The organism is Pedobacter frigidisoli, assembly GCF_032678525.1.
In the GTDB taxonomy this organism is placed as follows: Bacteria; Bacteroidota; Bacteroidia; order Sphingobacteriales; family Sphingobacteriaceae; genus Pedobacter; species Pedobacter frigidisoli_A.
On the sequence record NZ_JAVTSE010000006.1, the window covers coordinates 173,014 to 230,684 of the forward strand.

At 43.7% G+C, this 57,671-nt stretch carries 39 protein-coding genes and 2 tRNA genes (2 of these 41 only partly in view); 21 read left to right on the forward strand and 20 right to left on the reverse strand.

From position 1 onward, the window contains the following. The 4 genes from R2Q80_RS17125 to R2Q80_RS17140 form a co-directional block, all read right to left on the reverse strand. On the reverse strand, positions 1-458 hold the 5' portion of the coding sequence (locus R2Q80_RS17125) for a hypothetical protein (protein WP_316800771.1). 274 nt of this gene lie to the left of the window's left edge; the window shows 458 of its 732 coding nt (coding positions 1-458); its start codon is at positions 456-458; its stop codon lies off the left edge, out of view. Positions 459-460: 2 nt separating this feature from the next. Then, positions 461-1,153: a hypothetical protein gene (locus R2Q80_RS17130; protein ID WP_316800772.1), complete on the reverse strand. Its 693-nt coding sequence runs from the start codon at positions 1,151-1,153 to the stop codon at positions 461-463. 163 nt (positions 1,154-1,316) lie between these two features. After that, positions 1,317-2,066 carry a DUF3667 domain-containing protein gene (locus R2Q80_RS17135; protein WP_316800773.1) on the reverse strand — a complete coding sequence of 250 codons (750 nt, stop codon included), beginning with the start codon at positions 2,064-2,066 and terminating at the stop codon, positions 1,317-1,319. 6 nt (positions 2,067-2,072) lie between these two features. Next, on the reverse strand, positions 2,073-2,318 hold the full coding sequence (locus R2Q80_RS17140) for a hypothetical protein (RefSeq protein ID WP_316800774.1): 246 nt from the start codon (positions 2,316-2,318) through the stop codon (positions 2,073-2,075). Between the two features lie 141 nt (positions 2,319-2,459). On the opposite strand from R2Q80_RS17140, the gene R2Q80_RS17145 reads away from it, so the two are divergent. The 8 genes from R2Q80_RS17145 to R2Q80_RS17180 all read left to right on the forward strand — a co-directional run bounded on the left by R2Q80_RS17145 (position 2,460) and on the right by R2Q80_RS17180 (position 10,361). Further along, complete coding sequence (locus R2Q80_RS17145; RefSeq protein ID WP_316800775.1) at positions 2,460-3,086, forward strand: TetR/AcrR family transcriptional regulator; 627 nt, start codon at positions 2,460-2,462, stop codon at positions 3,084-3,086. 94 nt (positions 3,087-3,180) lie between these two features. After that, positions 3,181-4,566 (forward strand): mercuric reductase, encoded by a 1,386-nt coding sequence (locus tag R2Q80_RS17150; protein WP_316800776.1) that lies wholly within the window; start codon positions 3,181-3,183, stop codon positions 4,564-4,566. A gap of 2 nt (positions 4,567-4,568) precedes the next feature. Beyond that, positions 4,569-5,528, forward strand: a complete 960-nt coding sequence (locus R2Q80_RS17155; RefSeq protein ID WP_316800777.1) for an ABC transporter ATP-binding protein — start codon at positions 4,569-4,571, stop codon at positions 5,526-5,528. Continuing rightward, on the forward strand, positions 5,521-7,092 hold the full coding sequence (locus R2Q80_RS17160) for an ABC transporter permease/substrate-binding protein (RefSeq protein ID WP_316800778.1): 1,572 nt from the start codon (positions 5,521-5,523) through the stop codon (positions 7,090-7,092). The genes R2Q80_RS17155 and R2Q80_RS17160 overlap by 8 nt, the downstream gene beginning before the upstream one ends. Further along, the gene (egtB, locus tag R2Q80_RS17165; RefSeq protein WP_316800779.1) at positions 7,092-8,243 is read left to right on the forward strand and encodes an ergothioneine biosynthesis protein EgtB; all 1,152 of its coding nucleotides are present in this window, start codon (positions 7,092-7,094) and stop codon (positions 8,241-8,243) included. Before R2Q80_RS17160 ends, egtB begins: the two co-directional genes overlap by 1 nt. Before the next feature lie 46 nt (positions 8,244-8,289). Continuing rightward, entirely contained in the window at positions 8,290-9,261 is a 972-nt protein-coding gene (locus R2Q80_RS17170; protein WP_316800780.1) for an L-histidine N(alpha)-methyltransferase, read from the forward strand. Positions 9,262-9,276: 15 nt separating this feature from the next. Beyond that, complete coding sequence (locus R2Q80_RS17175) at positions 9,277-9,750, forward strand: DinB family protein (RefSeq protein ID WP_316800781.1); 474 nt, start codon at positions 9,277-9,279, stop codon at positions 9,748-9,750. An 80-nt stretch (positions 9,751-9,830) separates the two neighbouring features. Next, the gene (locus tag R2Q80_RS17180; RefSeq protein WP_316800782.1) at positions 9,831-10,361 is read left to right on the forward strand and encodes a GNAT family N-acetyltransferase; all 531 of its coding nucleotides are present in this window, start codon (positions 9,831-9,833) and stop codon (positions 10,359-10,361) included. Between the two features lie 424 nt (positions 10,362-10,785). Here R2Q80_RS17180 and R2Q80_RS17185 read toward each other — a convergent pair whose 3' ends face one another. From R2Q80_RS17185 to R2Q80_RS17235, 11 genes are all read right to left on the reverse strand, one after another. Then, positions 10,786-11,577 (reverse strand): SDR family oxidoreductase, encoded by a 792-nt coding sequence (locus tag R2Q80_RS17185; protein ID WP_316800783.1) that lies wholly within the window; start codon positions 11,575-11,577, stop codon positions 10,786-10,788. 110 nt (positions 11,578-11,687) lie between these two features. Further along, a complete protein-coding gene (locus tag R2Q80_RS17190; protein WP_316800784.1) occupies positions 11,688-12,530 on the reverse strand; it encodes a helix-turn-helix domain-containing protein in 843 nt (280 codons plus the stop codon). Positions 12,531-12,547: 17 nt separating this feature from the next. Further along, positions 12,548-13,459, reverse strand: a complete 912-nt coding sequence (locus R2Q80_RS17195) for a helix-turn-helix transcriptional regulator (protein WP_316800785.1) — start codon at positions 13,457-13,459, stop codon at positions 12,548-12,550. A gap of 65 nt (positions 13,460-13,524) precedes the next feature. After that, positions 13,525-14,328 carry an SDR family oxidoreductase gene (locus tag R2Q80_RS17200; protein ID WP_316800786.1) on the reverse strand — a complete coding sequence of 268 codons (804 nt, stop codon included), beginning with the start codon at positions 14,326-14,328 and terminating at the stop codon, positions 13,525-13,527. 146 nt (positions 14,329-14,474) lie between these two features. After that, positions 14,475-16,973, reverse strand: a complete 2,499-nt coding sequence (locus R2Q80_RS17205; protein ID WP_316800787.1) for a sugar-binding domain-containing protein — start codon at positions 16,971-16,973, stop codon at positions 14,475-14,477. A gap of 2 nt (positions 16,974-16,975) precedes the next feature. Continuing rightward, complete coding sequence (locus tag R2Q80_RS17210) at positions 16,976-18,898, reverse strand: family 43 glycosylhydrolase (RefSeq protein ID WP_316800788.1); 1,923 nt, start codon at positions 18,896-18,898, stop codon at positions 16,976-16,978. Between the two features lie 73 nt (positions 18,899-18,971). Further along, positions 18,972-19,655, reverse strand: coding sequence for a DUF3823 domain-containing protein (locus tag R2Q80_RS17215; RefSeq protein ID WP_316800789.1), 684 nt, complete (start codon positions 19,653-19,655; stop codon positions 18,972-18,974). 8 nt (positions 19,656-19,663) lie between these two features. Further along, positions 19,664-21,496, reverse strand: coding sequence for a RagB/SusD family nutrient uptake outer membrane protein (locus tag R2Q80_RS17220; protein WP_316800790.1), 1,833 nt, complete (start codon positions 21,494-21,496; stop codon positions 19,664-19,666). A gap of 12 nt (positions 21,497-21,508) precedes the next feature. Beyond that, the gene (locus R2Q80_RS17225) at positions 21,509-24,640 is read right to left on the reverse strand and encodes a TonB-dependent receptor (RefSeq protein WP_316800791.1); all 3,132 of its coding nucleotides are present in this window, start codon (positions 24,638-24,640) and stop codon (positions 21,509-21,511) included. Positions 24,641-24,888: 248 nt separating this feature from the next. Then, entirely contained in the window at positions 24,889-28,905 is a 4,017-nt protein-coding gene (locus tag R2Q80_RS17230; RefSeq protein ID WP_316800792.1) for a two-component regulator propeller domain-containing protein, read from the reverse strand. A gap of 31 nt (positions 28,906-28,936) precedes the next feature. Then, entirely contained in the window at positions 28,937-30,889 is a 1,953-nt protein-coding gene (locus R2Q80_RS17235; protein ID WP_316800793.1) for a glycoside hydrolase family 97 protein, read from the reverse strand. Positions 30,890-31,246: 357 nt separating this feature from the next. Between R2Q80_RS17235 and R2Q80_RS17240 the strand changes: the two genes are divergently transcribed. Beyond that, complete coding sequence (locus tag R2Q80_RS17240; RefSeq protein WP_316800794.1) at positions 31,247-33,505, forward strand: GH92 family glycosyl hydrolase; 2,259 nt, start codon at positions 31,247-31,249, stop codon at positions 33,503-33,505. Between the two features lie 139 nt (positions 33,506-33,644). Here R2Q80_RS17240 and R2Q80_RS17245 read toward each other — a convergent pair whose 3' ends face one another. Then, on the reverse strand, positions 33,645-35,423 hold the full coding sequence (locus R2Q80_RS17245) for a RagB/SusD family nutrient uptake outer membrane protein (RefSeq protein ID WP_316800795.1): 1,779 nt from the start codon (positions 35,421-35,423) through the stop codon (positions 33,645-33,647). A 23-nt stretch (positions 35,424-35,446) separates the two neighbouring features. Continuing rightward, a complete protein-coding gene (locus tag R2Q80_RS17250; protein WP_316800796.1) occupies positions 35,447-38,755 on the reverse strand; it encodes a TonB-dependent receptor in 3,309 nt (1,102 codons plus the stop codon). A gap of 305 nt (positions 38,756-39,060) precedes the next feature. On the opposite strand from R2Q80_RS17250, the gene R2Q80_RS17255 reads away from it, so the two are divergent. The 12 genes from R2Q80_RS17255 (at position 39,061) to R2Q80_RS17310 (ending at position 57,069) form a co-directional block, all read left to right on the forward strand. Beyond that, complete coding sequence (locus R2Q80_RS17255; protein ID WP_316800797.1) at positions 39,061-39,687, forward strand: sigma-70 family RNA polymerase sigma factor; 627 nt, start codon at positions 39,061-39,063, stop codon at positions 39,685-39,687. A 68-nt stretch (positions 39,688-39,755) separates the two neighbouring features. Then, on the forward strand, positions 39,756-40,778 hold the full coding sequence (locus tag R2Q80_RS17260) for a FecR family protein (RefSeq protein ID WP_316800798.1): 1,023 nt from the start codon (positions 39,756-39,758) through the stop codon (positions 40,776-40,778). 87 nt (positions 40,779-40,865) lie between these two features. Then, the gene (locus R2Q80_RS17265; protein WP_316800799.1) at positions 40,866-44,279 is read left to right on the forward strand and encodes a SusC/RagA family TonB-linked outer membrane protein; all 3,414 of its coding nucleotides are present in this window, start codon (positions 40,866-40,868) and stop codon (positions 44,277-44,279) included. A 9-nt stretch (positions 44,280-44,288) separates the two neighbouring features. After that, a complete protein-coding gene (locus R2Q80_RS17270; RefSeq protein ID WP_316800800.1) occupies positions 44,289-45,821 on the forward strand; it encodes a SusD/RagB family nutrient-binding outer membrane lipoprotein in 1,533 nt (510 codons plus the stop codon). 59 nt (positions 45,822-45,880) lie between these two features. Continuing rightward, positions 45,881-47,515: an alpha-L-fucosidase gene (locus R2Q80_RS17275; RefSeq protein ID WP_316800801.1), complete on the forward strand. Its 1,635-nt coding sequence runs from the start codon at positions 45,881-45,883 to the stop codon at positions 47,513-47,515. Positions 47,516-47,536: 21 nt separating this feature from the next. Continuing rightward, entirely contained in the window at positions 47,537-49,834 is a 2,298-nt protein-coding gene (locus tag R2Q80_RS17280; protein ID WP_316800802.1) for a glycoside hydrolase family 20 protein, read from the forward strand. Further along, positions 49,835-51,151 (forward strand): gluconate:H+ symporter, encoded by a 1,317-nt coding sequence (locus tag R2Q80_RS17285; protein ID WP_316800803.1) that lies wholly within the window; start codon positions 49,835-49,837, stop codon positions 51,149-51,151. 19 nt (positions 51,152-51,170) lie between these two features. Continuing rightward, a complete protein-coding gene (locus R2Q80_RS17290; RefSeq protein ID WP_316800804.1) occupies positions 51,171-51,641 on the forward strand; it encodes a RidA family protein in 471 nt (156 codons plus the stop codon). Positions 51,642-51,643: 2 nt separating this feature from the next. Beyond that, positions 51,644-52,759, forward strand: coding sequence for a D-TA family PLP-dependent enzyme (locus R2Q80_RS17295; protein ID WP_316800805.1), 1,116 nt, complete (start codon positions 51,644-51,646; stop codon positions 52,757-52,759). A 9-nt stretch (positions 52,760-52,768) separates the two neighbouring features. Further along, entirely contained in the window at positions 52,769-53,839 is a 1,071-nt protein-coding gene (locus R2Q80_RS17300) for a dipeptidase (protein ID WP_316800806.1), read from the forward strand. 12 nt (positions 53,840-53,851) lie between these two features. Next, a complete protein-coding gene (locus R2Q80_RS17305) occupies positions 53,852-56,227 on the forward strand; it encodes a glycoside hydrolase family 3 N-terminal domain-containing protein (protein ID WP_316800807.1) in 2,376 nt (791 codons plus the stop codon). A gap of 290 nt (positions 56,228-56,517) precedes the next feature. Next, positions 56,518-57,069: a hypothetical protein gene (locus tag R2Q80_RS17310; RefSeq protein ID WP_316800808.1), complete on the forward strand. Its 552-nt coding sequence runs from the start codon at positions 56,518-56,520 to the stop codon at positions 57,067-57,069. 54 nt (positions 57,070-57,123) lie between these two features. On the opposite strand, the gene R2Q80_RS17315 is transcribed toward R2Q80_RS17310, so the two are convergent. The 3 genes from R2Q80_RS17315 to R2Q80_RS17325 form a co-directional block, all read right to left on the reverse strand. Continuing rightward, positions 57,124-57,208: transfer RNA gene (locus R2Q80_RS17315), tRNA-Leu, on the reverse strand. Between the two features lie 67 nt (positions 57,209-57,275). Beyond that, a tRNA-Gly gene (locus tag R2Q80_RS17320) sits at positions 57,276-57,348 on the reverse strand. 93 nt (positions 57,349-57,441) lie between these two features. After that, positions 57,442-57,671, reverse strand: the 3' portion of a protein-coding gene (locus R2Q80_RS17325) for a regulatory protein RecX (protein WP_316800809.1). Its footprint extends 259 nt past the window's final position; 230 of the gene's 489 nt are visible here — the last part of the coding sequence; its start codon lies beyond the right edge, outside the window — the gene reads right to left on this strand; it ends in the stop codon at positions 57,442-57,444.

Genomic DNA, 57,671 nt, shown 5'->3' on the forward strand with positions numbered 1-57,671 from the left:
TTGTTATAAACGGGTGGTGGTGGGGTAACTATTGGCGGTGTGGTTGAACCGGTTTTTGTAATCGGAATATTGATTACCTGTTGTTTCTGGGACGTGGTAAATGTAATTTGTTTAGAAGCCGTGTTATATCCACTGGAAGCTATGCCAACGCTGATGGTAATCGGATTGTTTTCTGCAGGTACTACATTCGGCTGTAAGCCAATGGTCACCATGCCTGAAGTAAGGCGGATGTCTTTCTTTCCTGACAGTTCATAAATGTTTGATGCCTGGTCGCCCGAGATGGTAATGGTAGTATTGGCTGGTGCGGGAGCGCCGGTAGAGGCGTCAGTAACATTAATCATTGCCGTATATTTGATTACATCCGTATCCACTACAATTTTAATATTTTCTGTAGGTTTCTTACATGCCGACAAGATCAGGAGCATCAAAACCACGGGAGTTATTCTTGCTGTTGACATAATTAATTATTTTTAAATTTATAACTAAAATTAACCTGAATGGCAGGAAGCCAGCGGTAGTCTTTTATGTTTGACTGAAACTGTGGTGTTTGTGAGGAGTTCCCTTCCAGCAATCCTGTTCCGGTAATGTCGGCTTTCGGTTTAGTAAGGTAATAGGTGCCCAAATCAACGCTCACATTGAAATTTTTCTTCGGGAAAGTATGAGCCAGTGCAATCCCTAAATAGGGTGCAAATCCCTTCCAGTCTACCGTGAGGTCAACATATCCGATCTGATCCTCGTTTAGCACCAGGTCGCCATATTTGTAATCATCAGACGGGATTACCCTGATATCGCCACGTGCTTTCAGGAAATAAGCAAAGCCACCTACAACTCTAAACCATGAAAGGTTTTTCGCGGGTACATAGTCGGCCAGTACATGAATATTATAGAAATCGGCCGACAGATTGGAGGTGGAATTAAATCCTGAAATTTTGAATACATTATTGGCTTTAAGGGGTATGAAATTCAATCCTCCGCGAAGCGCCATTTCGGGCAACACGCCGTAAACATATTCGGCGACTATCCCCTGGGTACCCAGATTTAACTGAAGTGATTGCTGTCCTTTTAAAGATTGGAAACTGCTATCGGTTTGGGCATTGGTTTCCTTACAAATTAAACCAAGCAATAAAAAGGTTACGAGTGATCTTCTTTTCATGGTACACAGTAATTAGCTCATTAATAACGCGGTAATGACTAGCAAATTACTGGGATAACACTTTGCAGAATAAATGGTTCTATTTTATTTGTATTGAACATAATGAATAACAGATCAATTATCAAGAAGGATATCACCAAAGAACCCGTGGTAGGCAGCTTACTTAGTGTGCTTTCGCCATCAGCATTCCTGCGATGAGTCCCATGATCATTGGAATCATGAAGAAAGAAATGAGTATGAGCACACTTCTTAATAAACGACCTTTTGCACCGTATGCGCTTTTAGAGAAAAACTGATAATAGAACCATATACTGTAGATAAATCCAAAAACAGCGGGGATCATGATACACAATACGATCAATACCTGTTTATTAGCGTAAAAGATGGATACGACAGATCCAAATAAGTTAAACAACATTTCCGGAATAATCCGGTAAGAATTCATCACCAGATGCTCAGAATAGTTAAACTTAGCCTTTTTGAACCAGAGGAAACTGAGTAATGAGTAAATTGGAATGGTAATGATGAGATAGAGTTTTGGGTTGCGCGAGATCGTTTTTTCAAACTCATTCGTCATGGCTTTACTCACTTCAGGTACCAGATCTGTAGCCGTAATATGGATATACGGAGCCAACAGACCTGATACCGTAAGAATGAGCAGGATGAGCGTTATAAAACTAAAGTATGGGACACGTTTGCCCTCAATAAATTCTCTGACACTGTTTCCAGGTCGCGTAAAAAGTTCTTTTAAGGTAAAAAAAATGCCTTTGTCTACATGCCACACACTATGTACGAAGTCGTGCAGCAGGAAGTGTTTAATGGAATAACGGTGCGTACTCGATTTCTGCCCACAGTTTGAACAATAATTTTGTGATACAGGCGAAGCGCAGTTCAGGCATTCTGACGACATCATGGTAAATTAACTGCGCTTTTTAATTTCGTTATTGATCTGAGTCAGGCTAATCAGCGTTGGCAAAAAGGTTAGCGGACAAGCCACTGCAATACCAGTGAGGCTGACATTATGTGTTTTCACAGCAAGATAGATGAGGGTAACGCTACTGATCAGCATCACAATGCCTAAACCCAGTACAATCCCGGTGATTGTCTTTTTTCTTTCTTTTAGCTCGTCGAGTGTGAATTCTGAGAGCGCTTTGCCTTTTTTCATGTTTTGAGTCTGTTGGTTCTGGTTAATCAGATGAGCGGTTAAAACACCTTCTGATGCAAATATAAATACTTATCACCAAAAGGTGATAATTAAATTAAAAATGATTGTGTATTTTGAGCACATTATCAAAAACGTTTATCAATGGAAGAAAAACCAGAAGCAGGAAGCCAGCGAAACAAGGCCAGGAGTAAGCAGCGATTTTTAGATGCGGTTGGAGAAATTATCAATACGGTAGGTTTCTCAGGACTGAAAGTAAATGATATTGCGCGTGTTGCCGGGTTGGATAAAAAGCTGATGTATAACTATTTTGGCGGACGTGATGAGCTTATTGATGAGTATATCCGTACGAAAGATTTCTGGACGAATGTGAAGGGGGAGGAAAATCCTGTTCCAACCGACGGCGGAAGGGCGTTTTCAAAATCGATGCTTTTATCTCAATTTGACTATGTTTTTAAAGATGAGGAAATGCAAAAGATTTTACTTTGGGGATTGTTGGATGACAGAAAAGAACTTAAAAAACTAGCCCAGGCCAGGGAAGACAGCGGGGCTTTACTTTTTGAATCGATAACGGACCCTCATTTTGGCGATCAGGCAAAACGTTACCGGGCGGTAACAGCCTTGATGGTGGCCGGCATTTACTATCTTGATATTTATGCCAGTACCCAAACGACAACTTTTTGCGGCCTCGATCTTAAAAGTAACGAGGGGCGACAGGCCGTTGAAGAGGCCATCGCCTTTCTCATTGATAAAACCTATGATGCTAAATAAGCTGATTATTCCTTAAACAGTTTCAATTTCAAAAACATTGATCTGTTATTGTGGTTATTTCTTAAATCCAGTTTATAAGCGTAACAACAAATCAATGAAACACTACGATGCAATTATCATAGGCGCAGGGCAGGCTGGCGTTCCCCTGGCCAAAAAACTTGCGCTTGCAGGCAAAAAAACAGCTATAATAGAAAAAAGAATGATTGGTGGTACCTGTATTAATGATGGGTGTACCCCAACGAAAGCGATGATCACTTCTGCACGGATGGCCCATCAGGCCAGGAAATCCGGCGATCTTGGAATAGAGACTGGCACTGTCAAAGTGGACTTCAAAAAAATCATGAAGCGCAAAGATCAAATTGTAGCTCAATTTAGAAAAGGCGCTGAAGATGGTTTAGAATCCACAAAAGGATTAACCATTTTGATGGGCACTGCTAAGTTTACCGGAGAAAAAGAACTTTTGATTACGGGTAAAGACGGAAAGGAAGAAAAGGTATCAGGCGAATTGATTTTTATCAATACCGGCGCAGAGACGGCGATTCCTGCTATTGAGGGTTTGCCCGAGAGTCATTATCTTACCTCCACCACAATTCTGGAACTTACAGCAATACCTGAACATCTTGTTGTGATCGGTGGAAATTACATTGGACTGGAGTTTGGACAAATGTTTAGCCGTTTTGGTAGCCAGGTGACCATCATCGAGAAGTCGGACCGGATTCTGGCAAAAGAAGATCAGGATGTTTCCGAATCGCTTACTGAAATACTGGAAAAGGAGAAAATATCGATACTCACGTCGGCTAAAATTAAAAAGGTTAAGGTAAACGGTAAATCCTCACTCGAGGTTGAAGTAGAAACTAAAGGTAAAAAAAGTAAGTTCAAAGCGACCCACATTCTGGTTGCCGCGGGCCGCACACCTCAAACCCGGCATTTGGGGCTGGATGCATGTGGGGTTAAAACCGGTGAGAAAGGGCACATCCTGGTTAACGATAAGCTTGAGACCAATGTCAAAGGGATTTATGCGCTGGGCGATGTAAAGGGGGGACCTGCATTCACGCACATTGCGTATAATGATTATACTATTGTTTATCGTAACCTGATAGAGGGTACTGATTATTCGATAAAAGACCGTCCTGTTCCCTATTGCATGTTTACCGACCCACAATTGGGTAGGATTGGACTTTCGGAAACGGAGGCACAGGAAAAGAAACTTGATTATCAGGTTGCCGTGCTGCCGATGTCGTCAGTAGCGAGGGGAATTGAAACCAACGAAACGCAGGGCTTAATGAAAGCGATAGTTGATACTAAAAGCAAGAAAATACTTGGAGCTGCCATTCTTGCATCAGAGGGAGGGGAGATTGTGTCGGTATTACAGATGGCCATGGAAGGTGGCATCACATACGACAGAATACGCTACTGTGTTTTCGCACACCCTACCTATTCAGAATCACTGAACAACCTTTTTATGAAAATGGAAGACTGATTATGATTGAGCTCAATGGAGTAACAAAAACATTTGGTTCCGTGAACGCTGTAAAGGAGGTTTCGTTTAAAGTGGCTGAAAAAGAGAACCTGGTTTTGCTGGGCACCAGTGGCTGTGGGAAAACCACTACATTGAAAATGATCAACAGGCTGATAGAACCTAACGCGGGAGAAATCCTGATGAATGGACAACCTGTTTCGAGTGAGCGGCCTGAAACGTTACGCCGGAGCATTGGCTATGTGATGCAACATATCGGATTATTTCCGCATTATACCGTTGAAGAGAATATTGCTGTTGTGCCCAGGTTACTGAAATGGGAACAGGATAAAATCAAGAGCAGAGTAGCCGATCTGATTGCGAAACTTCATTTGCCCGAAGATGTGCTTCAGCTTTTCCCTGCTGAACTAAGCGGAGGCCAACAGCAAAGGGTGGGACTCGCCAGGGCACTAGCTGCCGATCCACCTGTTTTATTGATGGATGAACCTTTCGGAGCACTTGATAATGTTACCCGTTCCAATATTCAGAAAGAGTTCCTTGAGCTGGAAGAATTACAGCAGAAAACTATTGTGATGGTTACCCATGATGTTGAAGAGGCTTTTATTTTAGGCGACCGGATTTGTTTAATGGATAAAGGGTCGATCGTCCAGATGGGTAGTCCGAAACAACTTCTTTTTGATCCTGTGAATGATTTTGCCCGTTCTTTTCTGGACAGCCAGCGCCTGGCGCTGGAGTTTAAAGTAGTTACGCTATATGATATCTGGAAGAGTTTGCCCGATGACAGGGCAAAGGGAAATTATGATATGACGGTAGATACCAGTGTTTGGCATGCGATGGAGAAGCTTCGCTCAGGTGAATTCAGCGAACTTCAGGTGGTTAGCCCGGAGGGGAAAACCAAAACATTTAATCTGGAACATTTAGTCAGGGCATTCAATCAATATAAAACTTCCGGAAGCTATGAATGATCAGCAACAAAACCTTTGGCAATTTATGTCGATGGAATCGGATAAACTGCTCAGTCAGACCTTCCAGCACATCGGTTTAACCTTTATATCGTTGCTGCTGGCGGTGGGTATTGGGTTACCCCTGGGAATTTTTATTGCCCGTAAAAGACGATGGTCGGGCCTGGTGCTCGGGGTTGCAGGCGTACTGCAAACGGTACCCAGCATTGCTTTGCTGGGCTTCATGATTCCGGTTTTGGGAATCGGCGCGAAACCTGCAATTGTAGCCTTGCTGATTTATGCGTTACTTCCGATCATCCGTAATACTTACACAGGTATTATCGGTATCGATCGCTCCATCACCGAGTCTGCAAAAAGTTTAGGGATGAGCCGTTCTCAAATGCTTTTTAAGGTAGAATTGCCTCTAGCTATGCCGGTAATACTTGCGGGTATCCGGACGGCAACGGTTATTAATGTGGGGGTAGCTACCCTGGCATCTTATATTGCTGCGGGCGGGCTGGGTGAATTTATTTTCGGAGGAATTTCGTTGAACAACAGTAACATGATTCTGGCCGGAGCCATTCCTGCAGCTTTGCTGGCTATTGTACTGGATACGCTGCTGGCCCTCATTCAGAAGATGAATGTCAGGAAGCTTCGGAAGGCATTGGTTGCTTTTCCTGTTTTGGTTATTTTGTTAAGTACTTTCTATATTCTGCCATCCACTTATGGTTCTGCATTAACGGCGGGCTTTACGCCTGAATTTATGGGACGCCAGGATGGGGATCTGGGACTGAAATCGGCTTACGGACTCAAGATCAGAACGGTAGTGATTAGTGATGCGGTGATGTATAAAGCGGCTTATTCAAAAGCGCTCGACGTGATCAGCGGATATTCCACAGACGGCCGCCTGAAAGCATTCGACCTTAAGATTCTTAGAGATGATAAGGGCATTTTTCCACCTTATTATGCTGCGCCCATTGTGAGCGAAAAAGCACTCCGCAAATTTCCTGAACTTGAAAGCACACTGAATCTCCTGGCAGGAAAGATTACCGATTCGGTGATGACAGAATTAAACTACCGTACAGATTACCTTCATCAATCGCCCGCCAGGGTCGCCAGGGATTTTCTGATCCGGGAGAAACTTTATCGTAGTCAAAAACAAGCCGGTGCAGAGACTGTAAAAATCGGTTCAAAGATTTTCGGTGAGCAGTACATTCTGGCTGAGATTTACAGCATGCTGATTCGTGGTTATACCCACTATGGGGTAGAAACTAAAACCGGACTTGGCGGAACTAAAATCTGTTTTGATGCCTTGACGAATAACCAGATCGACTTCTATCCCGAATACACCGGAACAGGCCTGCTGGCCATCTTAAAGCCTGATGGAAAAACCATAGCGGCGATTACCGGGGATAAGGATAAAACCTACAAATATGTGCAACAGGAGTTTTTGAAAGAGTATCAGATCAAATGGCTTAAACCTATTGGTTTTAACAATTCTTATGCTTTAATGATGCGGCAAAAACAATCGAAGGAACTAAATGTTAATACCATAACAGAACTTAAGAACCATCTCGATAAAAATTAATGAGTCTTATTGAAAAATATCAGCGTATCAGGAAATACTCTGAGCAGCTTTGCGCGCCATTGCAAACTGAAGATTATGTGGTGCAGCCTATTGCGGATGTTAGTCCTCCCAAGTGGCATTTGGGGCATACCACCTGGTTTTTCGAAACCTTTATCCTAATCCCATACAGCCATCAGTATCAGGTTTTCAATGCCGACTTCAACTTTGTTTTCAACAGTTATTACGAAACCATAGGGAACAGGGTAATCCGCACCGATAGGGGAAACCTGAGCAGGCCAGGTGTTAACGAAGTATATCAATACAGGGCCTATGTTGATGAAGCTATGAGTCGTTTTCTTTCTACCGAACCAACTGGAGAGATAGTAGCGCTTATTGAACTTGGTTTTAACCATGAGCAACAGCATCAGGAATTATTGCTTACAGACATTAAATACATTTTAGGGAATAATCCCCTGTTTCCGGTTTATGATGATACTGTTGCTGAATCTATCAATCTGATTGAAGATAAAGGTGAAATGCTTCAGGTGGATGAGGGGGTATACGCAATTGGATTTGAAGGAGATGGTTTTAGTTTCGATAATGAACACAACCGTCATCAGGTATACCTGCAGGGCTATTCCATTAGCCAGGCATTGGTATCAAATGGTGCATTTATTCGTTTCATTGAAGAAGGTGGCTATCAGAACTTTAACTACTGGCATGCCGAAGGCTGGGACTGGGTAAACAGCCAGCACATCGTTGCCCCTTTGTATTGGTATAAAATTGAAGGGAAGTGGTTTCAGTACGGCTTGAGTGGTCTGAAAGAAATTAACCTTAAAGAGCCGGTAACCCACATCAGTTATTACGAAGCTTATGCTTTTGCGAGCTGGAAAGGGATGCGGTTACCTACTGAATTTGAGTGGGAGGTTGCTGCCAGGCAATTGAACTGGGGTGAAAGATGGGAATGGACGGAAAGTGCTTATTTGCCTTATCCGGGTTTTAATAAAGCGCCGGGAGCGATAGGCGAATACAATGGTAAATTTATGGTGAATCAGAAGGTATTAAGGGGCGCATCTGTGGCAACACCAGATGACCATAGCCGTATGACTTACCGGAATTTTTTCCATCCACATCTTCGCTGGCAATATACCGGAATCCGCTTAGCTCAATAAGAACAACAATAACAAAACAAATATTCATCCCTGATTTAGCAAATCTATGATACTCACCACCGAAACAAATACTGAGGTTAACAGTCAGTTTTTAAATGAAACGATTACTGGCTTGAGTGCAAAGCCAAAATATATGCACTCTAAATATTTTTATGACGAGGCTGGTGATTACATCTTCCAGCAGATTATGAATATGGAAGAATATTACCTGACTGATGCAGAAATGGAAATTATGCAATATCAGGCTGATCAGATTGCAAATGTGATATCTGATGGCAATGCGGGCTTTGACCTGATTGAACTTGGGGCGGGGGATGCGACCAAATCTATTCATTTGCTCCGCAAGCTCATTAACAATAAATTGAATTTTCAATACTTTCCGATCGACATTTCGGCACACGTCATTTCAGACTTAAGCGTAAAGTTGCCTCAGGCGCTGCCCGAATTGCAGTTTACAGGATTGAACGGTGACTATTTTGATATGCTAAAGGCTGCCAATGAGATTTCAGACAGACAGAAAGTGGTTTTGTTTATGGGGGCTAATATTGGCAATATGAACGTTGATGAAGCTGAAGCATTTTGTGTGAAGGTGAAAGCCCTATTGTCACCCGATGATCTGTTAATTATTGGTTTTGATCTGAAGAAGAATCCAAAGCAGATTCTTGATGCTTATAATGATAAAAGCGGCATTACACGTTCATTTAATTTAAACCTTTTGAACCGCATCAACCGCGAGCTGGAAGGGAATTTCAACGTGGATCATTTTGAGCATTATGCCAGTTACGACCCTGAAACGGGCGAATGCAAAAGCTATTTAATTAGCCTGGAGAACCAGGTGGTAAACATCGGCGAACACGCTATTCAGTTTCAAAAAAACGAGTATGTTTATATGGAAATTTCACAGAAATATGCCATTGCAGAAATTGAAAGGCTGGCACACCGGTCTGGATTTAAAGTGCAGCAATATTTCTTCGACAGCCGTCAGTATTTTGTAGATGCGATATGGAAGGTTGCTTAATCATGATCAATAGTTATGGAACACGAAAACATATTAATCACCGAATTAAAAAAGCTTATCAATGGTGGTACAGCCCATGCGGGTTTTGAAGATGCTGTTGCTGATTTACCTTTTGAATTAACAGGTGAACGCCCCTATGGCTTGCCTTACAGTATCTGGCAGCTGGCAGAGCATATACGGATTGCACAATGGGATATGCTCGAATTTAGCAAGGATGGAAATCACCAGTCGCCGAAGTGGCCGGAAGAGTATTGGCCCAAAGAAACCGCACCGGCAAATTCAGAAGCATGGGAAAACTGTTTGAAGCAAATTGACCAGGACAGAAAGGCTTTTATCAATCTGATTGATACACAAGATTTATTTGCTTCCATTCCACATGGTACTGGTCAGAATATTTTACGGGAAGCCTTACAGGTAGCGGATCATAACGCTTACCACATTGCTGAAATCATTGTGGTGCGCCGATTACTGGGTGTATGGAAATCATAACAACAAAAAAAGGGCTTCCTTACCATGCTTTCTTTATTTATAGATAAATTTGGATACCTAAAATTTATTTTAAGAAGCCTATGTCTGTTATCTATTCAAGTCCAACCATTGTAATCAAACAGTTTGCTACATCAGAGGAATCACTATTCTGCGATTTTTTCAATGACCCGGAAGTGATGCGTTATTTACCAGCATTTAGTATCAGCGACTACAAAGCGTTGTTTGCGAAAGTGTTTGATGATTATGAGCATGGTCCCTTTGGCCGTTGGGGTGTATTTGATGCGATAACCGGTGCCTGCATTGGGAACTGCTTGCTGAGGGTTTTTGAAGAGGATTCATCGGCCTATGAAATCGGGTATAGCGTTGCTAAGGCTTACTGGGGTAAGGGCATAGGCAGCGAGATTGCGGCCGCACTTGTGGCCTACACTTTTTCACACACAGAGACTGGAGATCTGACGGCGCTTACTCATCCTGATAATATCGGATCTCAGCGGGTACTGGAGAAAGCTGGTTTTGTTCGTACGGGCAATATTGTAAGGCGTGGGGCTGATCTTTACTTCTTTGTTTTAAAGAGGGGGGAGATGGAAGGCAAAAGATTTGAGATGGGGTGATCGACTTTTCATAGGTAACGGATTACAAAGACTTCCAGACAAATTCATATCAAATTCGGGAAAAGTTCGGGTGGTAATCGGGGATTGTTTTGGTGCCGGCTGAAGGATTTGAGGCGGCATCCTGCAGACTTTGGTCAAGGAAATGGCTGTTTTCCCGGAGCCTTCCCGCAGTTGCGTCGGAGTTTTCCCGCAGTTCTCTGCCAGTTGGTGTAGACTGGAGGTAGAGAAAAGGTAGACTGGAGGTAGACTTGACGTGGACTTTGGGAAATTTTTTTGAATTTTTTGGAGGCAGGGAATTGGGGCATCCCTTGATTTCACTAAATTAATAATTTTTCTTCGCAAAACAGCCACCCGATAAAAAAGCGCTATTTGCTTCTGATTTACCGGATGGCTGCCTGTTCAATGATAATTTGATCAACTGTTTCTACACTATTCCATAGGCATTGGACTGGCCACCATCAATGGCGATGATCTGACCATTTACATAACTGCAATTTTCGCTCATCAAAAACACCACAAGTTTCCCCACTTCCTCTGGTAAGCCCAGTCTTTTGGTTGGATTGGCCTGTGCATATTCTGCTTCTGCTGCCTTTGGATTTTCGGGATTTACCTGTTTAAAGGCTTCTGCCACCATTGGTGTAAGGATAGCACCCGGAGCGATGGCATTGGTGAGTATGCCAAAACTTCCATATTCAAGAGCAGTATTTTTGGTGATTCCGGCTACAGCATGTTTGGTGGCTACATAGGCAGTCTGGTTTTTTACACCTCTGATTCCACCCACTGAAGCGACGTTTACAATACGGCCGTATTCCTGCTTCTGCATCACCGGAATGATGTATTTGAGTCCATAATACACCCCCATCAGATTAATGTCTACGACTTTTTTAAATACATCCAGATCATATTCTGTTAAAGGAGCCTGTTTGCCTTCAATTCCTGCATTATTGTAAAAACCGTCTATACGGCCGTAGGTTGCTACGGTTTCATCTACATAATTTTTAACTGCTTTTTCATCCGATACATCGGCAACCGTTAATAGTATTTCCACTTCCGGATGTAAGGCTTCAATCTCTTTCTTTGCTTTTTCAAGGAGCTCGCCATTATAATCAATCAGCGACAATTTTGCGCCTTCTTTGGCTGCTTCTACTGCTGTTGCATATCCCAGGCCCATGGCTGCGCCTGTAATTAATATCACTCGGTTTTTAAGGGTTCCCATATTTTCTTTTTATTATAAACTGATTTAATCAGACTAAGTTGAGGGGAATACCTTCAAATGTTCAGCACTATCCGGAGATTGATTAGCACTATTTGAACATTTCGGTTATTTTACGGTGATGCGACTTTCCTCAGGAGTTCCTGTTGGAATTGTTGCGGGGTGAGGCCGGTACGTTTTCTAAAAAAACGGGAAAAGTAAGATTGGTCGTTGAAACCCAGATAGTAGGCTATTTCTTTAATTGATTTTTCACCTTTGAGCAATTCCTTTTTTCCTTCTGTAAGCAGTAGTTTATAACTTAACTCACCAATTGTTGTTGCTGCGTAGCGTTTCATAATTTCATTGGCACGTTTGGTAGTTAAGCCTATTTGCCGGGCATAGAAAGCTGCCGGCTGCTGTTCGGTATAATGTTCTTCGATCAGTTCTATTAATCGAATAAGCCGCAGATCTTTACTGAGTAGTACAGGAAGCTGGTGGCGGGCTAGGCGGTACAACTGAGTCAGAAATGCTGAAGTGTATTTATGCAACAACCGGTTATCAGCGAGGGTTGAGTATTCTAATACGATGAGCGAGAAAAGGTTATTGAGTTGGTGTTCCAACTCATCCGGGATTTCTATGGCCTGCTTGTTGATGGGCAGGAATAACAGTTTCAACTCTTTTTCTTCGATGGATAAATGAAAGTCGGAAGAGAACACAATTACCCTGGCATCAGGAAGAATATTTGTTGGGATGGAGTGGATTTGATTTCTGGCCAGCAGGTAAACGAGGTTTTTTCGGACAGGATAAGGTTCGAAGTCGATGTAATGCGTTCCCCCATCGGCCGTAAACCAGATTATGGCGTAAAAATTTATCCTGTGGTTAATGGCATGTTCCCCAAATGCAATCCGTTTTTCGGAGGCCAGAAAGTCGGTTTCCGGAAGGATATGGAGTGGGATTTCGTTGTGCTTCATCATCATTCGATTACCTTAGATACCTAGTTAAAGGCCTTGCGGAAATCGCTTGGTGACATTTCCGTTTTTTTCTTAAACAGTTTGCTGAAGGATTGCGGGTATTCAAAGCCGAGGGAAAAAGCAATTTCACTAACGGACAAGTTGCTGGTTGACAGTTTAATTTTGGCTTTTTCGATGAGTGTACTGTGAATTTTTTGCTGGGCACTTAAGCCTGTAAGAGAACGGAGCAGATCACTTAAATAATGGGTTGATAAGTTCAATTCTCCGGCCATGAACTCGACTGTGGGTAAACCATTTTTCAAGGCAGCAGAATCCTGAAAACAGCGATCCAATAATTGATCGACTTTGGTGAGGATATCGCTGTTAACGGCTTTCCGGGTTAAAAACTGACGTTCATAAAAGCGTATGCTGTAGCTCAACATCAATTCAATCTGAGAGATGATGATATCCTGAGTATGCCTGTCGATATACTCATATTCCTGTTCTATTTTCTTAAAAATCTGGATTATATTCTCCTGTTCCCGTCCTGAGAGGTGCAATGCCTCATTGGTTGCATATGCGAAGAAACCATAGTTTGCCATTTCGGCGGCAAGATGATACCCATGCAGAAAATCAGGGTGAAGCAGCAATACATAGCCTGATCCGCTGTTGATATATGGCTTATCGGTACGCTCCAGATCAAGAAAATTTACTTGTTTTGGGGCAGTAAATGTCATCACACCTTTATCATAATCATAATACTGCTGGCCATATTTCACTCTGGCTTCCACTCCATCTTTAAGCGATATGGTATAGAAATCGAGAAAGAAGTGATTCCATATTTCAGGATCTGAAAAGTGTATATTTTCTACCCGGACCACACTTACCAAAGGATGTTGCGGTTCGGGTAGCGATAATAGCTTATGAAATTCGATGATTGACCTGATGTGCTTCATGTTCTATCGTATAAAGTTAGCAAAAGGCAGCGTGATGTTTACAAAACTATTGATTAATCTGGCTTTTATCCCAGAAACTGAGCTGCGATGCTTTTGCGGAACTCTTCGGAACCTACGGACATTCGTTGTGCATACATCTGACTGGCATCGGCCCCGGCAACATATCTGAGCTGATCTTTGCCATCGGTTGCGGCTTCATAAACAATAGCTGCGATGTTCGCGGGGTCGGCAGCCTGATCCATCATATGGTCCACCATTCCAAATAATTTATCTTCCAGGATTTTATATTCGGGATGGCTGCTCCTGTCGAGCGATCGCGTGGTGAAATCTGTAGCAATAGCCCCAGGAGCAACGGTTTTAATTCCAATGTTGTGGAGGGCTAATTCGAAAGACATACCTTCCGACCATCCCTCAACAGCAAATTTTGCGGCGTGATAAATGGAATGAAGCGGGAAGGTGAGAAAACCACCCATGGATGTGGTGCTGATGAAGAGGCCTGACTTCCTTTTTCTGAAATAGGGAATAAAGGCTTTTGTGGTGTTGATTACCCCAATCAGATTGGTGTTGAGCTGGTTTAAAATCTGTTCATCGCTGAGGGATTCAAGCGCACCCATTAAACCATATCCGGCATTATTAAAAACTACATCGACATGAGTGATTGCGAGGGCGGTTTCTACGGTTTCCGTAATCTGATTTGAATTAGTTACGTCGAGCGGTAACAGGGTGATGTTTTCCATTGCGTTCAGTTCCGTTTCTTTTTCGGGATTGCGCATGGTAGCGACTACCTTCCAGCCTTGCTGCTGAAAGTATATGGCGGTTGCTTTTCCTAAGCCTGATGAGGCACCTGTGATGAATATTGTCTTTTGCATTTTATATTTTATTAAATGATAAGACAAAATTCGTTTTATAGCGGAGGCTTGGCGTGTCCGTATTACTGAATGATGTGTTCAAAACGGAGGAAGATGATCTGTTTCCCCGGACGATGCTTGATATCCGGGGATCAGATATCTGGTGACTACAACAATTTTATTTTTACAATTGCAGGTTTTAACCATGGTGCACTGAAGCGAACGGTTACTTCTTCTGTTTTTTTAGCTTTGGATTGGATATATACAATCATTTTACCGTGGAATACGCGCTGTTTATTGTCGGTATAATCCCCTTTGTCGGCATTGTCTCCGGCTTCCATACCCAATAAGCGGGCGTTTCCGGCTATTTCGCAGGTAATCTCATCATCGGCACCTGCTACCATGACACCATTTTCATCTACGAGTTGCAATTCGAGTTGGGCAAGACCATCTTTTGCCTTCAGTTCGATTTGTTCCCCCTGCAGCACCCTAATGGCCTGAGGGCGGCCGCTCGACTGAATTTGATGGCGGACAGTTTCCTGTCCTTTTGTATCGAGGCCAACAACTTCGAGTTTCCCCTCCGCATAAGGAATGTCCCAGAAAATGATCCCGGTTTTATTGTCGTAGTCTTTTGTTTTTCCGACCACAGATCCATTCAGTTCCAAGCGAGCTTTCGCGGAATTGGTGTAGCATACTACTCGGATCATTTGTCCGGGTTGGTAGTTCCATGAGGCCCATGCATCCATTGATGGCGTTTCGTTTTTAGACTGTCCCTGTTCAGATTCAAGTACCGACCATACATCGGACGCAGCGCTACCGCCTTTCAGCGGATAAGTACCGAGGTAAGCCATGGGTTTATCAGACCATAGCGACTGGCGGAAATAGCCACGAGGTTTGATAAAACCACCAAAATCAAGCAGGCCGGAATAAAATCCACGTGAAGGCCATCGTCCGGATTCGCCAAGGTAATCGATGCCTGTCCACAGAAACTGGCCGAAAATATGCTCATTATCCTGCACTGCTTTCCAGGCGCTGAAATCATGACGGTTTTCACTGCCGAAAATCACCCGTTTAGGGTAGCGCTTATGGTCCTGCTGGTAACGGCTTTCCGTGTAATTATATCCGGCAATGTCGAGCGTTCCGGGATAATCTGTTTCGTTCGACATGGCTACGCCGGCCAAACCAGCGGTAACCGGGCGGCTGGTGTCATATTTTCGCACCACAGCAGCCAGTTTCTTTGCGATGATACCCAGCTGCATGGCATCAGGGGCATCCTTTTTGTAACCTCCAAAAATGGGCTGTGTAAAACCACCCTCGCCATTGCCTGCCAGAACAGGGTGGGAGTAGGGATCATTTGGATAATCTACCTCATTGCCAATGCTCCAGGCAAAAATCGAGAGGTGATTTCGGTCTCTTTTGATCATGTCGGCCAGGTCTCTCTCTGCCCATTCTTTAAAGAAATCGGAAGAACCCTGAAAACCAGGTGTACCTACGTTCCAACCCTGAAGCCATTTGCGTTTTGGAAATTCCCATTCATCGAAAGCTTCATCCATCACGAGAAGACCCAGTTCGTCGCAAAGGTCATACAGGGATGAGGCCTGGGGATTGTGGCTGGTCCGGATGGCATTTACGCCGAGCGATTTCAAGGTCAGTAAACGGCGGCGCCATACTTCAGGATATACTTCAGCACCCAATACACCAGCATCGTGGTGCAGGCATACGCCTTTTACCTTCATTTGTTTACCGTTCAGTGCAAAGCCTTTGTCGGGATCGAAAGTGAATTTACGGAAACCGGTGACGATCGTAGTGCTGTCGATAATTTTATTGTTTTGCAGCACCATGGTACGTAAGCGGTAACGATTTGGAGCATCGATGCTCCAGAGTTGGGGATTGCTGAGTGCTAGGCTGGTATTAATCTGTTGACTGGCACCGGTTGCAAGTGTGATTTTGTCTGATTTTTTGACCAATACTTTGCCACTTTTATCCAATAGTTCATTTACTACGATTAATGATGTATTTGCTGCGGATTCATTTTTTAAATCCGCCTGTATGTTCAGTGTTCCTTTATTGCCATCAACTGTCGGGAAGGCATAAAGTCCCCATTGTTCGAGGTGTACCGGATTTGACCGTACCAGATAGACGTCGCGATAAATTCCAGAGCCTGTATACCAGCGTGAATCAGCATCCAGGCTGTGGTCTACACGAACGGTGATTTGATTTTCTTCTCCGAATTTTACAAATGGGGTAATGTCGTAACTGAAAGAGATGTAACCGTTGGGCCGTTTGCCCAGAGATTTCCCGTTCAGGAAAACCTCACTGCGGTTGTACACGCCTTCAAAATAGAGGAATAGTTTCTTTCCCTGGTCTTGTTTTGTGATGTTTAGCTTTTTCTGATACCATCCTATACCTCCGGGAAGGTATCCGGTAGCACTGGCATAAGTTGGGCTATACGTTTGTTTAATGGTCCAGTCGTGCGGGAGCTGTACTGTTCTCCAGGATCTGTCGCGCTGATCCGGTTCTTTCTTGGGATCAATATCTCCGAGATGGAAACGCCAGTCGGCATTTATTTTTTCGGCTGTACCAAAACCGGGCTGGGCCGAAACGCTGAATGCAGTAAGTAAACTTACCGCAATTGCGAGCATGGGGAATTTAAAAAGTTTTATCATTGTTAGTGTGTTGGCTTTACAGGAATTATATGACCGGCTTCATCAAAATACATGCGGTCCATGCAAACTTCGCGGTTAAATCCGGCTGCATCGCCCATGTTAATTCCATCTGGGTAGTTAAATCTGTGGTAAACGATGTACCATTCATCTTTTCCGGGAATTTGGAGGACTGAATTGTGGCCAGTTCCGAAGATACCTGATTCTGGATCTTTCTGAATCACCAGGTTATTTTCACTTGTCGTGATTGGTCCTAAAGGTGATTTGGACGTTCCATAGCGGACACGATAGTTTTCGCTGCGTGTATCGTCTTCCGACCACATGAAATAATAGGTTCCTTTTCTATAGAAAACATAACATCCTTCTCTAAAAGTTTTATCGGTGTTCAGTACTTTGGTGGTGTTAGGTTTAAGGGAAATCATGTCCTTATTGAGTTCAGCAACTGCCAGGTATCCATTGCCCCAATAGAGGTAACTTTTTCCACTGTTTGGATCGGTGAATACGGCCGGGTCTATTTCCTGTCCTCCTTTAATGCCCCCGGGTTTAAAGTTAACCAGGGGTTTTCCGGAAGCAGTAAAAGGGCCGGTTGGGAGATCAGCTGAAGCCACTCCAATTTTCTGTGCCGCCGTAAAGTAGTAGAAATATTTATAATCCTTTCCAATTTTCTTTTCTGCAATGGTTGGTGCCCAGGCATTGCGGTTGCCCCATGGAACATCTTTTTTTAAGTCGAGGATTACCCCTTCATCTTTCCAGCTGGTAAGGTCGGTGGAAGAAAAGGTTTTAAAATAATACCCTCCCCAGCCATCAAAACCATCGCTGGTAGGGTAGATGTAGTATTTTTTAGTTTTGTTTGAATAGAGGACGTCGGGATCGGCATAAAAGCCATCGAGTACGGGGTTTTTCGCCAGTTTGAGTTCCATTCCCTGAGGAAGGCCCCATCTGGCCGTTAGATTTCTGAGTTCAGTACGGGAAACCGGGATGATGGTGCCGTGGCGGGGGTGGAAATCCATTTTTACTTCGTTATCGATTACCTTAAACCTATCGAGATCGGCACTTTCGCAAAACTGATATTTGCCTTTGCCATATACATCGTACATCAGAATGTATTTATCTGAACGGTTCAGTTTGAATACGCCAGAACCTTCAACGGCGTCTCTGGTTTGCTGTTTATATCCGGGTTGTTCCAGCCACTTTCCCGACATAAGTGAATCGGTAACGGCGAGTTTAATTCCGTTTCCATTACCTTCGGTTTTGTAGAAAAGGTAAAACAGGCCGTTTTTGTTGATGATGTCGCCATCGATACATGATTTACCGTTTTTAGGATTGAACAGCACTTTAGGTTCGGCTTCAAAACCTGTAAAATCAGCGTTGGCGTAGGCATAATAAATGATATCGGCACCATTGCCATGTTGCATGGAAAAATAAACCATGTACTTCCCTTTTGCGGGATCGTAAATGGTTTGGGGCGCCCATACCCGTTTAAGGTCGTCGTGTCCCTTATAATCTTTCTGGATATTGATTACCGTGTGTTTCCAGTTGATCAGATCATCTGATTTCATTAGTATCATCGCCCGGTTAGAATCCCACCCTTTGGATGAGGTCATATCGGTTACCACCATATAAAAGGACCGGCCATCTTCTGCACGTAAGATATGGGGATCGCGAACACCACCGGTTGAACTGATGTTTTTCGAGTCAATTACAGGTTCATTATTATTGAGGGCGCGGTAATTGTAACCATCGGTACTGATGGCGAAGCAAATGGCTTCATCTTTTACGGCGTTTCCTTTAAAATAGGTAAAGAGGTATCCTGCAAAATCTTTATCAGCAGGGCCAGACTTGTAAGTCTGGCCCGATGTTTTTTTAACAAAAACTAACTGTAAAGTGGCTAGTAAAATAAAGCACAGGCTTAGATAGTTTTTAATCATTGGTTTGGGTCGTTAAATGGGTTATCTTCTTAAAAAACTGGGTACGTATCTGCATGACCCGTATTTGAACTGATTATTTTAATGCTATTTTTTGTACTTGTGAATATACATATTCGCTGGCAACTGTGGCTTTCACCCCGACTCTTGCGTAAATAAAATCTAGGGTCTTCAGGTTGTCGGGGATGTCGGCAGACAAGCTGGTTGGTGCACCAAATACCAATGAAGATACATTTCCATCTATCCGCACATCGCGTAGCACCTGGTCGGTTAACACTGATTTGCCCAGGTAAAGGCGAACCAATTCAACATTGGCCGTTTGCACCACCTTATTCACTACAAAACTGGTGTTAATGGTATTTCCGGATTTTGTAAAGGTTTCATTGGTGATGGAGAAATAGGGTGTTACCGGTACATCCAGATTTGTATTTGCGGTGAGGTTTACCCTGATGGTATCGGTAGCTTGCTGAAGCCATGGAGCGTCTGGGCGTCGTGTAAGTTTATACTGGCCTGCAAATAACTTTGCCGAGAAACTTCCATCCTGGTTCATGTAGACATAAATAGGAGATTTCAGGGGGTAGCCATCCTGCCACAATTCCAGTTGCGGACCATTATTGCGCACGCCTAATGCTCTGCCCTGATATACCACTTTACCTGATAAAGTTAATTCTGGGGCATCAAAGTTATCGTATTCAGCGCAGCTGGCCAGAAATAAACTGGCTGCTGCTGCTATTATCGTTAAAAATTTAGTTTTCATCATGCTGAGGATTAATGGAATGGATTACGAACAATTTTCGGGTTGTTGTTTAACACTGTCTGATCGATTGATGAGTAGTAGTTGGCCATACGGAACAACCTTGCGCGGCGGAAGCGGGTTGGGCGTACGCGTGCATAAATGTATTTTCCATTGTCGGGATGGCCTGGTCTTACCACGCGGTATGAATAAAGGCCCATTACTACAGCGTTCGGATCCGTTTCGGTACCATCCCAAACCAGATGGGCAATACGCCATCTTTTCAGGTCGAAATAACGGTGATCTTCGAAGGCAAGTTCTACGCGGCGTTCATTACGGATGATATCGTTGGTTAATGCGCTCAAACTGTTAGCCGGGAATCCCGCACGTGCACGGACCGTATTCACATAGCCTAATGCTTCGGGGCGGCCTAACTCAAAAGCAGCTTCCGCGGCATTTAAGTAGATTTCACCTAAGCGGAACCATGGCCACCAGTTTACTGCTGATGTTCCGCGGGTACTTGCGGCGGGTGCATCGCTCACCATTTTACGGATGTAAAAGCCGGTATTGCTCACATCAACGGCGTCATCTTTAGGTCCGTCAAAGCCCGTCCATACCTGCCCGTCGGTGTAGTTGCCACCTAATACTGCTGAGGTGGTTAACTGATAAGTACCATTGTTATATACTGCTACACCTGCCTGTATCCTTACCGGATTGTTTTTAAATGTGGTTCCCGGATAAATTACGGTTCCAAATAAGCGACCATCTTTATTGGCAAAAATGTCGGCCGGATTGGTATAAGCAATATAGTTGCCGTTTGCGTCTTTGTCTTTTAAAGTACCTCTGCTTCCATCTAAATAGTTGAAGCTTTCTACCAGACTCAGGGATGGAGAAATGGCTGATGATGCTTCGTTATCTTCTGTCATACTTTTGATGATGTTATCATAGGTAAAGCGGTGTACTTTCGTACCCAGGGCAAAATCTTTTGCAAAGATGATTTCACTTACCGGCTTTTTGTTCAGCATATCATAGAAGTTGGCGCCTTTATCCGGGTTGGTATTGTATAATGCATAGGGGCCTGCAATTACTTCTTTTGAAGCGGTAAGTGATTTATTGTAATAATCAGCTGCCATCGCTGCGGGAATACCTACTTCGCCACCGGCAGTGCTGATTGGTGCGGCCATTAAACTGTTGTATTTGGCGATAGATGCGGCATACAACATGGCGCGGCTTTCCAGTGCCAGCGCGGTGTAGCGGTTGGCACGTGTTGCCACGCCATTGTTAGGGGCCAGGTCAGCTTTAATCTCTTCCAGTTCTTTGTAAATGAAATCATAAACTTCTGATTCCTTGGCGCGGGGTACCTGTAGTGGGGTAGGGTCGCCGCTGAAGTCGTAAATGAGTTGTTTGGTTACTAAAGGTACACCACCCATGCGTTTTACCATTTCGAAATAAACGAAAGCACGGATAAAGCGCATTTCAGCGATAAACTGGTTTTTCTGTGCTGGCGTTAACTTGCCGCCTAAAGCATTGATGTTGTCGAGTGAAAGGTTCAGGTCGCGGATTAATCCATAATCCCAATAGCGGCCATAGTCGTTTCCATACTGGAAATCATTTCTGCCGTTCTGATCGCGTGTACCCGACCACATGGCGTCGTCAATTTCTGTCATCCCACCGGTATTAAATACGCCGTGGAGGGATGGTAAGCGGTTATAGTAGTTCGCCAGCAGCGAGGTAATCAAATTGGGGTCGTTCCACAACTGTTCGTCGGTGATGGTGGTTTTTGATTCACGGTAAAACCAGTCATCGTGTTTGCAGCTGTTCATGGTTAAGCCAATAAGCAGTGCAAAAGCTATATAAATTTTTTTCATCTTAATTTTTATTTAAAATGTGATGTTAAATCCTGCCATAAATACTCTTTGCTGCGGGTATACCACCGCTGCTGCTGCCTCGATTTCCGGATCGATCTGGAAATCTTTTACATTGTCGAATGAGATCATATTCGACCCGTTTACATAGAAGCGGATTTTCTGCGCTTTAATTTTTTCGGCAAGCGACTTAGGAAAGCTATAAGCGAGCTCCATGTTTCTTACGCGGAGGTACCTTACATTTTTTAACCAGAAACTGTTGTTTCTACCGTTTGGACCTGAGTTGCCGTTGCGGATGGCCGGGTAGTATCCCGGAACCCATGCACTTGTAGGATCGTAAGGATCGGCACGGTGCCATCTGTCTTCCAATAAATAGGCAGGAGAGTTTCCGCCGCCATGGAAAGCATTTCTTAATTCATAATCCTGGTTCCATGATTGCATGGCTCCACCTGCTAAATCAATGTTCAGGTCAATTCCTTTGTAGCTTAAGCCGATGCGTCCGCCGAATGACATCATTGGTGCCCAGCCTGTAGGGTAACCAATCGGCCGCTGATCAAGATCGTTGATCACACCATCACCGTTTACATCTTTGTAAATAAAATCACCTGGTAGCTGTGTTCTGTTGTTCTGACCATCATTGTTGATGCCATAACTCCTGATTTCTTCTTCAGACTGGAAGCGGCCTACCACTTCGTAGCCCCACCAGATACCTCCCCAACGGTTTTCGCTTGAGTTGGTATATTCATTATATGAATTGCTGAAACGTGGTTTGTAGGAATCCAATACTTTATACCTTGAGAAAGTAAAGTTTCCACTTACCGTATAGTTCAGTTCACCTACTTTACTGGCATAGGTAATAATACCTTCTGCACCATAGTATCCATTACTGTTTAAGTTTTCATTCGGTAAGGTATATCCGATTTCGGAAGGCAGTAATACATCATATCTTGTACCCGGATAACCTGTACGGATAATTTTAAATGCATCGGCTGTGAAGGTTAATTTATTATCAAACATGCCTACATCGATACCGACATTGTAATTGGTATTTTTTACCCAGGATAGATTACGCACCGGAAGACCCTTAGGCTGAATGCCAGGGTAATAGGTTCCGTTTAATACTGCATTTCCTGAGTTCCAGTTGTAGCCTGACAGGTAACCATGCATACCTACACCTTCTTCCAATCCGGTTTGCCCTACTGAAACGCGCAATTTCATGTCATTTACCACACCTTTCAAAGGTTTGAAAAATGGTTCATCGGAGATGCGCCAGCCTAAACTACCTCCAGGGAATAAACCCCATTCTTTGCCTGAGTAGTACAAGTAAGAACCATCATAACGACCCAGGATTTCCAACAGGTATTTCCCTTTATAGTTATAGTTTAAACGACCAATAAAACCTGCTCTTGCTTCATATAACCATTCATCGCCAATTCCACTAAGTTCGGAGATGGTATTTACCAAAGGAATATAGTTGTTGGTTGGGTTGGAGCCGATGGTTGTAAGTGTTCGGTCCCAATCAGAGCGTTCATATCCTGCCATTACGGAGAAGTTATGATCGCCGATTTGCTTGGTGTAATCCAATTGAAATTGTCCGGATCTGGCTACGGCAACACGGTCGGTTTTGTAGCGCCATCTTGAATTGGTTCCGTTACTGCGTACGTATTGGCCATTTTCATACCGGTAAACGTCGTAGCTGTATTGAAAACCATCAAATTTGTTATTGGTGTAATTGTAAGACACGATACCTTTTGCTGTTAAACCAAATTTGGTTTTGTAGGTTGCGGTCATGTTCACATTTCCGCTCATAAAGCTATTGTCTTTATAACCTGCAATATCGCGGCTAAAAATAGCCGGATTATAGGCAAACTCATTGGTTTGGTTAGGATAGAGCGGATTATCATTGGCATAAGGCCCGACTGTTGGTCGGTTTTTGAAGATAGCCAGGATCGAAGAAAAATAACCATCTCCACCAGGTAGCCCCACATCCTGAGTTTTCTCCTGACGCGCTGAGATTTGTGTACCTATGGTAAGGCCTTCGAGCAAAGTTGCTTCGAGATTGGCCTGTAAGTTGGTGCGCTTGTAGTTAAAATCTTTGATCATGGCATCCTGCTGCAGGTTACCTACCGATACAAAATAGTTAGATTTTTTGCCTCCACCAGTGATGTTGGCATTGATGTATCTTTGAGGGATGTCTTTACGGATGATCATGTCGGCATAGTCATAACCCTGATAACCTGGTTCCGTACCGGCCTGCCATTTCGCGAGTTCTGCTCGGGTGTATACTGCACTCGGATCGCGGCCTTCATTTTGTGCCGCTTCTACCAAACCTCTGGTGTATTGGGCGGCTGTTGCCATTTCAGGGAAACGGGTGAGGTTTTGCCAGCCCAGGTATCCATTTACATTGATTTTTACCGACTCATCTTTTGAACCTTTTTTCGTGGTAATTAATACAACGCCTTTAGAAGCCCTGAAGCCATAAACGGCTGCGGCAGCATCTTTAAGGATGGATATACTTTCAATATCTTCGAGGTTTAAAGAGTTGAAGATGTCTGCGCCTGATGCATTTTGAGTTCCTACCCAGTCTGTTCCGGTCTGGCCGCCGTAGGCAACACCATCGATAACAAACAATGGATTACCCATATTACGGACTTCGATACTCGCACCGCGTCCGGGGCGTGCATCTTTGGCACGAACAGAAATACCCTGTACCTTACCGGCAAGTGCCCCTGCGGTAGAAGTTGATGAGGTACGTACCACATCTTCTGATTTCAGGTTACTTACCGCTCCGGTGATGTTTCTTTTGGATTGTTTGCCATAACCTACTACCACTACATCATCCAGTCCCTGATCGTCGCTTTCCATTTTAATGGTAAACTGGGTTCTGTCGCCAATAGTGATGGTTTGGTTTTTAAAGCCAATGTAGGTTACCAGAAAGGTACCCTTGCTTGCGTTAAGGGTAAATCGTCCCTGACCATCGGTTGTTGTAATTTCTTTCGGGACTGCACCAGGAACAACAATGGTTACGCCAGTTAGGGGTTCATTGGTGTCGCTCAGTACTTGTCCGGAAATCTTGCGTTGCGCATAAGTGTATGAAGGGATTCCCCATACCATCAGGCAGAAAAAGAAAATTTTCAGGATTCTCATGTTATATTTGGTTTTTGTTTAAAAGCGGTAGTGGTTACGCATTATTTATCCATACAGGCGATGTTTGATTCCATTCCGTAATTAAGGGAATCTGATCAACAGGAGAGCTTTCCAGGGGAAGAAGCAAACGACTCATCTGTGAAGGGTTTATAATTGGTTATCGGGATCAAACATAGGCCATTGACCGATTTGCAGACATATACAAATCCGTCAATTAACGACTAATATTTCGTCAAAAACAGTGTTTTCTACGTTTGAGGCTTCTTTTTCTGGTATTCGGAGGGTAGCTGACCAAATTCTTCCCTGAAGCATTGCCGGAAATAAATGGAGCTGTTAATGCCCACCATCAGGGCTACTTCGGTTACGTTATACTGGCCTGAACGCAGCAGCTGGGCAGCTTTCTGAATCCTGATTTTGCGTACCAGCTGGTTGATATTTTTACCGGTAAGTCCTTTTAATTTTCTGTAGAGTGTAGACTGGCTCATGTTCATTTTTTCGGCCAGGGTTGCTGCATCGAGTATCTCATCCTGAATGCATCCTTCTACGAGGTTAACGAATTCCTGTACAAAAGCATTTTCACGCCAAAGGTTTTGTTCCGTATCAGCACTTGCGGGGGGTAGACCTTTTTTATCGGTAGAAAGCCGGCCCAGTACTTCAGCATATACGGCTTTGCGTTTGAGAAGCAGGTTTTCTATCCGTTTAAGGAGTAGTTTTGGACTCACGGGTTTGGTCAGGTAGGAATCTACGCCGAGGCTATATCCCCGTACCTTGTCGGCTTCGGTGTCTTTTGCGGTTAAAAATATCGTTGGGATGTGACTTGTTTCCCTTTGTTGCTTCATTTTTTCGAGCATGGTAAAGCCATCCATGTCAGGCATCATCACATCACTTAAAATTAAATCAGGGATGTGACTCTTTGCCAGTTCAAAGCCCTGATTGCCATTTCCTGCAGTAATTACTTCATAGTTTGCAGCGAGTACAGTGGTCAGGTACTCACGCAGGTCCATTTCATCTTCAACGAGCAGGATAACCGGGCGGCTATCGGCATTTGTTGCCAGAGCATGTAAATCTGTTCCCATTCCGGTTTCCGGTAAGGCAGGTGCAACGGCATTGGTAAGCAAGCGTACGCAAAATTCACTTCCTTTTCCAGGCTCACTTTTAACAGATATTTTGCCGTGGTGTATCGCGGCCAGTTCTTTAACCAGTGAGAGGCCCACGCCTGTGCCGTGACTCACTGACTTAGGAACCTGATAATAGCGGTCGAATATTTTACCAAGATGTTCCGGGGCAATTCCGCAACCTGTATCCTCTACACAAATCAGGGCACTGGTACTGAGCGGATCCTGTTCGTATCGCAGGCGGACTTCAATACTTCCCGATGTGGTATACTTGCAGGCATTGGACAGAAGGTTATCCAGAATCAATTGTACAATTTCTGCGTCGAAAATAGTTTTAATATCTTCCTGTTCAATTTTGCAGCGAATTTCCAGGTTGCTGTTGGTATTGGCTTCGCTGTATTTCTGCACAATATGTTGTACCAGTTCACCTAAAAAATCTTCACCCAAAACCAATGGTTTGTATTGTGATTCTACCTTACGGAATTCAAGCAACTGATTCACCAGTGAGAACAGCCTGTTGGCATTTTTCTGAACCATCAGCACGCCTTCTCTATGTTTTGTGGCCAGCTTTTCTTCATGAAGGAGGTCTTCGAGTGGCCCAAGAATGAGGGTTAAGGGTGTGCGCAGTTCGTGGGTGATGTTGGTGTAGAAATTCATCCTTTCCATGTTTAATTTCCCATCCTGCTCAATCTGCAGTTTTTTTACCCGAAGCTCGGCCTCGGCATATACTTTTCTGATGTGAAATAAAACCAGGGTGATGATAACTGAGATAAGTACCAGTGCGTAGATTATCATGGCCAGGGTGCTGAGGTAAAAAGGGGGGGAAACCCTGATCAGGAGTCTTTTATAATCCTGCGACCAGGTTTCATTTTTTAGCCTGGTACGGATGCGAAGTTCATAGCTGCCGTGTGGGATGTTCCTGAAATCGAGGTTTTTCTCATCGCCCAGAAATACCCATTTTTCATCCCGTCCGTGAAGCTGATAGCTAAATTCCACCATATCGTGCAGGGCATAGTCCATTACCGCCAGTTCCACACGGAAGCTGTTTTCATCATGATTAAGCGCGATTTCTTCGGAAATTCCCGGGTATTTTTCGGATTGTGCATGCGTTTCACCGGTATTGAATACCATAAAGCGGCTGATTTTAATGGGGGATTCTGGCAGGGTAAGTGGAATGTTTAAAGGATTAAAATAGCATACGCCAGCCGGCATTCCGAAGAAGATTTGTCCTGCCGGGTCTTTCCCCACGCTGTTAATGGTGAAACCACCGAGTGGTAAACCGAATGCCTGATCATAGCTTAAGAACCGTTTTTTTCCTGGAATATAACGCAAAATTCCTGAGCGTGTGGCGCACCAGATGTTTCCACCGGCATCTTCTGCAATGGCGTTTATGGTTAGCCAGGCATCGCCTCCCGGTGGGATGATGTTTTGGATATGACCTGGTAAGGTATTGGCTTTGTGGAATGCGATACCTTCGTTGGTGGCAATCCAGATGTTATTTTGTTTATCGGCAAAGAGCTGGTTGATGGTATTGCTGTTGATGCCCTGACCCTTAGAAATTCTTTGAATCAGTTTTCCATCGTGGTTAAATATGTAAATCCCCTGTCCATAGGTACCAATCCACATGTTTCCCTTATTGTCTTCTATGAGTGTGCGGGGGGCATAATCTCCCAGCATGGGTGTGTTGGTTACAATTTTTTTGAAAGATCCGGTGCGGGGATTGTGAATGAAAAGCCCCTCTTCGGCTGCAAAACAAATATTTCCCTCTTTGTCTTCAACGATGGCCCTTACGGAAGACATTTTTTCTCCGGCATTGATTTTTTTCCAGGCTTGGGTTTTTGGGTCATAAAAAGATACACCACTATTCTGTAAACCATACCATTTGTTGTTATCGCTATCCTGCAAGCCGGAGAGCAGAAAGTCGTCTGCGATGCCACTGTTACGCATATTTTTCCTGCTCACTTTCCCATTGGCATCAATTTGGAGAATGCCATCACCAACAGTACCTAACCAGACACTATTGTCGCGATCATTAAGTATGCTGGTCACCGTAGCAGGTTTGCCTTCTACCTGCATCAAATTTTCTGTTGATAATATGGAGAAGAAAGGTTTTACGTGACTGACGAACGCAATACCACCGCTGTATATACCCATCCAGATATTGCCAAACTGATCGAGATCGATGCTTTGCACAGATGAGGTATTTCCTCTTTTAAGATAGAAAGGTGTGATGGAGGTGATTTTCGGCATCACTGCCTTTGCAAGGTCATTTGTTTTGAGGATGAACAGCTGCGATGATTCTGCACCAATCCATATGTCCCCGTTAATTTCTTTAATGGAGTAGACAAATGGTTCGAGGCCATTTCTGCTTTTTTCTGAGAGGCTGACCCTTTGAATTTGCCGGGTTGAAGGATGATAGATGGCCAGTCCCTTTCTGGTTCCAATCCAGATGTTGTTGAACTTGTCGCAGAAAAGCGATTTGACTTCGTTATCAGGGAGCAAAGTTCCAGCAGTGCTAAGCACAGTAACGGAATGGCTTTTGGGATCCAGGATGGACACGCCCTTATTGACATGGCCAATGTACAGGTTACCTGTTTGATCTTCTGCCAGCGACCAGATGCTATTTTCGGGTAAACCCGGAATATTTTTTCTGTTGAAACGTTTAAAGATTTTTTTTACCGGGTCAAATTGCTGTACCCCCTGATGGTAGGTTGCCAGCCATAGGTTACCATTAGCCGATTTGATGATGTCGGTGATGTCGTTTGTAGCCAGCGATTGGGGATCTTTATCGCTGTGCAGGTAATAGGAAAACTGGTTGGTTCTGGTATCGTAAACATTTAATCCGTTAGCACGGGTACCAATGTAGAGCTTATCGTTATCGTACAGCAATGTGTTGATTTCGTTGCTGTTTACAGAAGAACCATCAGATTTTTCAGACTTGTAAAAATGCTTGAAGGAATTGCTTGCAAAACGGTTGAGTCCCATTTCGGTGGCAATCCACACAAAGCCATCGTGATCGTGCACTACATCAATTACCTGCTGACTGGACAAACCTTCCTGCAGGGAAAGATATTTCGCCTGGTTGGGCTGGGCCCAAAGCGAAAGGGAGTACACGCAAAGTACAATGATCAACCTCAACCTCATTTCCATATCTTCAATACATTGCAACCGGTTTTCCCGGCTATTTTCCTACCAATACTGTTCCACCGTCAGGGAGCAGTTTCAACTTAACCTGTCTGGCTTTATTGAGCTTCATCTGTTTCAGCTGGGGTGTGCGGTCTGCAGCATCGTCGTACACGGAAAGGTCGTTACCGGTTAGAAATGGAAGCGTTACGGTAATATTTTTTTCTGTTTTTTCTGCATTGATTGCTGCTACATACCATTGATCTCCGTGACGACGGGCGATCACGCAATACTTCCCAGGATATCCGTCTAAGAAAAGGGTATTGTCCCATGTTGTGGGTACTTTTTTCATGAAATCCATTACAGGAGCGGATACATCTGTGAGGTTATTTGGGGTAATGCCAAAGTTTTGCACCGGGCTCTGAAAAAGTACAGCGGTGGCAATCTGAAAGGTTTCAGTGGTTTTTCTGGTGGTGCCACCGTCGTTTTTCTTATTGTGGCGCTTGTTTAAAAGTACGGGTCCGAATTCCATTGCCCCAACAGCATTACGGATAAAGGGATGTAGGGTGGCATTGAATGCTTCCATATCATTCGCATGTTGGGTAAAGATGAGGTTTTCAGAAGCCAGTACCGCTTCACTACCCACATAATTGGGATACATGCGTTCCCATCCGCGTGGAAGCGTACAGCCGTGGAAAATTACGGTCAATCCGAAGGTATTGGCATCAGACAGGATGTCTTCGTATAGTTTCATGGTTTCCTGCTTATCGCCACCGAAGAAGTCCACCTTAATTCCTTTGACACCCATGCGTTGCATCCAGGCCATTTCCTGTTTTCTCGCTGAGGCGGTGTTCATCCTGCCTTTAGGATCCTGAGGAGCATCATTCCAGAATCCGTTGGAGTTGTACCAGAGGCATATGCCTACGCCTTTGGTTTTTGCATAGGCGATCAACTCTTCCGTTTTTTTATAGCCGATATTTTTCTCCCAGCCACCATCAATGAGTGCAAATTCATAACCCATTGAAGCGGCCAGATCAATAAATGTTTTCTGGTCATCGTACTTGATACTGGCGTCCTGCCATAACAACCAGCTCCAGGTGGAGCGTCCGAAGGTATATTTTTTTGAAGCCTCGTATTGAGGTTCAACTACATCGAAAGGGATGGTTGTTTCTGTAATTGGCTTTAGGGTGCTACCTACGGTCATGGTTCGCCAGGGCGTGTTTCCGGGAAGGGGAATGGTTGGATTTGCACGGCCCATTCCATTATTTTCACCAGGCTCCGGGAAAGCGATTTTGTAATTGCCGTCTTTTGTGCCTTCGCTCAATTTCGATCCGCAGTATAGCGAATTCACTCCTGTTTCGGAGAGCAATACCCATCCTTTGTCGCCCAGGTGAAAAAGGGCAGGGAAGGTGTAGCCTACGCCATATTTCGATGGAACGCCCATAGCCTGATCGGGATTGTATTCTTCCTCATAACTGGGTTTGGTTTTCATCCAGCCGATCATTGGCGTGGCCTGCGGGGTTAAAAAAGTAGTGGTTTGCGCAGGAAATTTGTATCCGCTCAGTTCCTCATCAATAATAAAATTGGCGGATTCGCCTGTTTGTGGGATCTGGTACCGGAAAGCAATATCGTTATTGCTTACGCGGAATACGAGTTCAATTTTGTTCTTTTTCTCATTTTCAAATTTGCAGGTGAGCTCATTGGCCTGGTATCTTATCGTGCTGATTTTAATTTTGGGCTCGGTGTAGTTTTGATCGATCTGGCGTAACTGCTTATCCGTAAGCTTTAGACCTGATGATAAATCCATCTGTTTTCCTTTAAGTCCTAATGGCGACCATTCGAGCATTTCTTTGCCGGCGAGACTTACCTTGTAAAAAAGTTTTCCTTGTTCAATATTGATTTTGACCAGGAGTTTTTGATCCGGACTTTTGACGCTTAGGTCCTGCGCAAATGACAGCGTGTATGAACAGTTGAGCACAAGAGCAAAGAGGATGAATTTCAGGTGTTTCATTTTAGTGTATCGGTTAGGATGGTTCCGAAGGATTTCATCAGTTTAACGCGGTTGCAAATGATCTTCGCATTGAATGATTTTTACCCTTTTTCCGGTAATATTTGGTTTTGTTATTTGATCAGTTTTGAGAGACAAATATTAGGATTATTTTTAAATGTTATTGTAACGTTTATAACAATTTTTCTGCTTTTTGATCAGAGGCGTTGTTTACAATGTGGGTTTAGAGGTTGTGAGGCCAATATTGCCATCTACTAAAACGTTTAAACAAAAATTCCAAATCAGGTCATTTTATAAATGAAATCTCTTATTTTAGGCGAGTCTAACAGCGCTCAAGTTTCCGGATAATAACTTACACAAATGCTAAAGAAAACAATTACGATGTGTATTGCTGGTTTGATGACCTCAGCCGCAGTTTACGCACAGCAAAAATCCTTAACGAGTTACGTAAATCCTTTTATTGGTTCTGAAGACCACGGTCACGTTTTTGTGGGTGCGAATGTGCCATTCGGTGCCGTACAACTTGGTCCTTCGCAAATAGGGCGTAGCTGGGATAAATTTAATGGTTGGGACTGGTGTTCGGGCTACAATTATTTGAGTCGGGAGATTCTTGGTTTTACGCATACCCACTTGAGTGGTACGGGAATAGGAGACCTGAACGACATTATGGTAGTTCCTGCAAATGGCGCTGTACAGCTTTACCCAATGAAGTTTGATCAACCTGAAACTGGTTACGGTTCAATGTTCAGCAAGAAATCGGAGGTATGCCACCCGGGCTACTATGCTGTTCACCTGGATAAATATGATGTTGATGCCAGGCTAACGGCTACAGAGCGTGTGGGGATTCATCAGTATCATTACAATAAAACAGATAATGCCCACATTCTGATTGATCTGGGATTTTCCATGAACTGGGATAAACCGGTAAAGACATTTATTAAAAAAGTAAACGACTCGACCTACACCGGCTATCGGTTGTCTAAGGGTTGGTCAAGCGATCAGCGCCTGTATTTTGCGGTGAGAACCTCGCAGCCTGTTACTAAGTCGGCTTTTTATGCCGACAGCACGCTTCAGGCTTCACAGCAGGTTGAAGGTTTGCATTCGAAAGTGGCTTTGTTTTTCGACGCCGCTAAAAATCCTGATCTGACGGTTAAAGTAGCCTTGTCGCCCGTTAGTGAAGAAAATGCACTGGCTAATATGAAGACTGAGGCTGCAAGCGGGAGTTTCAGTAAGTATCAGCAGCAGGCCGATCAGGTTTGGGAAAAGACCTTATCTAAAATTAAGGTAAGCGATAAAAGTGACCGCAATAAGGAAATCTTCTACACGGCACTTTTCCATATGTATTATGGTCCTACTTTATTTAATGATGCCAATGGGGATTACCGGGGTACGGATAAGAAGGTTTATTCACGCGCGCCGTTTAAAAACCTCACCACCATGTCGTTATGGGATATCTATCGTGGATGGAGCCCGTTTATGACTATTGTTCAGCCTGACATGGTTAAACAGGTTACGAAATCGATGCTAGCCATTCATCAACAGCAAGGGCGGCTTCCGGTTTGGCCTTTGGTGGGTAGTGAAACCGATTGTATGGTGGGTAATCCGGCGATTATTATTCTGGCCGATGCCTTTGGAAAAGGGCTTATTGATGCTTCACAAAAAGAAGAAGTTTATCAGGCCATGAAACATACAGCTACGCGGGATTCGATGGGGCTTCAATATTTGAATAAACTGAGCTATATCCCATCGGATAAAATGCATGAATCGGTAGCATGGGCGATGGAATATGCTGTTGCTGATGCAGGTATTGCAAAAGTGGCGAAGGCGTTAGGGAAAAAGGAAGATGCGGCATACTTTACGAAAAGAAGTGAACTTTACAAGCTTTACTTTGATAAGGCCGCAGGCTTTTTCAATGGTCGTTTAGCCGATGGCTCTTTCAAGCGCCCACTTGATCCTGTATTTTCAAAACCTGAAACTTCGGACTTTACTGAGGGAAATGCCTGGCAATACTTGTTTTTTGTTCCTCAGGATGTGAATAGCCTGATTAATGTACTTGGTGGGAAACAGGATTTCAAAAAGCGTTTGGATAGTTTGTTCACCATGTCGTCTAAGCAACATGCCAGTGCGGCACCTGATATTTCGGGGCTGATTGGTCAATACGCACATGGAAATGAACCGAGTCACCACATTACCTATCTCTATAATTATATCGGCGAACCTTCGAGGACAGCTGAACTGGTGCGTGAGGTGATGGATAAGTTTTATACCACTAAGCCCGATGGCTTAAGCGGTAATGAGGATGTGGGACAAATGAGTGCCTGGTATGCTTTCAGTGCGTTGGGTATGTACTCTGTTAATCCTTTTGAAGGAAAGTATGTATTCGGCTCACCGTTATTTGAAAGTGCAACGATCGATTTGGGAAACCAGAAAACTTTTATGATCACATCGGTCAATAACAGTGCTCAAAACAAGTATATCCAAAAGGTTGAATTGAACGGAAAGCCTTATCCTTACACGTATATTCTGCATAAAGATATGGTGAAGGGTGGTAAGCTGGTATTCTATATGGGTGCTAAGCCAGGGAGTGTTTACGGAGCAGGTGCCGGGGCGAGGCCGTAAATGTTAATTGGGTCATTGGATGAATGAGATCCAGGTTGCTTAACAAAAAAATCCTGTAAGTTTTTGCTTACAGGATTTTTTTTTGAGCGCGTTGATTACAGATCGATTGGGCTGGCATCTTCTGCCATCCCGTTATATTCTATTGCCATCCCGGGTTCTGTTTCAGATTGGGATTTCGCTGCAAATCATTCAATGGAATCGGGTAGTAGTAATTGCGGTCGTTCCATTTTCTAGGGATTTCATTCATCCAGGTTAATTCGCCTGAAGTTCCATTTTTCAATAGCTGTGAGTTTACGGCAGTTGCGGTTCTTGGGGAAACGTTGACGTAAGTTACACCATTGACAGCCGGGCTGGGAACGGTTCCCTGATAGAAAGCTACGTCGAGCACGCCATCTTCATTTAGATCGAGTGGGGTAGTTAAAGCCGGAACATAAAAGCCATTCCATTCCTGTTCCATTAGCGGGCCTCTTTTCCATCTTAACAAATCCGCAAAACGAAGACCTTCGAGACTCAGTTCAATACCGCGTTCTCTTCTCACTTCTAGAATAGTAGCATCGCTAATACCGGGGAAATAGTTAGCAACCAGATAAGGATCAACTATTGTAGGTTTGGTGGTTAGGCCTGCCGTAATTCCTGCTCTCGACCTTAATGCACCTACCGTTAACGCCCAGTCGGCATCCGTTAATGTTCCCAGTTCAGCTTTTGCTTCGGCGTAGTTTAAGAGTACTTCTGCATAACGGAATAGCGAAACGGCATTGGTATTTAAGGCACCGGCATCATAATAGGTATCATCGAGTGTCCATTTTATGGGCTGATAGCCTGTGAAGGTGTAAGAGAAAACAGGAGGAGCGGGCACTGCCACCCCATTTGTGATTCTTTTATAATCACCCAGACGGATGGTTTGTTTAAGGCGCAAGTCGCGGTTCTTGACTTCATCTTTAAACAACATGGTCCGGTAAGCCGGGTTGTTGGTGAAAGGCGTTCCGTCTAGATTTAAATAAGTATTGATAAAGGTGCGCGTGAAGCTGGCTTTGGCCCCATAGGTACCACTTGTCCACCACCAGTTGGCTTCATTGAGTACACCCAGGTTCAGGTCGGCTACCGCAGACTGGATTACTTCGCCTACAACAGGGGTATTGCTGTTGAATACCTGTCGGTAAGAAACACCGGGGCCTCCGTTGGTATTGATAGAATAAGTTTTGCTTTTGATAATCTGATCGGCAGCATTAACTGATTCCTGTAGCCATCTGTTTGCTGTAGCGGTAAGACCAAGCTCATCATGATACTTTCTAAAAGTACCTTCGAAAAGGCATACTCTTGATTTGAAAGCACTGGCTACCGATTTTGTAACGGTTGTGCGGCTGGCATCATCCTGAGCTGAAATGTTTGCGATAGCGAAGTTAAGATCGGCCAGTACTGAATCCATTACCAGTTCGCGTTTATCGCGACCTGCATATAACTGAGGGTCGTCGGCGTTTAAGGCTTTATTAATCCAGGGCACATCCCCAAAGCGTTTCACTTTCTCCATATAAAAGTAAGCCCTGAAATAGCGTGCGATACCGATGTAGTTATTGCGGATAGTTGCCGGAACTGCGGGATCGTTACAGTTCTGGATGAAATAGTTGATGTTTCTTAAATCAGTCCAGGTCCACCCAGAGCCGTTGCTTGCACTGAAACCACCTTCACGAATAAAATCTTCAACTGCTTTTACAGCCAGATAATCAGACATGGCATCTTTGCTCGTGGAGTTTTTCGGCATAAAATCCATTCCGTAAAAGGAATTGGTATATAATTTCAACCCGTTTTCGGTACCAAAAACAGCTTGTTTTGTGGGTGTAGCCTCGGGTTGCTGATCGAGCTTTTTACAGGCCGCGAGCACTGTGCAGGCCAATAAAAAGAATATAGATAATTTTTTCATATTGATTGTGTAATGATCCTTAATTAAAATCCAATGTTTAAACCCAGTGAGAAACTTTTCATTAAAGGATAGTTATAGCCATCACCATTGGTACTACCGGCATTCAAATCCTGATCAGAAGGCACGGCATTCTCTACATCTATTGTGTTTTTTACGATTTTGTACATTGGTGAGTAAGTGAAGAGGTTTTCGCCTGAGAAGAATACTTTGGCAAAACGTGCACCTACTTTATTTACCCATTTATTTGGTAAGGTATAACCCACCTGTAAGTTCTTCATACGGATGTAGGCGACATTCTGAAGGTAGCGCGTTTGTGCTACACCGAGTGTACGATTGGTATTGCTCGACGCTGCCCTTGACATGGTACGCGGGAAATAGGCATCGGTGTTGGTTGGTGTCCACATGTTCCCCAAATGAAAGGTCGGGATGTTGTTATATGGCCTGTTGTATTGGCCCCAGAACATTTCGCTCTCCGTACTCGGGTACCATTGCTGTTTTCCAACTCCCTGGAAGAAAACTGAGAAGGAGATGTTATTCCATTCTGCTCCCAGGTTTACACCATACATATATCTTGGTGCTGAATTTCCGATGATTCTACGGTCGCCCGATTTACCTACCTTATTTTCGCCGACGTTAATAAAGCCATCACCATTCAGGTCTTTCAGTTTAATATCACCGGGGAACAACAGACCAGAAGGAGAGGCACGCATTTGTGGATCCTGTTTAGCATGTGATGCAATATCTGCCGCATCGATAAAAAATCCTTCGGTTTCATAACCCCATATTTCACCAAGGGTTTGTCCTTCATAGTAATCACTTAACAGTTTATCCGGGTTATTGTATTTATCAATTTTTGTTTTGTTATCCGCCAGTGTGAGTCGGATGTTATATTTAAACGGTTTCTCATCATTACCAATTCTATCGGCCCAGGATATTGAGGCTTCCCAGCCGCGCGTAGTTAAATCGGCATAATTACCTTTCGGAGGATTAGCGCCGAATACTGCCGGAGGGGTAAGTCCGGTGGTAAACATATCAGTGGTTTTACGCACATAGGCATCGCCAGTGAAATTCAAACGTCCGGAGAGCATGGATAAATCTAAGCCAACGTTGGTGGTGGTAGAGGTTTCCCAGGTTAATCCATCTGGTAGAACCACGGGGTTTTTGGTTGTTTGCGGGCGTGAGCCGTTTAGTATAACCCCGGATTGTGTCACATTGAACTGATCCTGAAAAGCATAGGACGCAATGTTTCCGTTTCCTAATGAGCCATAAGATGCTCTGATTTTGAGGTCAGAAATAAGTTTATCAGATACCTTCCAGAATGATTCCTTGGTGATTCTCCATCCGGCTGATACAGAAGGGAAAAATCCGTAACGTTGATTGGACGGAAATTTCGATGATCCATCATAGCGTGCATTTACTTCAATCAGGTAACGGTCTTTAAAGCCGTAGTTCAACCTTGAGAAGCCGCCAAGGATTGCCCATTGCTCATAGCCACCATTCGTGGTAATTGCTTGCCCTAAGGCCAGGTTTAAATCTGTAGCGTCTTCGAAAATGATCCCGTTTCGTTGAACGGCTACGCGGTTGTAGGTAGACTGCTCATAATTGTAACCCACCATTGCTTTAAGGTAGTGGTCTGCTCCAAATTTGTTTTCAAATTCAGCGAAAATGTTTGTAGCGATGTAATTGGTTTCCCGGGTATCGAATAATAAGTCGTTTGTGGTGGTACCTACAAAGGCTGTTACCCCGCGGGAATTGCTATAAGGTACCTGAACCCGCTTTTGTTCGATATTGTTATTGGTATTGCGGAATGTAAAATCGGCGTTTACGCGAAATTTATTGTTGAAGAAATTGGTTCTTAATCCGGTAATGTTTCTGAATACGGCACGTTTGGTATCGATTCCATTTTTGCCATAGAAGAAATCGCCTACGGTGTAGGCAGATGAGAATGTAAGTGAGCCATCGGGATTAAACAAGGGCATGGTAGGGTGGCCTTCATCTGCAATATTTCTCCAGATTCCACCACCTTCACCTACGTTGATTGGGTTGTGGTAATTCATTACTGAATAATCTGCATTGTTTTCTACGCTCAGCCATGGAAAAACCTGAATGGTTCCGCGTGCACGGATATTTTTCATGCTATAGTCATCGCTGTTGTATCTGAACAATCCGTCCTGATCTAGAAAGCGACCAGATACGAGAAATGTGGCCTTGTCACTTCCGCCACTTACAGATAGATTATTTTCGAAAGCATTAGTATTGTCTTTGTACAACTCGCCGTAATAATCGGTACTGCCATAGTAAGTATACTGACCAGTAGTTGGGTTCACGTCGATGGTACTGTAGGGTTGTCCGGATTCCACGCGTCTTTTAAATTCATCGAGATATGCCTGCGAGAACACCTGTGTTTTATTGGCATTTTGTGGAAAGGCACCATCGCCATTTACAAATGCTTCGGCAAACATTTTTGCCCAGGTATAGCCGTCTGTTACCAGATCAGGCCGTACGATGGGAGATTTAGAGGCAAAGTTTGAGGTATATGAAACGCTGGTACGTCCTTTTTCACCCTTTTTTGTTGTAATTAGAACTACTCCGAACACACCTCTTGCACCATAAATGGCAGCTGAGGCCGCATCTTTAAGAATGGATACGGTTTCGATGTCGTTTGGATTCAACAGTGACGGATCGCCCTCAAAACCATCGATCAGCACTAAGGCATTACCACCCTGGCCAATAGAAGTTGTTCCCCTGATGTTGTAACTGGGTGACTGCGTTGGCTTACCATCCATCATTTTCAGGTTGAGGTTTGGCAGCAAACCCTGCAGGCCTTGTGAAAGGTTGGTGATTGGTCTGTTTTCGATACTTTTTGCGGTAATCTGATCCACGGCCCCCGTGGCGTTTTCTCTTTTTTGCGTACCGTAACCTACTACCAGCACTTCGTTCAGTGTGCCTGATTCGCCTTTCAGGGTAATGTTTAAAGGCGTGTTTTCATTGTCTTTAACCACCACTTTATTGAAAGTGAGTGTGGTGTAGGAAATAAATGAAACAGAGATGTTATAGGTACCTGCCGGAACATTCACACTGAATGATCCGTCGCCAGCACTTTGTACTACTTTAGTTAACTCCCTGATCAGGATGCTGGCTCCGGGTAGGGGTTCTCCTTTTTCGTCGACTACTTTTCCACTAATGGTTCCTGTGGCAAGCTTATCGGCAGCATGGTCGTTGACTGGTAAATTCACGTTAGTCGTGGCGGAGGCGGGAATACTGTTCAAGAGCATACATGCAATGGAAGCATAAACCACAACCCTCTGCCTAGACAGTAAAGGTTTTTTCATTTTAATTAATAATTAGTTAAAAAGGGAAATTTGTTATCGGTTTCCTTGGAATTGCTGCAAAGCTAGAGGACCTGTGTAAAGGGGAGGTTAAGTTACTTTTATCTTTACGGGTTTGTAATTTTAGTTTAAATCGATTTACTTCCGTGCAAAAGATGTCTTAACTGCAGAAATAGAAAGGGGGCCAGCAAGCTCGAAGTTAAGACTGGCCTGGTTCAGCATTCAGGATTAAGGTGAGCGTGAACTAATTTCCCATTCTATTTCTTTAGTAGGTTAATTTTATTATGTTAGTAAATCGAAATATCCTTATGCCGTTAAAAAAAGTCCAACATCACGAAACCAGTAGTATGGAATGGAGCTCCTTTAAGGAGGGCGACTGGAATGCCTATATGCAACTTTATAATACCCATTTTAAGGCGCTTAATAACTATGGCTATAAATTTACCCGGGATGTAAGCCTGATTGAGGATGCAGTACACGATCTTTTTGTTCATCTATGGGCCAAAAGAAGTCAGCTGGGGGACCCGGTTTCGGTTAAAAATTATCTTTATAAATCGCTGCGAAACTTATTGTTCAGGAAGATGGAAACGCAGCAGCGCTTTGTAAATATAGAGTCCGATGAAGATTATCCTTTTAATTTCGAAGTATCGTTTGATACGGTTTTTATAGCCGATGAATCGAAAAAAGACTTACAGAGGAAGTTAAAGGAAGCGATTCAAACCTTATCTGCCAGGCAACAGGAAATTATTTATCTGAGATTTTATGAGGGTTTGAGTTATGAAGAGGCTGCAGATATCATGAATTTAAATGTCAGTTCTACCTATAAACTGCTGTATAAGGCAATTGGTAAACTTCAGGAACGTGTTAAACTGGTTGATTTGTTGATGATTTTAACTGTTTTTGCGTCAAAAAAAGCACTTTTAGAAATTAATTAATTTTTTTTAAAAAAGTAGGGATAATTTAGGCGGGTTCATGTATATAGGGAGTATAATAACTTGCTGATATGGATTTTTCTAGATTTACACATTATACTTTTGAGGATTTTTTGAACGATGATGTCTTCGTGGCATTTGTTATCGGGCAAAATGCTTCGGATTTATTGGCCTGGGAAAAATTCAGAGCGGAATATCCATATAAAAGCAAAGTAGCTCTTGCGGCATTCGATACCATTTCCACTTATCGCAATCAAAGAGTATTTAGCAACGATGCTGCCCAGCAATCTGTTTTCGAAAAAATAGCTGAGACCATCACGGCAAGCCAGCCAACAGTCAAAAAACTTTCCTTCTCCACTTTCTTCAGGGTTGCTGCAATTTTCGCAGTAGTGATTTTACCCGCTGTCTTTTACTTTACTTTTTGGAATAAGGATGCGGTAAAAACCGATTATGGCATGATTAAAACCATCACTTTGCCTGACGGATCGGAAGTAACGCTAAACGGTAATTCGAAAATCAGTTATGCCGCAGACTTCGGCGAGGGGGCAAGGGAAGTCTGGATTGATGGTGAAGCTTTATTTAAGGTTAAGCACATCAACATTGATACGAACAATATCAAGCCGTCAGAAAAGTTTATCGTGCATAGCGGCGACATGAACATTGAAGTATTAGGAACCACCTTCAATGTAAAGCGCAGGCATGAAAAAACCAGTGTAGGGCTGCTGACGGGAAAGATCAGGGTAGATTACGATGACGAAGCCCAAAACCGGAAGCAGTTTGTGATGAAGCCTGGTGACCTGGTAAAGTATGGTGGCGAAAGCAACCTTGTTCATCAGAAGATGGCTAACCCGCAACATTTAACCGCCTGGATCAACCGTCAGCTGGTATTTCAAAATGCCAGTCTGGAAGAGATGATCGGCCTATTAAAAGACGACCTGGGCTACGATGTTATTTTGGGCGATGAGAAGCTCAACGGGCTCAGGGTTGAAGGGGAAATTAATGTAGGCAGTGTTAAAGAACTGCTTCAGATTTTATCGACCACCTTGCATGTAAATATTACAACACACAATAAGAAAATAACCATTACCCAGTAGTAAGGGTAGGATTTAAGCGCTTGAATCCTATCCTGGCTATAGAAACAACAAAACAATTAACCAACAAAACCTAAACTAAACAGGATTATGAGATTACTCTACCTTAGGAGGGTGGCTAAATACGGCTGCCTGACTATGATGCTCTGCGCGTGTACGTTATTTTGTTCGGCCCAGCTGATGGCCCGCAACGTGGCCCATGCGAACGGCGTAAAAGCGCAAACCATTAATACTAATAAAATATCACTTAAAAATGCCGTACAAATCATTAAAACACGGTTTGATATTAAAATAGCTTACAAGGCTGGCATTCTGGAGAACAAAGACAGCAACCTTACTGAAACACAACTGATGGCGTTTGGAGATGCCAAGACGGCCTTAACTTTTGCTCTGGATGGCTCAACACTTGATTTTAATAAGATCAGCGATTCGCAGTACATCATTATAAATGCCACGGTGGCTAATGCAGCTGATGTGATTAAAGGAACAGTGATTTCAGCCAGCGACAACCTTCCATTGATCGGCGCGACCGTTTATATTAAAGGAACCAAGACGGGTGCATCGACTGATACACAGGGACAATTCAGCCTTACTATCCCAAACGAACTGGTTGGAAAACCCATCATTTTAAGCATTGCATCGGTAGGTTATGAAACGCTTGAAGTTCCGGTAACTGATTTCAAATCGCCTGTGAGTGTGAAGTTGAAAGAGAGTGCCAGCAGCTTAAACGACGTGGTGGTTACGGCTTTAGGAATCAAACGTGACAGCAAAGCATTGGGTTATGCCGTTACAGAAGTGAAAGGATCGGAATTTACTCAGGCGAGAGAGAACAACGTGGCCAACGCTTTAACCGGTAAAATTGCTGGTGTGAATGCTACTGGTTTGTCAACCGGTCCGGGTGGGTCGAGCCGGGTAATTATCCGTGGTAATGGTTCATTTAATGGTAACAATCAACCACTTTACGTAGTGAATGGTATGCCGATTGATAATAGTGTACCAGGGGGTGCTGCGACTACAAACGGACTGGCAACAAATGTTGACAGGGGTGATGGAATTTCCAGCATCAATCCTGATGATATTGAAAGCATAACCGTATTAAAAGGCGGTACTGCAGCGGCTTTATACGGCTCTCGTGCGAGTAATGGTGTAATTTTAATTACCACTAAAAAAGGAACCAAGCAAAAAGGCATTGGTGTAGATTACAATTCGACGTTTACAATTGAAAATGCGATTAACGATAACGATTACCAGTATGAATATGGGCAGGGATTAAACGGCGTAAAGCCGATGACTAAGAATGATGCCATTGCAACGGGTCGTTTGTCATTTGGAGCGAAGATAGACGGTTCTGATTATGTGGCTGCAGACGGATTAACCCATCCCTATAGTGCGGTAAAAAATAACATTGATAACTTTTATTCTACGGGCACGAACTTTACGAATACCATTGCTTTTTCGGGCGGTACTGATGGCATTGTTTACCGTTTATCTTTATCGGATTTAGATAGCAAAGGGATCATCTCTACAACTAAATTTAAACGACAAACGGCCAACTTAAATATCAATGCAAAGATTACCGATAAGATCAAAGTTGAAGGTTTGGCCCAATACAACCTGGAAAGAGGTTATGGACGAACCCTTGCGGGCGATGCTTTGGGTAATCCGAACTGGACGCCGTATGAAGTAGCCAATACGGTAGATGTGCGCTGGCTGGCTCCGGGTTACGATGCTGCGGGAAATCAAACCCCGTGGAACGATGCCGGTATTGCCACAAACGGGTATTTTGTGATGAACAAATATCAACAGAATGACGTGAAGAACAGATTTATAGGCCAGGGATCTATCACCTATGATATTGTTAAGAACTTTCAGTTAAAAGGGGTAATCAGCCGTGATTTTTACAACTATAACTATGTTAATATTTTGCCAACGGGCGATATTTATATTCCTAAGGGTCAGTATTCGGGTATTAAATCGGATGTTTCGGAGACAAACTCATTCCTTACGGGAAATTATAAAAACCGCATTGCTGATAAAATCGGAATTTCCATTTTGGGTGGAGCGAACAGCCGCCGTTTCGAAAATAAACAGTTGAATATGGATGGCAATACTTTTACCATTCCATATTTCTACAGCTATAAAAACCTGGCTACTGCGAGTACCATTCCAACGTATCAAAGAATGAGGACAAATTCAGTATTCGGGTCGGCTGACGTAGATTATAAAAGCATTTTGTTTTTAACGTATACGGCACGTAATGACTGGTTTTCTACTTTAAGTCCTGATAACAACAGTATATTGTATCAAAGTGTCGGGGGCAGTTTTGTGGTTTCTGATGCGTTTAAGCTTCCTTCATCCATCGATATTCTGAGGGTCCGTGCATCATGGGCTGAAGTAGGTGGTGGTGCTGCCGATCCGTATAAAATTAATTTAAGTTACAGTAATGTTCCAAGTGCCGGACAGCCGCTCCAGAATGTGACGACTAACGACATTACCAACCCGAGTTTGAAACCCTATACCTCTACCACTTATGAGGCTGGTGTAGAACTGAAAATGTTTAAAGGCCGTTTAGGTTTAGATTTTACGGCCTATAGCCGCAAAACCAGTGATGACATTCTCAATGCAGCCATCTCATCTACTTCAGGATATAATAATGCTGTATTGAACGTTGGTGAACTGAGTAACAAAGGAGTTGAGTTTTTATTAACAGGGTCTCCGGTTCAGGGTGATAAATTTGGCTGGAACATCAGCTATAATGTTGCTTACAATAAAAGTAAAGTAATTAAGCTGGTTGAAGGTACTAATACTTTTCAAATGGCCACTTCTGTAGGTAACTGGGGTTACATTAATCAAACGGTTGGTAGTTCTTATGGAACGATAGTGGGGACTAAGATATTAAGGAATAACGCGGGGGATATTGTATATAATTCAGCAACGAAGCGTCCGGTTGCAACAGGTTTACAGGAACTTGGAGATGGCGTAGCGCCGTTAACCATGGGATTAACTCAGGATTTCAGGTTCGGTAATTTTAACCTGAGTTTTCTGATTGATGGTAAATTCGGAAATAAAGTATTTTCGATTAAGGAGGTTTACGCTACCCGTTTGGGTTTAATGAAGAGTACTTTACCCGGTCGGGAAAATGGCTTAACCATTTCAGGTGTTGACCAGGCCGGTAATCCGTATTCTGCTTTAATTCCGGTAAGCGATTTGCGTGCCTACTACAATGATATGCGTAATTATTCTGAATTGTTTGTGCATGATGGAGGGTTTATCAAGCTCCGTCAGGCCATTTTATCTTACAATATTCCGGTTAAAAAACTGGATTTCTTAAAGATTCAATCGGCGAGTATTTCATTTGTTGCGCGCAATATCCTGACCTTCTATAAACAAACCGACAATTTCGATCCTGAATCGAGTTATACAAATGGTAATGCACAGGGTTTCGAATCAATCGGATTACCACGCACACGTACCTTTGGTTTAAACTTAATGGTCAAATTTTAATAATGAACGATGAAAAATTTTACAAATAAATATAAATCAGCTGCTTGCGTAGTGTTATTAAGTGCGCTTTTAGCATCATGTACAAAAGACTTTCAGGAGATTAATACTGATCCTGAATCTTCAACATCTGTTCAGCCTGCTTTCATTTTCACGAAAGCGCAATATGACGGAGCCAAGAATAATCTTAATCTGTTATTGGGTACCATGCAATACACGACGAGTTTCAATGATGTTGCTGGTTTCGGTTCAAAGTATGTTTCCAGTCAGAGTCAGCAATCTGCGGCGCAGTTCAGCAATGCTTATTATCAGGAAATTAATGAACTTGCACTGGTAATTAATGCCGTGAAAGACAATCCGGAGCAGGTAAATTTACTGGCTGCTGCACGAATATGGAAAGCATACTGCTTTAGCCGCATTACCGATCTGTATGGTGATGTTCCTTATTCTGAAGCGGCTCAAGGCTATACCAACTCGAACTATAAACCTACTTACGATGCACAGCGGAGCATTTATCTGGACCTGCTTAAGGAACTGGACGAATCGGCATTAAGTTTAAATGCAGCTAAAGGTACCTTCGGTCAGGCTGATTTGATTTATACCGGTAATACCGTTAAATGGAAAAAATTTGCTTATTCACTGATGCTTCGTTTAGGCATGCGTTTAACCAAAGTAGATGTTGCCTTAGCTGAAACCTGGGTGAAGAAAGCGATAGCTGGCGGTGTGATTACTGATGATGCTGACATTGCTAAAATTACCTATATGAGTGCCGGGCAGGATATTAACAAAAACCCGATTGCTTTAAGTTTGTATAACAGTGATTATATTAAGGCTGATGGTGTGAGCAATGCGGAGGGTGGGAAATACCAGAATACATTTATTACCTATATGAAAAACAACAAGGATCCGCGTTTAGGTATACTATCGGTTGTTTATGTAAATGGTGTTGCGGATACTTCACTGGCGGTACAAAAGGGAATGCCGGCTACCTTAAGTGCCAAACCTGCTGATTTCGTGACTTATTCTGAGCCCAACCAGAAAACAGTGCTCGCCCAGGGTGGTGCAAAACTGATTTATACCACCGCTGAAACCAATTTCCTTTTGGCAGAGGCTGTTTTGCGGGGCTGGTATACCGGTGGTGTTGCAGCTACGCTATATGAAACAGGTATCCGGGCTGCCATGAAGCAATGGGCAATTATCGCACCGGCGGATGGCATTATCAGCGATTTGCAGATCAATACCTATATCAAGTACCATCCGTTTAATACAGCGGGAGCTTTTGAGGATAAAATGCAGCAGATTTACACCGAGTATTGGCTGGCTGCCTTTCCTGATGCGCAGGAGGCTTTTGCCAGTTACAGAAGAACCGGTTACCCGGCTTTGGTACCGGTTGTGTATGTGGGTAATGCAACGGGAGGCAGGATCTTCAGAAGAATGTTATACCCGCTTTCTGAGCAGAATTTAAACCGCGCATCGCTTGATGCTGCTATCGCCCGTCAGGGAGCTGATGATTTTATGACCCGCATCTGGTGGGACAAATTGTAATATATTCATGATATCCGGCAGGGCTTTCCAGGCGCTGCCGGATTGATTAAAACATCCGAATGATATACCGAATATTTTTAATCTGCCTGTTTTTTGCGGGTACGGTTTCTGCGCAGCGTAATGATGTGGTGGAAGATGAAACCTCGAGCAGTTATAATTTAAACAAACCTGAGCGTGAGGAATGGCTGCGCAACACCGGCGCAGGTTTATTTATCCACTTTAATGTTGATGCCCAGCTGGGTGTAGTGATCAGTCACTCACTGGTTGGCGCCTCTGATGATTACACGGATCGTTATTTCAGCGAGCTGCCTAAAACTTTTGATCCCTCATCTTTTAATCCTAAAGAAATTGCCGAACTGGCCAAACTGGCTGGTATGAAATACATTGTGTTTACCACTAAGCACCATGCAGGTTTCTGTTTCTGGGATACCAAAACCACAGACTTTAAAATTACCAATACACCCTATAAAAAAGACCTGCTGAAAGAGTTTGTAAAAGCTACACGGGAAGCCGGACTGGATGTAGGCTTTTATTTTTCTCCGGAAGACTTCAATTTTCTTTATAAGCATAAGATTCCTATCAGCAGAAATATTACCAACCTTGACGCAGGTATAAAGAAAGAATATGCAGAATACAACCGTAAACAAACGGAAGAGCTGATGCAGAATTATGGTAAGATAGATGTATTGTTTATTGATGGTGATCCCAAGGAAACGGTAAAGGAAACTGCATGGAAAATGCAACCTAATATTCTGATTACCCGTGGTGCAATTTTAACCCCGGAGCAAACCCTGCCAGGCGCCAAGATTACTCAACCCTGGTTATCGCCGATTACCATCGGTACTGCCTGGCAGTACCAGCCCACCAACGAACGGTACAAGTCGGGTTCACAATTAATTGAGTTACTGATTGAAGCCCGGTCGAAAGGTGGTTCATTGTTACTGAATGTTGGGCCTAAGGCAAATGGTGCTTTAGCAAATGAGCAGGAGGACCGTTTGCGTGAAATGGGGGGATGGTATTTTATTAACCATGAAGCTATGGATGATGTGCGCAGCTGGGTGGTGAGTAAAGAGCAGAATATTTATTTTACGCAAAAAGCACCTGGAACATTATTTGCCATTGTGATGGACGCTAAAAACTGGAAAGAGGGCGAACGTAGGACTTTTCTGCTGAAGTCGGCAAAGGCCACTAATGAAACCAGGATTAACGTATTGGGGCAAAACAGCCGGATTATAGAATATAAACCCGATCTGGATGTGTCCTCAAGATTTAAACAAACAGCAAATGGACTTGAGCTTTCTGTGGTGAAGGCACAACGTATTTACGATGATCACCGGTGGCCGAATCCGGTGGTGATTAAACTGGAAAATGTTGAACCCGTTTTTGCGGACGCAGCGATGGTTCAGAGTGGTGACTACAAGGTTGCAGCAGGTACTGCAACGCTAAATGGCAAGGTGCTTAATTATACTAAAATTAAACCCCAACGGGCAAGATTTTACTACCGGCCTTATCTTGGGCAGGTAGAAACACTTTATGCGGGCGACTGGAAAATGAGCCCGTGGGTGAATATTAAGGCAGATGGAACTTTCTCCGGAACGCTCACATTACCGAAAGGTGCTTACGAATATAAAGCCATTGCGGAACAGCAAAATGTAATTATAGAAGGCGAAAACAAAGTTTTAAACTTACCTTAGGTGGTAGTAAAAGGTTTTACGATGAAATACCTTCTGAATCAATTTTTGACGAGTAAAGTGAAATGCATGGCCTGGCTTTTGGTTTTGGGGGTTCAGGTTTTCGCAGCACGGGTTTGTGCACAAAGCTTTAGCGGTTCAGGAATTATCCCTAAGCCTGTTGTTGAGCTGAGACAGTCGGGTAGTTTTTTGATACAGAAAACAACCCGGTTGTATGTTGCCGGTGCTATGAAACGGAGTACTTCGTTTTTTGATCAGTATCTTGAAGATCTATCGGGTTTTTCATTGTTGCGAAGCAATAAAGCGGAGCCTAAGGGTATCAACCTGATCGTTGATGCGGGATTGAACTTGAAGTCTGAGGCGTACCTGCTCGATGTTTCCAGTCAAAATATTACCATAAAAGCGATTGATGAAAGAGGTCTCTTTTATGGTTTACAGTCGCTGGTGCAGCTAATCAGAAATAAAGGGAAGGTTATTACCGTACCGGGATATCACATTGAGGACGCACCTCGTTTTGCTTACCGGGGTATGCATCTGGATGTGGCACGGCATTTCTTCAGTGTTGAAGTTGTTAAAAAATGGCTGGACGTACTGGCTTTCTACAAGATCAATACTTTTCACTGGCATTTAACCGACGACCAGGGCTGGCGGATTGAGATTAAAAAATATCCCTTACTTCAAAGCCGGTCGGCCTATCGCAATGAGACCCTTATCGGACATAAAAGGGCTAATCCGCACCGTTTTGATGGTAAAAGGTATGGTGGCTACTACACGCAGGAAGAAATAAAAGATATTGTTGCTTATGCCGCTGCACGCCAGATTACGACCATTCCGGAGATTGAAATGCCGGGACATGCTCAGGCAGTACTGGCGGCCTATCCCAACCTGGGTTGTACAGGAGGCCCTTATCAAACCGCAACTTACTGGGGTGTTTTTGACGATGTTTTTTGTGCAGGCAATGAAGAAACCTTTCACTTTCTTGAGGGGGTGCTGGACGAAGTCATCCCGTTGTTTCCATCGGCTTACATTCATATTGGTGGCGATGAGTGTCCGAAAATCCGCTGGCATGATTGCCCGAAATGCCAGAAAAGAATTAAAGAGGAGAAGCTTAAAGACGAGCATGGATTGCAATCGTATTTTATCGCCCGTATGGAGCGATACCTTAATGCTAAGGGGAAAAAGATTATTGGCTGGGATGAAATTCTGGAAGGTGGACTGGCACCCGATGCTACCGTAATGAGCTGGAGGGGATTGGAAGGTGGCATTGCTGCCGCCAAACTGAAACACGATGTGATTATGACGCCTGAAAAGTTTCTTTATCTCGATTACTATCAGTCGCTCAACAAAAGTGAACAAATTGCTGCAGGTGGCTATCTGCCCCTACGGAAGGTTTATGATTACGAACCCATGCCTGCCGAATTGAATGCAGAAGAACAGCAATACATCAAAGGGGTGCAGGCGAATGTGTGGAGCGAATATCTTGACGATGCATCCAAAGCGGAGTATATGATATTTCCGCGTGTGATTGCCCTTGCGGAAACGGCCTGGTCGGCAAAAGCGCAGAAGGACTATCCTGATTTTCTGGCTCGCTTACTGGCGAATGGGCGGTTTTTGAAAAAACTGAACTATTCGACCGCTTATTATGACATCGCTTGTGAAAGTGTGGACGCTGCGAAGGGGTTTAAGCTCAGTACTGATTTGCCCAATGCCGAAATCCATTATACTTTAAACGGTAAAAATCCAGGTATGACCAGTCAAATATATCGCAGTTTGATTGTAATTGACAACACCGGAACATTGAAAGCTCAGCTTTTTAAGGCCGGTAAACCCGTTGGGAAGTTGTTTGAACAGCCGATAGTTAAAAGTATGGCTTCAGGTAAAAAAGTTATACTTAACACTGCGGGGCAGGGCAATTATAATATTGATCCCCAGCGCTTAACCAATGGTATTCAGGGTTCTTATTTATATAATAATGGAGAGTGGCTGGGATTAAGCGGAGGTGACTTTGAGGCGATAGTTGATTTAGGTGAAGAAAAGACCGTGCGTGAGGTGGGCATCAATACATTGAATTATCAGTGGCAAAAGATGCATCCGCCTAAATTGCTTGTGGTGGAGGTTTCTACAAATGAGCAATCGTTTAAAGAAGTATCGAGGCAAACGGTTTTTAGCCAGGAAGGAATTAACAGGATTCTGCACCAGCTTCATCCTGTTCAAGCCCGTTACGTACGCATCAAAGCCAGCAATGTTGGCGTTATACCTGATGGTTTTTATGGTGCCGGAACAAAAGCCTGGTTAATGTTGGACGAAATTATCGTAAATTAAATGACTATACTAATCGTTTTGCTTTGCATTGCGCTGTTAATCGTACTGATCTCGGTTTTTAAGGTCAATGCTTTTATTTCTTTTTTGCTGGTGTCTTTTATAGCCGGGCTGGCGCTGGGTTTACCGCCCGCAAAAATCCCTGGTAGCATAGAAAAGGGGATAGGCGACGTACTGGGATCATTGGCCATTATCATTACGGCAGGAGCTATGCTGGGTAAACTGGTGGCTGAGAGTGGTGCTGCGCAAAAGATCGCTCAGGTAAGTATGCAGGTATTCGGGCAAAAGTACATTCAATGGGCTATGGTGCTGACGGGATTTCTGATTGGTATTCCGCTTTACTACGGTATAGGCTTTGTGCTAATGGTACCGCTGATTTTTTCGGTAGTATATCGGTATAAATTACCTGCCTTGTACATCGGTTTACCCATGCTGGCTGCGCTATCAGTAACCCATGGTTTTTTGCCCCCGCATCCCTCGCCGGCGGCTTTGGTTGTGCAATTTAAAGCCGATATGGGGCTGACATTGTTGTACGGTCTGGCGGTTTCCATTCCGGCGATTATTATTGGCGGCCCCATATTTTCGCGTACGTTGAAAAATATCAATGCTGTTCCTATCGCTTCTTTCAGCGCTGTTGAAATCGCTGATCAGGACCTGCCGAGCGGATTTAAAAGTTTTTTCACCGCCTTACTGCCGGTTATTTTACTGGCTGCAGCATCTTTCTTTCCGCTTTTACTAAGTGCTGATTCAGCCATTTTGCCTTATATACTATTTGCAGGACATCCATCTGTGGTGATGCTGATTGTATTGATTGTGGCTACCTGGTTGCTGGGTTTATCTCAAGGGAAAAAGATTACTGCAATTATGGGGATTTACGGTGATGCGGTGAAAGACATTGCCCTGATTTTATTGATTATTGCCGGTTCCGGCGCTTTAAAACAGGTTTTGACAGAGAGTGGCGTAAGCAACCAGATTGCGGGTTATCTCCAGCATGTTGAACTGGAACCACTTTTCCTGGCCTGGCTGATTGCTGCGGTTATCCGCTTTTGTGTGGGTTCTGCCACCGTTGCGGGTTTAACCACTGCAGGGATTATTGTGCCACTGATGGAGCAAACACATACCAATCCAAACCTCATGGTATTGGCGGTAGGTGCCGGGAGCCTGATGTTCTCGCACGTAAATGATGCCGGCTTCTGGATGTTTAAAGAATATTTTGGCTTAAGTTTAAAAGACACTTTTAAATCATGGGCATTAATGGAATCAATAGTTGGCATTGTTGGTTTACTTGCCATACTTTTACTACACCTGATTATAGCTTAATTATAACACCTATATAAAAATGGAAAATTTAACTCCCGACGAACGCTTCGAACAATTGAAATTAAACCTGCCACCAGCACCAGCACCACTGGGTGTTTATAAGCCTTGTTTGGTTGATGGAAAATATTTGTATCTGAGCGGACATGGACCAGTTCAGGACGACAAATCATTAATTATCGGCCGTATCGGGTCAGATTTCAATCAGGACGAGGGTAAGCTTGCAGCTTTGCAGGTAGGTTTAACCATGTTATCGACTATTAAGGCCAATTTAGGCAGCCTGAACAAAGTTAAACGGGTAATTAAAGTATTGGGTATGGTAAACTGCACACCCGACTTCGAAAAACACCCATTCATCATTAACGGATGCAGTGAGCTTTTTGCAAAAGTATGGGGTGAGGAAAACGGGATTGGTGTACGAAGTGCAGTAGGATTTGGCTCTTTGCCAGACAATATCCCGGTTGAGATTGAGGCTTTATTCGAATTATTTTAAAGATGGAAAAGGAGCAAGCCTGGTACCTGCTGCCTGATGAAGCGCATATTGAAACGCCATCCCTTATTTTTTATGAGGAGCGTTTAACGGCCAACATCAGTTTGCTGAAAAGCATGATTAACCGGATTGACCGGTTACGGCCGCATGTGAAGACTTATAAGTGCAGGGAAATTACCAGGCTGCTGTTATCGGCAGGCATCAATAAGTTTAAGTGTGCTACCATCGCTGAAGCAGAAATGCTGGCTTTAGATAGGGTACCTGATGTTTTGCTTGCCTATCAGCCTGTGGCTGAAAATATGAGCCGGTTGTTTAAGCTTAAATGTCGGTACCCTGATACGGCATTCAGCTGCCTCACAGATAGCCTGGAAATAGCCCGGCAACTTTCTGCAAAGGCTGTAGAAGAGCGCGCTGAATTGGATGTGTACATCGATTTGAATGTGGGTATGAACCGGACAGGCCTACATCCCGGAATGGCTTTAAGTTTAGTGGAAAACCTTCAGCATCTTCCAGGTATAACTGTTGTTGGATTGCATGCTTATGATGGTCATATCCATGATGCAGCGCTGGAGGCAAGGATGGAGCAATCGGCACCTGTTATCAAACAGTTACTGGATTTGCGGGAAAAGGTTGAAGCGCATTTAGGCTATAGCATTACCATTGTTGCCGGCGGTACGCCTACTTTCCCCATCTACGCTGCAGAAACAGATTTTGAGTGTAGTCCCGGTACTTTTATCCTTTGGGATAAAGGCTACCAGGATGCTTATCCGGAACAGCCTTTTCAAACCGCTGCGCTGGTAGCGAGCAGAATAGTCTCACTTCCGGATGAGGGGTTGGTATGTACTGACCTCGGTCACAAAGCGGTTGCAGCAGAAAAGGAATTGAGGAACCGCGTGTTTTTTATTAATGCACCGTTGCTTGAGGTTCAAAGTCAGAGTGAAGAGCATCTGGTATTAAGTACTGCCGAACCTGAGGCCTACTTGCCTGGCGACATGCTATATGGATTACCTTATCATGTTTGCCCAACAGTGGCGCTGCACGAAAGTGCAATTTGCCTGAGAACAGATCGATCCCTTGATTACTGGGATATCATTTCCCGAAAAAGAAAAATTACCATTTAAGAAATAAGCATGTTTACAATAGACGCCCATTTGGATTTGAGCATGAATGCCTTGGAGTGGAACCGTGATTTAACACAGGGGGTTTCATCGATCAATAAGCGGGAAGAGGGTTTAACTGATAAGCCCGACCGGGCATTGGCAACGGTGTCGCTTCCGGAGTTGAGAAAAGGAAATATTGGTTTGGTGGTAGCTACCCAGATTGCGAGATATGTGGACCCCGATAATCATCTGCCTGGCTGGCACTCGCCGGAGCAGGCCTGGGCCCAAACACAGGGTCAGCTGGCCTGGTATAAAGCCATGGAAGACGCGGGTGAAATGTTTCAGGTTTATAACCTGGAGACGCTGGAGAAACACCTTTCGTTGTGGCGGAATGATCAGCCTGCAACTGAAAAACCAGTGGGCTACATTTTGAGTCTGGAGGGTGCGGATTCTTATGTTACGCCGCAACATCTGGAACGGGCATGGGAGAATGGTCTCCGGGCTGTTGGTCCGGCGCATTATGGCCCCGGCAGGTACGCGCAGGGGACAGATGCTACAGGTAAGATGACCCCACTGGGGCATGAATTGCTGAAGGAAATGGAGAGATTAAATGTTATCTTAGACGCGACGCATTTATGTGACGACAGTTTCTGGGATGCATTGGGCCGTTTTCGCGGATATATCTGGGCTTCGCACAATAACTGCCGTAGTCTGGTTAACCATAACCGGCAGTACAGCGATGAACAGATTAAAGCACTTGTTGACAGAGGTGCCGTGATTGGTGCAGCGCTTGATGCGTGGATGATGGTGCCGGATTGGCAAAGGGGAATTTCGCAACCTAGAGCGATGAACTGTAATCTGGAGGTGATGATTGATCATATTGATCACATATGCCAGCTTGCAGGCAACGCATTGCACGTGGGCATAGGTTCAGACCTGGACGGCGCCTTTGGCAGAGAGCAGTGTCCTTACGACCTGGAAACCATTGCTGACTTACAGAAAGTGCCGGATTTATTTAAAAAACGAGGTTACACCGATACTGATGTCGAAAACCTGATGCATGGAAACTGGCTACGTTTCCTGAGGAAGGCCTGGGCATAATATTTAGCTGATATGAATAAAAAACTACAAATTACCCTATGCCTGAGTCTGGCATTTTCAACATTTAACATTCCAGGCTTTGCACAAAAGAAAAGTACGCTTCCCTTATATAAGAATGCAAAAGCGTCTGTAGAAAGCCGGATTAAGGATTTGCTTTCGAGGATGACTGTTGAGGAAAAAGTGGGACAGATTTCCATGCCATTGGGCTGGCCTATGTATACCAAGAATGGTAATGAGGTTGAAGTAAGTGAGGCCTTTAAAAAATCGTTAAAGGAATCGTATACGGGAATGTTGTGGGCTACACTGCGTGCGGATCCCTGGACTAAAAAGACCCTGGCAAATGGATTAAATCCTGAACTTGCGGCAAAAGCCACGAATGCCATCCAGAAATATGCGATTGAAAATACGCGTTTGGGTATCCCTGTACTACTTTCTGAGGAGGCTCCTCATGGTCATATGGCGATTGGTACAACCGTTTTTCCAACTTCAATAGGGCAGAGCAGTACATTTGATCCTGAGTTAATTGAGAAAATGGCTGCTGCAATTGCTGAAGAAACACGGGTGCAAGGCGGACATATTGGTTATGGCCCGGTGCTGGATCTGGCTCGCGAACCGCGGTGGTCGAGGGTAGAAGAAACCTATGGTGAAGACCATGTACTGATCAGCCGGATGGGTGAGGGTATGGTCCGTGGATTACAGGGGAAGTCGGTTAATAGCGGTGTGAATGTAGTGGCGACCTTAAAACACCTGGCTGCTTATGGTGCTCCGGAGGGTGGGCATAATGGAAGCAGCATCAACCTTGGCTTGCGGACGTTACATCAGTTTTATTTACCCCAGTTTAAGGCTGCTGTAAAAGCGGGCGTACTGTCGGTAATGACTTCTTATAATTCTATTGACGGTGTTCCCTGCTCTTCTAATTCGGTTTTGATGAAAGATATCCTGCGTCAGGACTGGGGCTTTAAAGGTTTCGTGGTTTCAGACTTAAACAGCATTTCAGGGCTAAAAGCCAACCATCATGTTGCGGCAACCGATGCCGATGCGGCCTCATTGGCCATTAATGCGGGGTTGGATGCTGATTTAAGTGGAATAGGTTATGGAAAATCCCTGCTGGATGCCATTAAACAGGGTAAAGTTTCTGGACAGGTACTGGATACTGCCGTGAGCAGGGTGCTGCGGATTAAGTTCAGGATGGGTTTATTTGAAAATCCTTATGTGGATCCACAGGTGGCTAAACAAAAGGTAAGGGATGCCGGGAAAATCGGGATTGCCCGCGAGGTTGCGCGTGAATCGGTAATTCTATTAAAGAACCAGAATCAACTGCTGCCGCTAAGTAAAAAATTAAAAAGCATTGCGGTGATAGGACCTAATGCCGACAATGTGTATAATCAGTTAGGCGACTATACCGCGCCACAGGAAGAGGGTAATGTGGTTACCGTTTTGCAGGGTATTAAAAATAAGCTGGGTGAGACAACCAAAATCAACTATGTAAAAGGTTGTGGCATCCGTGATACGCTTTCGAGTAATATCGATGACGCGGTATCGGCAGCGAAGAAATCTGATGCGGTGGTGATTGTATTGGGTGGTTCGAGCGCGCGGGATTTTAAAACGGAATACATTGAAACCGGCGCTGCGAAAGTGGATGCAAAAGCACAAACGGTTAGTGATATGGAAAGTGGTGAAGGTTATGACCGTGCAACACTTGATTTAATGGGCGACCAGATGAAGTTGCTGAAAGCAGTGATGAAAACAGGGAAACCTGTTGTGCTGGTATTGATTAAAGGCAGGCCTTTAAACTTAAACTGGGCTGCTGAACACGTCCCTTCGATACTTGATGCCTGGTATCCGGGGCAAGAAGGTGGTAATGCCATTGCTGATGTCCTTTTCGGCGATTACAATCCTGCAGGAAGGTTAACGATTTCGGTACCTAAATCTGTTGGACAGCTACCGGTTTATTATAATGCGCGCTATCCTGAGAAACATGATTACATTGAAATGGATGCTAAACCCTTATATTCTTTTGGATTTGGTTTGAGCTATACCACTTTTGCCTACCAAAATCTTCAGATGGTTGCGAATAAGGGACAAAAAACGGTGAGTGTTAAAATTGATGTAAAAAATACCGGATCTGTTGATGGCGATGAGGTGGTACAGCTTTATCTACAGCATAAAAAATCGTCGGTTGTATTGCCTGGTAAACAACTGATTAGGTTTAAAAGAGTTGCTTTGAAGGCGGGGGAACAAAAGACGCTGAGTTTTACTTTGAATAAATCGGATCTTGAAATTTATAATCAAAAAATGGAATGGGTGGTAGAACCGGGTGCTTATCACTTAATGGTGGGTGGTTCGTCAGATGAAATTAAGCTGGAGGGCGACTTTGTGATTCAGTAGGCCATTTGGCGACGGTTCATTTGATCTTAATCCAGGGGGCGTAGCAAAAAAACAGGGCGATCAACCATTACAGCTGACCGCCCTTAAATTAACGCTCTCGGAACAAAGGTACAATTAATTTTGAATTATGCAAAAATATTAAATTTTGTATGATTAGTATTACTTTTAAATGAGAAGTAGCCGATGTTCCGATTTTTCTTTCTGCTCGGATTTCGCCTCATAAACGTGATTTCGGCTTAATCTTTGTTAAGGGTATGACTTAACATTTAAACCTATTTTATATCCAGAAGATGAACAAATTTCAAGCCCTATCCTTTAAAACATTCTCTTATTTTCTTATTTTAGCTGTGCTTTTCTTTTCTGCATGTTCAGAGACGCCGGAAAGATTTTTTGATATTGCCATATTGAACACGAATATGATCAATGATTTTGCCAGTCCAGATCTTGCAAGGCACATTAATGACGAAACCAAAGAATTCCCTGACATCCCATCAAGTAAAAAGAAGGGCAATGAAGCCGTTACCAACATCACCAATAAGATTTTATATCTGGAGCAGTCGCTCGACAAAGTGAAGAAGCTATCTGTTTCCGGCGATGAAGAACAGGAAATTAAAGCGCTGTCCACATCATTGTACGAACTGGTTATCCCGGTCTATAAAAATGAGTATATGGCTTATGCGAAACTTTGTGATGCTAAAGGCAGCCAATCGGCTAAAGAAGTATTGATCAAAGATATTGATCAGAAGTATGGAATGCGTTTTGAGCAAAATTACAATCGTTTGATGGAGAAGGGCAAAGCATATGCGCAGGAACATGGTATTCAGGTGAACTGGGGCCAGTAGGGTATAAAAAAATCCCTTACAGAAATGTAAGGGATTTAAATTCGATTTTTGATGTACTCAGAGCGGGAATCGAACCCGCACGCCTGTTAAGGGCACAGGATTTTAAGTCCTGCGTGTCTACCAGTTCCACCATCTGAGCATTTGGTTATTTCCGAAGCCGGAAGCCAAATTTAAAAATAAATGCCTCCTGGTAGGAAGGCATTTAGAGCGAAAGACGAGATTCGAACTCGCGACCCCGACCTTGGCAAGGTCGTGCTCTACCAACTGAGCTACTTTCGCATGAACAAAACCGATATGCTGTTTCGTTTTGGTGATGCAAATATAGAGAGATTTATATTTCTGTCAAGGGATTTTTTATTAAAAATTTAATATTTAATTTAAATTGCTGGCTTTCAGGGCAACAAAAATTAAATCATTTTCAAATCCTCTTCCCTGAAGGTAGCTGATGAGTTTCATTTTTCTTTTTAAAGGGTTTGTTTCGTGTAGGGAAGCCGCTTTTTTCTCAGCCAACTGTATCAGGGTTTCGAGATATTCATCATCATCCATACTGTATAGCGCTTTTTGAAGAATCCGGTCGGGGACACCTTTAAGTTTTAAGCCCT

Coding starts and splice junctions, on each gene's coding strand:
- R2Q80_RS17130 (WP_316800772.1), bottom strand. CDS start 1,153: ATGAAAAGAAGATCACTCGTAACCTTTTTATTGCTTGGTTTAATTTGT.
- R2Q80_RS17135 (WP_316800773.1), bottom strand. CDS start 2,066: ATGATGTCGTCAGAATGCCTGAACTGCGCTTCGCCTGTATCACAAAAT.
- R2Q80_RS17140 (WP_316800774.1), bottom strand. CDS start 2,318: ATGAAAAAAGGCAAAGCGCTCTCAGAATTCACACTCGACGAGCTAAAA.
- R2Q80_RS17145 (WP_316800775.1), top strand. CDS start 2,460: ATGGAAGAAAAACCAGAAGCAGGAAGCCAGCGAAACAAGGCCAGGAGT.
- R2Q80_RS17150 (WP_316800776.1), top strand. CDS start 3,181: ATGAAACACTACGATGCAATTATCATAGGCGCAGGGCAGGCTGGCGTT.
- R2Q80_RS17155 (WP_316800777.1), top strand. CDS start 4,569: ATGATTGAGCTCAATGGAGTAACAAAAACATTTGGTTCCGTGAACGCT.
- R2Q80_RS17160 (WP_316800778.1), top strand. CDS start 5,521: ATGAATGATCAGCAACAAAACCTTTGGCAATTTATGTCGATGGAATCG.
- egtB (WP_316800779.1), top strand. CDS start 7,092: ATGAGTCTTATTGAAAAATATCAGCGTATCAGGAAATACTCTGAGCAG.
- R2Q80_RS17170 (WP_316800780.1), top strand. CDS start 8,290: ATGATACTCACCACCGAAACAAATACTGAGGTTAACAGTCAGTTTTTA.
- R2Q80_RS17175 (WP_316800781.1), top strand. CDS start 9,277: ATGGAACACGAAAACATATTAATCACCGAATTAAAAAAGCTTATCAAT.
- R2Q80_RS17180 (WP_316800782.1), top strand. CDS start 9,831: ATGTCTGTTATCTATTCAAGTCCAACCATTGTAATCAAACAGTTTGCT.
- R2Q80_RS17185 (WP_316800783.1), bottom strand. CDS start 11,577: ATGGGAACCCTTAAAAACCGAGTGATATTAATTACAGGCGCAGCCATG.
- R2Q80_RS17190 (WP_316800784.1), bottom strand. CDS start 12,530: ATGATGATGAAGCACAACGAAATCCCACTCCATATCCTTCCGGAAACC.
- R2Q80_RS17195 (WP_316800785.1), bottom strand. CDS start 13,459: ATGAAGCACATCAGGTCAATCATCGAATTTCATAAGCTATTATCGCTA.
- R2Q80_RS17200 (WP_316800786.1), bottom strand. CDS start 14,328: ATGCAAAAGACAATATTCATCACAGGTGCCTCATCAGGCTTAGGAAAA.
- R2Q80_RS17205 (WP_316800787.1), bottom strand. CDS start 16,973: ATGATAAAACTTTTTAAATTCCCCATGCTCGCAATTGCGGTAAGTTTA.
- R2Q80_RS17210 (WP_316800788.1), bottom strand. CDS start 18,898: ATGATTAAAAACTATCTAAGCCTGTGCTTTATTTTACTAGCCACTTTA.
- R2Q80_RS17215 (WP_316800789.1), bottom strand. CDS start 19,655: ATGATGAAAACTAAATTTTTAACGATAATAGCAGCAGCAGCCAGTTTA.
- R2Q80_RS17220 (WP_316800790.1), bottom strand. CDS start 21,496: ATGAAAAAAATTTATATAGCTTTTGCACTGCTTATTGGCTTAACCATG.
- R2Q80_RS17225 (WP_316800791.1), bottom strand. CDS start 24,640: ATGAGAATCCTGAAAATTTTCTTTTTCTGCCTGATGGTATGGGGAATC.
- R2Q80_RS17230 (WP_316800792.1), bottom strand. CDS start 28,905: ATGGAAATGAGGTTGAGGTTGATCATTGTACTTTGCGTGTACTCCCTT.
- R2Q80_RS17235 (WP_316800793.1), bottom strand. CDS start 30,889: ATGAAACACCTGAAATTCATCCTCTTTGCTCTTGTGCTCAACTGTTCA.
- R2Q80_RS17240 (WP_316800794.1), top strand. CDS start 31,247: ATGCTAAAGAAAACAATTACGATGTGTATTGCTGGTTTGATGACCTCA.
- R2Q80_RS17245 (WP_316800795.1), bottom strand. CDS start 35,423: ATGAAAAAATTATCTATATTCTTTTTATTGGCCTGCACAGTGCTCGCG.
- R2Q80_RS17250 (WP_316800796.1), bottom strand. CDS start 38,755: ATGAAAAAACCTTTACTGTCTAGGCAGAGGGTTGTGGTTTATGCTTCC.
- R2Q80_RS17255 (WP_316800797.1), top strand. CDS start 39,061: ATGCCGTTAAAAAAAGTCCAACATCACGAAACCAGTAGTATGGAATGG.
- R2Q80_RS17260 (WP_316800798.1), top strand. CDS start 39,756: ATGGATTTTTCTAGATTTACACATTATACTTTTGAGGATTTTTTGAAC.
- R2Q80_RS17265 (WP_316800799.1), top strand. CDS start 40,866: ATGAGATTACTCTACCTTAGGAGGGTGGCTAAATACGGCTGCCTGACT.
- R2Q80_RS17270 (WP_316800800.1), top strand. CDS start 44,289: ATGAAAAATTTTACAAATAAATATAAATCAGCTGCTTGCGTAGTGTTA.
- R2Q80_RS17275 (WP_316800801.1), top strand. CDS start 45,881: ATGATATACCGAATATTTTTAATCTGCCTGTTTTTTGCGGGTACGGTT.
- R2Q80_RS17280 (WP_316800802.1), top strand. CDS start 47,537: ATGAAATACCTTCTGAATCAATTTTTGACGAGTAAAGTGAAATGCATG.
- R2Q80_RS17285 (WP_316800803.1), top strand. CDS start 49,835: ATGACTATACTAATCGTTTTGCTTTGCATTGCGCTGTTAATCGTACTG.
- R2Q80_RS17290 (WP_316800804.1), top strand. CDS start 51,171: ATGGAAAATTTAACTCCCGACGAACGCTTCGAACAATTGAAATTAAAC.
- R2Q80_RS17295 (WP_316800805.1), top strand. CDS start 51,644: ATGGAAAAGGAGCAAGCCTGGTACCTGCTGCCTGATGAAGCGCATATT.
- R2Q80_RS17300 (WP_316800806.1), top strand. CDS start 52,769: ATGTTTACAATAGACGCCCATTTGGATTTGAGCATGAATGCCTTGGAG.
- R2Q80_RS17305 (WP_316800807.1), top strand. CDS start 53,852: ATGAATAAAAAACTACAAATTACCCTATGCCTGAGTCTGGCATTTTCA.
- R2Q80_RS17310 (WP_316800808.1), top strand. CDS start 56,518: ATGAACAAATTTCAAGCCCTATCCTTTAAAACATTCTCTTATTTTCTT.